The sequence below is a fragment of the Spirochaetota bacterium genome, from assembly GCA_038043445.1.
Lineage (GTDB): Bacteria > Spirochaetota > Brachyspiria > Brachyspirales > JACRPF01 > JBBTBY01.
In genome coordinates, this window is record JBBTBY010000007.1 from 1 (window position 1) to 57,671 (window position 57,671).

Below are 57,671 nucleotides of genomic sequence, written 5' to 3' on the forward strand. Positions count from 1 at the left end.
GAACGGGAATAGAACTCCTTCGAGCAGGAATATCGGTTATTCTCTGGTCGGAGATGTTTCGGTGAGAGGGAATAGTTCATGGGGACGCTGGAAGATGCGTCGAGTGTAAGTGCAATTATAGAAGCAACCCCTATCCCTGCCAATTTCTATTTGTTCTTTATAAAAATCAACTCGGCTCCCCTTTTGAAGGCGTGCGCCAAGGATGGCGCAGCTGGCGGCGGCCATGGATGGCCAAAGCCGCTACGGAAAGGGGTCGGGGGATAGGGGTTGTTTTTTCCAACAAATAAAAACACCCTGCCCGGTGATACTCCTATGCATCGGAGTATTCCGAACAGGGTGCATCGAACGATCCGGGACCTGCGCTACGCCGCATTGTTCACGGCGGCATCGACGATCTTCCGGTTCTTCCGGGAGATCTTGCTCCGCAGGCGTGCGGCCTGGATCGCAACCTCGGTCTCGTTCCCGAGAGCGCCCATAGCTCCGTTGAGCCTGGACGATGCGTTCCGATACGCAATGTCGGCCGTCGCCCTTGTCGAAGCGGTAGTGTCACGAAGTTTCGCCTTGAGCGCTTCGTGCTCGGCTTCCGTCTTGACCGTGTCGGTCGTCCGCGTCCGCAGTTCAGCGATCCACGTATCCGCGTTGACGCCTTTCGCGGCAAGTGCATCCTTGTTGCTTGCGAGGAATTCAATGACCCCTTCGCAAAATCCGATCGTCTGTGTCTTTGTAAGTGCCATAAAGCACCTCCTGTTTTTATTTTGCAGGATTTCACGAAAAATTCATCAGCGCGCTTGACTTTTCTTCGTGTCCTTACGATATTGTATACGAAAGAGTGTTGCAAATAATTTTCTGATAATTATACGGATCGATATATGGGAACCCCGAACACAATACCGGCCGTGCCGGCTGACGACATCATCCTCATCTCCGGGATACGCCAGAATAATATGCGCTGCTATCGCCTCTTCCAGGAAAAGTATTTCGGCTATATCCGCCATCTCTTCGGGCAATGGGTGAACGATACGTCCGACGCCGAAGAATTGTCCTGTGACGTTCTGGCCAAGGTCATAGGCGCGATAGAGCGATATGATCCCGCTCGCGGGAGCCTTAAGCTTTGGATATATGTAATAGCCATCAATACCCGCAACGACTATCTGCGGAGGCTTGCAGCGGCTGAAGCAGCGGCGACCGTATCGCTTGACGAGCCGGTCACTTCCTGCAGCGACATACTCCGCATTGACTTGCTTGCGGACAATAACACCGGGAGTTCCGACCTCCCGCCGTCATCCTTTGCCGGAAATCCCGGCCTTCAAGCGGCACAGGCGGTGATAAATGCGCTCCCCATTGACCATCGATATATACTTCAGCTCTATTCCGATGGATATTCATCGTCGGAGATAGCTCAAGCCATAGAAAAACCGGCGGGAACGGTTCGGAGCATCTGCTCTCGGCTTATCGCGACTATTCGTTCCGCGTATGAGAATGCGATAATGGCTGATGTCGCCATCGATACGGATGACAGCGTAGCACCGATTGGTGACGCGGACATTCCTGATGGGACTAGAGTACCCTTTATTGAAGTGTACGGCATGGCATCGGCGGTATTCTCTATCCCTGCGGAGATCTTCACGCTCTTTTCGCAGCGCATGTATGGGGCGGTTTTCAGATGAACGCGTACCAGTGCTGACGAAGATCGTATTTCGACCGTCCGCTATCCCCCGAAGAACTCGTTCATATCCCCGATGATATCCGTAAGTCCCCCGCGCACCGTCGTCACATCCGGCAGTGAGTTGATGAATTTCGCGCCGTAATTCTTCATGAGTATGCGCTTGTCGAGCACAAGCACGACGCCGCGGTCCTTCTTGCTGCGGATGAGACGCCCGAACCCCTGTTTGAACTTTATCACCGCGAGCGGGATGATATAATCGATGAAGGGATTGCCGCCTTTCCTGCGTATGTATTCCTGCCGCGCCTCGGTCACCGGATCGGTGGGCACCGAGAACGGCATCTTCGGTATGATGATCATCTGCAGATTATCGCCCACCACATCGACGCCCTCCCAGAACGAATCGACGCCGAAGAGGATATTGTTGCCGGATTGGCGGAACATCTCGATGAGCGTGTTGCGATGATACTCACCCGACTGCGTGAGCGCGGTGAGCCCCATGGCGGTGAGCTTTGCGTACGTCGCGTCGTACACGGCGCGGAGCGTGGAGAACGATGTAAAGAGCACGAAGCATCGCCCCTTGGTCACTTCCATGGCGCGAAGGAGATAGCGGCTTATCTCGCCGGTGAATGCCCCGTCATTGGGCTCGCTCACATCGGTGGCGACGTACATGCGCGCATTGTTCTGATAATCATAGGGCGAGGTGAGATGCTCGGTGACAAGACGCTCCTTGGGGATGAACGTAAGGCCGAGCCGCTCCTCGAAGAACGAGAAGCTCTTGTCGACGGTGAGCGTCGCGCTCGTCATGACGACGGAATCGAATCGCGAATAGAGGAAGCGGTTGAGATACGATGCCACCTCCACCGGCGTCAGATGCCAGCTGAGATAGAGCGCGCCCTTTCGCGAGAGCGATACCTCGAACCAGCGTATGAACTCATCGGCGTCATACGCAATGGCGGATGAGAGCGATGTCACGAGCGATTTGAGCCTGTCGATGTAGATGACGGCGCCGGCGAGCGTGTCCTGATAGTCGATGCCGTAGGTTATCGCCGAATCGACGAACGATGTCTTCAGGAATTCCGCCGCATTGACGAAACCGGTGAGCGCCGCCACGATATCGCGGAGAATGGGTGTGCCCTTCTTCTGCCAATGGTCGGTCTGCGAGAACTCCTCGCTCACGCGGAATTTGAACCCCTCGCTCCCGCCGCCGATATGTTCGCGGCAATAAGCAAGGAACGCCTTCGCATGAAGCTCAAGGACATCGCGCGCGTGCTGGCAGGCGGGGATGAAACTGCGGTCGAACATCGTCACGAATTCGGCCACATCGGCCGCGGGCATGGCCGTCGTCCCTTCGATGAGCCGCCGCATCCGCTGGGCATAGCCGAAGCGCTTTGTCCCGCGCTGGCTGTAGAGGAGATTGATGTTCTTCACGACGGCGAATTTGCTCCCGTCATTGCCGAAATACCGGCTTGCGCTTTCCTCGAAATTGTGCGCTTCGTCGATGACGACCTTCTCGTAGCGCGGGAGGAAATTGAAACGCCCGCCGGTCTCGGCATGGATGGACAGATCGGCGCAGAGGATGTGATGATTGACGATGAGTATGCGCGCGCGGTTTATCTCCTTCCTCATCCGGTAATAGAAACAGTCCGTATAGTGGTCGCAATTCGTCTTGGTGCAGCTGTCGCCCTCCGACTGCACGAGTTCCCAGAGCGATGACCGCGGCTTTTCGGAAAGATCGCTCATGCTCCCGTCGCTGGTGACGGAGAGCCAGTCGTTCACCGAACGGATGAAATCCTCCTCTTCGGTCTTCAGGTCGAGCGCCGCCTCTTCCTGTTCCCGGGCGATAAGGCTTTTCACCTTCCGTATGCATACGTAATTGTTGCGCCCCTTGACGAGCGCGTAGGGTATCTCCGGCGCGAGCGCGCGTATGATATCGGGGAGGTCCTTGAGGATTATCTGCTGCTGGAGATTTATCGTGTTCGTGGAGACGACGATGCGCCCTTTGTTCGCCTTGACCCACAGTATCGCCGGCACGAGATACGCGAGCGATTTCCCCACGCCGGTACCCGCCTCCACCATGAGATGCGTGTTCTCATTGAACGACTCGAGCACGCGTTCGACCATGACCGTCTGCTCATGACGGTACTCGTACGCGGAAAGATACTTCTTCAGATCGCCGTTCTCGGTGAAAAGGAAGAGTATGCCGGGTATATCGAGCTTCTCCGCCTTCGGGGCGATGAGCGGATCGACGACGACATACATCTCGCTCACATCGCTGTCGATGATGACGAAGCCCACGCCCGCATTGCCCAGTTCGCTCGCGACACCGACATCCGCGTTCGATGGGGAGAGGTTCCCGCCGGGGTGATTATGGATGACAAGATCGTATTCGAGCGATGAATTGATGATGGCAGGCACTGCTGAGCGATTGCCGCGGGCTATGACGGAAGCGAACCCGACGAGCGCGCCCTCGGTGAAATTGCCGCCGAAATACACCTCGTTGCCGTCGGCCTCGGCTATTGCGCTCCTCATCGATGCGATCGCACCGGGCGTGAAGAGGGCGTTTATATCGCGGTAGGTATCACTCATGCGGTACGCAGATGGAACGCTACTCCCGGCTCAAGAGCAGCATGGTCACATCGTCACGAAGTTCATCATCGCGGGAGAAGCGCTTGACCATGTTCATGATGACCGAGGGTATGCGCTCAAGCGGCGTGCCGCTTTCCATCTCGCGGGAGAATGTCTTGCTGAGGCGCTCCTCGCCGAATATCTCATCGTTCGCGCCGAATATCTCGAAAATGCCGTCGGTGAAAATGAACGCGGTATCGCCCGCGGCAAGCGATGTCTCGCCGAGTTCGTAGGTGGCGGTATCGACGACGCCGATGAGCATGCCCTTCGCAATGAGCGGCGTGATCTCCCTCTCCGCCGTGCGGTATACGAGCGGCGCCGGGTGGCCGGCCTTGGCGTACATGAGCCTCCCGGTGTTCTTATTATAGAGCGCGTAGAATATGCTCGTGAAAAAGCTGTCGTCGAAACCCTCGGAGACGAAGAGGTGATTGAGCCGCTTGAGGAATTCATCCGGGCGGCTTATCGCCCCGTCCTTGTCGACGGCGTTGTTCTCAAAGAACGATTTGACGAATATCGTGAGCATGCTCGCGGCAACACCGTGGCCGGCGACGTCCGCCATGACGATGGCGTATTCATCCTCGGAAAGTTTCTTTACGTCGTAGTAATCGCCGGAGACCTTGCTGTAGGGCTTGTACACCTCGATGAGCTTTGCGCCGGGAATGCTCGTATAACCGTGCTGGAGTATCGCGCTCTGGAGCTTCCCCGCATAGAGCATATCCTGCTCGAGCATGCGCATATAGAACACGTTCGCATCCTGCAGTTTCTTCATGCGCAGCATCGCCTTGATGCGCGTGTTGATGATGTCAAAGTCGTTCGTCTTGATGACATAATCGTCCGCGCCGCTGTCGATGCCCTGTATGAGCGCGTCCTTGCTGTCATTGGCCGTGAGGAATATCACGGGGATATTGCGCAGCACCTGATCGGATTTGAATTTTTTCGCTATCTCCACGCCCGAGACATAGGGGATGAGATAGTCGAGTATGACGCAGTCGGGCAGATGGTCGATCGCCAGGCGCAGCCCGTCGTCCCCGTTGTTCGCCGTGATGACCGTATACCCCTCGGTCTCAAGCAGGAGCTTCATGAACTGGCAGAAATCATCGTTGTCGTCGATGATGAGTATCTTCTCTGATCGTTTCTTTTCATCGGCCATGGCCGTCTTCCTATGCCCGCTCGATGCCGTCACCGTGGACGTATCGGCGGATATCGATATTGAACAGGACCCCGAGGGCGGCAGCGAACGTGATGAGCGAACTCCCGCCGGCGCTCACGAACGGGAGCGGAATGCCCGTGATGGGCATCACACCCATCGCCATGCCGATGTTCACCATCACGTGGAACAGGAACATCGTCGCAATACCGGCGGCGATCATGGCCCCGAGCTTGTCCTTCGACTGCATCGCGATGCGCATACCGCGGTACACGATGATGAAGAACGCAATGAGCACGAGCGCCGAACCGAGGAATCCCCATTCCTCGCCGATGTTCGAAAAAACGAAATCGTTCATCTGCTGCGGTATGAAATCGAGCTGGCTTTGACTTCCCTTGAGAAAGCCCCTGCCGATGAGACCGCCGGAGCCGATGGCGATAAGCGCTTGTATGATATTATACCCGGATGAAAGTTTTTTCAACTCCGGATTGAGGAATACGAGAAGGCGCTGTTTCTGGTATTCCTTGAGGGTGATATCGAGCATGATGGCCGCAAGGAAGCTCAGGAACAGTATGAAGAACACATACGCGGCAAGACCGATGCGGCGATTGCTCGCGTAGAGATTTATCACCGCGAGGAGCGCCGCGAGGAAGGCGAACAGGAAGGCGATATACGCGATATAGGAGCGATGTGAGAAGAATATGAAGAAGATGCTGTCCGTCGAATTGATCATGCGCGAATATGAGAGGAACATCGGTACCGCAAGACCGACAACGCCGATGGAGATGAGCCCGAACAGATAACGGATGCGGGCGCCGGCGACAAAAAGCATGACGAGCGCGATGGGCACATAGACGAGGAATGTGCCGAAATCCGGCTGCAGCAGTATGAGCGCCATCGGCACTGCCGGTATCACGAGCGCTATCGCGAATCCTTTGAGCGTACGTATCTCATCGCCCATGGCATCGAGGACGCCCGCAAGCACGAGGATGACGGCGAGCTTGATGAATTCCGCCGGCTGTATGAAGAGTATCCAGCTGCGAGAGCCGTTGACGAGCCTCCCGACATGGGGTATGAGCGTCAGCACGAGGAGCACCACCGATGCGGCATACAGTATCATGCGCTGTTCGACCATCTTCGTATAGTTGATGAACATCATTATCCATACGATGCCCAGTCCCACGAGCACGAAGATGATCTGCCGGATATACGCGCTGTTATGCAGGGCGCTGTGCGCATTGCTGTGATTGCTCGAATAGATCGCCAGGATGCCGGCGAACATGAGGAATATCATCGACAGGAACATCGGCGGGTCGAACACGAATATCGCTCTGCGCTTTCCGGACATTCATTCCCCCAGTATCGTTTCGGTCTTATAGAGCAGCCGCCGCCGTTCACGCTCGGTTTTCCAGCGTTCCATGATGGCGGTCTTTATTGCAGCGGCATCGATGTTCTCAAAGAGCGAACGTATCATGGCGGTGGCAATGGGCGCCGCGGCAAGACCCCCGCCGCCGCCGTGCTCGATAAGCACCGTGACGGCGACCGTGCGCTCATCGGGCTTTGCGTCATAGGGGGCATAGCAGGTGAACCACGAATGGTCCTCCCCGTGTATGTTCTGCGCCGTTCCCGTCTTCCCCGCTATCTTCACATACGGCGACCACGCGCCGAAACGTGCTGTCCCGCCCTCGACGACCATGCGCAGGCCCCGCTTCACGAGCTGGAAATGCTCAAGATCAACCGGCACACGGCGGAGAAGCTTCCTGTCATTATTGACGAGCACCTCGTCGGTCTCGGAATTGCGTATTTCCCTGACCACATGCGGACGATAGACGATGCCGTCATTGACCACGGCGCTTATCATATTATGAACGGCGATGGGGGTGACGAGCATATACCCCTGGCCGATGGCGAACTGCAGCGTATCACCGTCCCACCAGTATTCGCCTTTCTGCTCGCGCTTCCAGTCCGGTGACGGGACCATGCCGACCGCCTCGCCGGAAAGGTCGACGCCGGTCTTTTCACCGTACCCGAACAGGAGCGAATACTTGCGTATGATGTTCGGGCCGATATCGTACCCGAGATGATAGAAGTAGGTGTTGCATGAATTCTGTATGCCGTAGAGAAGGTTCTGCATGCCGTGCTCGCCTTCGCATTTGAAGAACTTGTTCTCAAGGAGCATGCCCCCGCTGCAAAACACCGTCCGGTCGGGATCGACCTTGCCTTCCTGCAGCCCCGCGAGCGATACGAGCACTTTGAACGTCGATGATGCGGGATAGCGGGCGCATATCGCCTTGTTCCAGAACGGATGCAGGGGATCGTTCATCATGCGGTCATAGATATCACGGTCGATCTTTTTCCCCATGAACATGTTCGGGTCGTACCAGGGGCTCGATACCATAGCGAGTATGCCGCCCGTCGTCGGACGGGACACGATGAGCACGCCGGACAATCCCTCCATGAGCTTCTCGGCCACCGCCTGCATGCGATGATCCATGGAGAGGATGAGCTTTTTGCCCGGTATCGGTATGCCGTTCGCAGGCGTTATCTCTTCCTTTACCCGGTTGCGCGCGTCAACGATGCGTTTCTTGTACCCGTCGATGCCGCGCAGTTCACGGTCATAGGACTGCTCGATGCCGTCCTTGCCGACGACGCTGTCGATGCGGTAGCCGTCCTCCCGGCGCAGCTCGTACTCCCGCTGGCTTATCGTTCGCACATAGCCGAGCGCATGCGCGAGCGTGTTCGTAAGCGTGTAGCGGCGTATCTCGCGGCTCTTATAGTACACACCCGGGTATTCCTCGTTGTGTTCGGCGAGATAGACGAGTTTCTCGTAGGGGATGTCATCAGCAATGTCTATCGTATCGAATTTGGAGAACCGCGTCTTCGCTATCTTCTGCTTTATCTGCGTAAGGTCGACATCGAACACACGCGCGGTGCGATTGAGCAGCTCCTCGCGTTCAAAACGGTTCGTGGGGAAATTATACGGGACGAGATAGAGTGCGTAGGTATTGAGGTTGCCGGCAAGGAGAAGCCCCGTGGCATCGACGATCTCGCCGCGGAAGGCCGGTATCGGGACGAGCTGCTCCTGATTGTTCTGTGCGAGCTTCGCGTAATGCCCGTGAAGTATTATCTGGAGAAAAAAAAGCCGCCCGAGGAGCAGCGCAAAGATGACCGCTACCGCCCCGACAAGCCATGTGACGCGGGAGCGGTATGCCTCGCGCCTTTCCTGTTCAAGCGCTTCCGATTTGCTGTGTGCCATATAACGTTACTTGCACGTAGTATACATAACAAGACCGGTTTTGGCAAGGAACGCCGGGCGTTTCACCAATGCGCGGATAGGCGTCAGAACGTCCATGACACCTGTGCGCTCATTGAAAGCGAACCATTGCCGTCGACCGAAGGCATGACCGTAAGCGAAAGGGGCGTTCCATCGGTCTCCGGTGCGAACCCCATGGTAGCGAGGGCGGTCACGGCAATACCGGTCGCGGCACATGCACCGAAGTAGAGAAAATACAGCCGGTAATCAGGGAGCATGAATCGCGCCATGGATAACGCAAAAAACCCTGTGACAAGCCCTGTCGCGCCGCCGAGCGATGTGAGCCACACCCGTGCCGATGACCATTTGAGCGCGTCATGGAGGAACCAGGACCCGATCGCGGCACCGTCCGCGATAAGGTTCACGGCAAGGAGCGTGCAGGGATTAATCCACTGCGAAGACAATACCCCAAGGCCGGCAAAGAACAGCCCCCAGGCATAGCCGTTGACCAGGAGGGAATATCTCCCCGCGGAATAATAGTCGTCATTGCATGTGGCGATGATGGCGAGATAGCGCGCCGCAAGCGATGTGATCGACATGGTAGCAGGCACCATCATGATGGAACCGAACGATATATTAGGAAGCAGTACTACATCGACGGCAAGCGTATGCATGGCCACGGCCGAAGAAAAGAACTCTATCGCGAGCATTTTCCCGAACGGCATGGGGTAGCGGAGCGTGGATACTATCGAGGTCAGCACGCCGGCACTCACACCGGCAAGCCCTATCCCCGCGACGAGTGACGGGTCGGCCCAGTAGTCCACCGCTGAAAGAACGGCCTCAAATGATATGACATGCGCCAGGATGTTACCCGTGTAGAAAAGGAAGAGCCCGCTGTCATCGCGGAGCGAATAGAGCAGACGGCGTTCCTCTATATCGCGCCGTATGCGCTTCGCCTGCTCCGCTTCATGCGGCGTGTTCGGCGCCGCAAGGACACCCCCCGCAAAGCGATATGCGTTGGTATTATCATGTGCGGCGTACGCCTCGAGCATTTCCGTGTAGTTCGTACCTGCGTACGCGAGAGCAGCGGCAAGCACCATGAGCGTGATCATTCGTTCCATCGGGAACCTCCTTGTCAGCGGTCTTTCCCCGCGACAAGGATATTCTAACAGCGGACGCCCCGAGTGTCTTGTTATAGATATAACATTTCGTCAGAACACGAGATTGAGCATTTTTACGCGTGAATTCACGCCTGTTTTCTGATAGACCGCGGATATCTGGTTGAGCACTACCTGATGCCCCTTGCCCTGCACATCGGCTATTTCCTTAGCGTTGTACCCTTCCGCAAGGAGGGTGATTATCTGATACTCCGTCCGTGTTATCCCATACCGCTCTTTCAGCGCGCCTTCATCGATGGTCTTTTTCTCCCGTACACGCACCCCGAAGAGCCGGTAATCATGGAGAAGGTACGGTATGCTGAAGCGGATGTTCAGGATGTTCCAGAAGCAGTAGTACAGCGCACAGGCAAGCGAGAACAGCGCATTATCCGTGACGAGAAAGAAGACCGCGGGCGGGAACATGACAATGACCCATACCGTCGCGGCGGTTATCCCCTTTCGTATGGACTTGAGGAATATCTTCCCCCGGTTCATGAATGTGAACACATTTATAGCGAGCAGCGCACAGATGAACATCGCGTTCATGAATGATTTGCCGCGCGGGATCAGCGGTTCGGAGAGCATGTTCCCCGCGACCTGCAGCGCCATATAGACGAAAGATGCGCCGATAAGCAATGCGATATGCTGCGGCCGTATCGCCCGCCGGATAAGTATGAACGCGGCAATGACAAGAAGGGCGAGTGCCGACGGGGTAGCGGCGGCTATCACCGCCTCATAGACAAGGACAGCGGCCGGTGAGAATGCGGCGCCGGCGGCGCGGGCGTAGGCGAATGAACCGTCGAGGAGCATGAGTACCGAGAATGCGATATTCGCCAGGAGATACATCCGCAGGAACGATATCCGATATTTTCTCATAAGGAGCGAAAGCACGACGATACCGCCGAAGCCGGCGAGCATCGAGAGAACATAAATAAAGAACACCACGTGTACCATGCCGGAAGTTTATCATGGAACGAGCCCCACGTCAAAATGACGGATCATTATAGTTATAATATTGCCAAAACCGCTCCCTGAAGATACTATCTGCGATATACGCGATCATATCGCACGGCAACAAGGAGAACATCGATGAGAACACCCACCGCAGCGACACCGCTTCTTCGCGTCCTCCGTATTGCCGCATGCACCGGCATAGCGATACTATCGCTGCGCTGCAGCACGTTCAAACAAGACCATACCGCCGTCAACGCCGTTCCGGCGGATACATCCTTCGCTGATGCGATACGCGGTCTCGATACTGCAATGACGGAAGCAATGTCCCGCTTTCAGCTCCGTGCGGCGGCGGTCGCAGTAGTGAATACCGACGGCGTTCTCTACGCCAAAACATGGGGGCAGCGTACCGTGAACGGCGGTGCCGTGGACGATAGAACGCATTTTCGCCTGGGCTCCATCTCAAAAACGCTCACCGCCATCGGTATCATGCGGCTTGTGGAGCAGAAAAAGCTCGCGCTCGATGATGCGATCACGGACCATCTCCCCGGAATGGTGCTCCGCGACACATCCGGAAAACCAGTGCGCATAACGGTTCGCGCGCTCTTAAGCCATCACGCGGGGGTAACGAGCGATCTCTATGACGGGCTCGTCGGGTGCAGTGAAACACGGAGCGAAAGCATGTCATCGATATCCCGGCGTCCGCTCTGTTTTCAGCCGGGCACGGCGATGAAATACTCGAATATCGGCTACATGATTCTCGGTCTTCTCATCGAACGCATAAGCGGACGTACGTTCGAGGATTATATGCGCGACGAAGTGCTCCGTCCGATCGGCATGGGGCGAGCGTCATATCGCTTCTCCGATGATATCGCATCGAACTCAGTAATGCCGTGGCTCGACGACGGAACGCCGATACCGCAGTACGCCATACGCGATGTCCCGGCGGGCAATTGCAGCGCCACACTTTCCGATCTCGCCGCGTACCTTTCATGGCTTGTCGCTGCCGGAGAAAGGCCCGGCCCGATTCGTGCATCATCGCTCTCTGAGACGATGCGCGAACAGTATCCTGATACTGCGGATCATGTCTATATCAACGCCCGCTTGGGATTGAGCTGGTTCCTCGACTACTACCGCTTTCCGCCGGATTTCGACTACGGCCAGGTGTCGCATGCCGGCGCGCTCAACGGTTTCGAGAACGAGATAGTCTTCAATCCCGAAGAGGGCATCGGCATCGTCGTCCTCACCGCCGAAAATTCGGCGGAACTCGACAAGGGCGAGGTTGCGAAGATGTGGGTGGTCGGCAATACGTTCGGGAAATTCCTGACCGCGCAGAAAAAGCGGAACACACTTCGTGCGGCGACGAAACGCGAACGCGTGCGCACGCATCGTCCGTTCAATGTCGTGTATCGTCCGCCTGCCGAGGGGATGTATGCGTTATTCGGCATCGCAATGAACGTCCGACGGACGGGGATGCTTCATTCCGTACAGCTTGCCGGATACGAACTTTCACTTGCCGCCGGGTCGAACGGGATATTCGCACCGCGGTATCACTTCCTCTGCATCCCGCTCGACCCCGCACCGTTCATCGGTGCCGACGGACTTACCATGGGGTTCACGGAGGAGCACGGCGCAGAGCATCTTGCCGTGCACTGGCGCTTCGGCACATCGACGTTCATGAACATGGCGGAGCGGGTAAAGCCGTACGCAATACCGGATGCCTGGAAAAAGCGCATCGGGGAATGGCAGCTCATACGCGGCGAGCGCATCGATAATTTCATGTGTGTCTATCTCCCGCGGACGAAACGCTTCGTCTGCGAACTGAGGAACGGCTTCCTCCTCATACGGCCCGAGCCGTCGCGGCTTGAATTCATACTCACGCCGGAGAACGATTCACGGGCCGTCATTGCGGGAACCGGGGAGCGGCTTCTTATCGAGGACGGCATCGCTGATTTTATGGGTTTGCAATTCCGGTTGCCGGGCAGGTAGATGCGGCTGTCATTACGGCGTAAGCCGCTTTGCGTTCTGCTTCTGATATGCCTTGGGCGTTGTGCCGGTCGCCTTGCGGAACGCCGAGGAAAAATAGCTCTGATTCGCATAGCCGCATTCGAAGGCAATGTCGGTAACGGAAAGCGATGACGCTTCGAGGAGCCGCTTTGCACGCTCCATCTTCCGTGCTATGACATAGTCGGTGAACGTCATACCGGTCTTCTCTTTGAACAGATGCACGAAACGGCTCGGGCTCACCCCGGTGCTCTTTGCGACAGCCTCGACACGCACCGCCCCGGCTATGGTCGATTCGATAGCCTGCATCGCTTTGACTATCTTCGGGTTGGTAATGCCGCGTGTGCGTTCGCGCAGATCGATCATATCGCGTTCGCGGGCGGTGTACACGCCGAGGAGCGTGAGCGCCGTACGGGCGGCGGCGAATACGCGCGCATCGACGGGGGAAAGCGAGCGGAATGCCGCGGCCGTCCTCGGATAACGGGGGAGCGCACCCTTCATGCGGAAGGGACCGAAGAAGAACGCACCGTCGTATCCGTTCGCGCCGAAGACGGGAACAACGAGTTCAGCGACGTTCGCATGACAGGTCTTGATGAACGGCACCCTCGTCTTCTGCGCACGCACGATGACCGCATCGATATCATCCGCGATGCAGCGCCGCGACTGCCCGATCTTTTTCACCTGTGAGCAGAACGCGCAGGTGTGCGTGTAGTATTCCTGGGGGACGCTCGCATCGTACTGCACATCGCCGGGTTTGTAGATGACCGGATGACGCGAAAGCACCGTGAATGAGCGAAGAAGCGGTACCAGGCGTTTGGTGAGCGAAGCCATGGAGAGAGTATATCATGGCATAAAAATCGTACAATAATGCCGCATACAGCATCATTTTAAATGAATTCCAGCACTATCGGCTATAGTATGCCGTGCATGGAAGCATTATATTCATGGCAGATCTGAACGCGGAGGGAACGATGGCATCGATGATACACTGTACAGTACCTATTGGTGCACATAAGAGCGGAGGAAAACATGGATAGAACGATACAGGAAACCGCACGCACAACACCCGTCGGCGGCGACTTTGATGTGATCGTGGCCGGCGGAGGTCCTGCCGGATTTGCCGCTGCGGTAAGCGCCGCACGCGAAGGGGCGAAGACACTCCTCCTTGAACAGACCGGGGCTGTCGGCGGCATAGCCACGTCAGGCCTCATGAGCCACTGGGCGGGCAGTGCGGATTCCTCCATACTGAAAGAGATTTATGACCGTTCGACACAGCCCGGCCCCGAGGAGAAATTCCCCCATCGCGGCACGATAAATCCTGAGCGGTTAAAATTCATCATGCTGGAAATGCTTTTCGAAGCGAAGGTCGATGTTCTCCTTTATACGTTCGTTTCGGACGTCGTAAAGGAGGGGGATGCGGTACGCGGCGTCATCGTCGAGAATAAATCGGGGCGAAATGCATATACCGCGAAGACCGTCATCGATGCAACCGGAGACGGCGATGTTGCCGCACGCGCAGGAGCCGCATTCCAGAAGGGACGCGAGGGCGACGGCAAGATGCAGCCGGTGACCATCATGTTCAAGATAGGCAGTGTTGACTATGCACGCGCAGTGTTCCCCGGCGGCTTCGAGGACAATCGCGAAATACCGAAGGGCAACGTGCAGGATCTCTCTCGCGCCGCACTCCCCTTCCCTGCAGGACATACGCTGCTCTATCAATCGTCGCTTCCCGGCATCGTTACCGTCAATATGACGAATTACATCGGCATAGACGGGACGAATGCGGCGGACCTGACGAAGGCGGAATACGAATGCCGCAAGCAGATGGACCCGATAGTGAGATTTCTCCGCGAGAATGTCCCGGGCTATGAACACTGCTTCATTGTGTCGACAGCGTCGCTCATCGGCGTACGCGAGACGAGGCATGTGCTCGGTGAATACACGCTGACGGAGGATGACATTCTCGCAGCGCGCGTCTTCGATGACTGGGTGGTGCTCCGCGCAAAGTTCAATTTCGATATCCATAATATCGACGGCCCCGGACTTGATAAACACGGGGCGCAGAAACATTTCCCGAACATCTCCGGCTATTCGATACCGTATCGCTCCCTCGTGCCGAAAACGATAGACGGGCTTCTTCTCGCGGGGCGCTGCATATCCGGTACGCACAAAGCACATTCGAATTACCGCGTCATGCCGATATGCGCTGCGATGGGAGAAGCGGCCGGTATCGCGGGCGCTCTCGCCGCGAAGAAAGGCATCGCGGTACGGAACGTCGATGTCTCTCAGATACAGACCATTCTCAATGCGCGCGGCATACATCTCTAAGGACGGGATATGAAAAGCTCAAAACGTACGGCTGAAAAGAAGATCACGACCGCAGGTGAATACGATATCATCGTTGTCGGCGGCGGACCGGCCGGTGTATCAGCGGCATTCGCGGCGTCACGTCGCGGGATGAAGACGCTTATCGTCGAGCAGTTCAACTGCCTGGGCGGCATAGCGACCGCGGGCGGGCACGGGCACATCTGCCTCTATTCATCGAGCGGTACGGGAGAACGTGTCGTCGGGGGCGTTATCCATGAGATATCGAAACGCACGGCGGACGCAGGATACGGCGTGGTGAATAACTCATCCTCCGATTTTGAGATAGAGGGGATGAAGTGTACACTGGAAAAGATCGCCGAGGAAACGAAGACCGACGTGCTCTACTATACACAATTCGCTGACGCTGTCGTGGAGAAGGGGGCGGTGACCGGTGTCATCGTCCAGAACAAATCGGGAAGGTCAGCCTATCGCGCGAAACGTATCATCGACTGCACCGGCGACGGGGATGTTGCCGCACGCGCCGGCTGCGGTTTTGATATGGGCGACGAGGAAACAGGTCATTGTCAGCCGGTAACACTCATGTTCACGATAGGCGGCGTCGATCACGAGAAGGTGAAGGCGTTCCGCGGTGGTGATTATAAATTGCAGCGCGTATGGGAAGAGGCGCAGAAGAACGGCGATATGCGGCCGTTCCAAAACGTGATAATGGGGTGGTGGTGGACGCCCACACGGCCCGACCAGATCGGTGTGAATTTCACCCATATCAATTTCATCGATTCGACGAAAGCCGAGGACCTTACTAAAGCGACGATAGAGGGAAGAAAGCAGGCGTATGAATCGATAGCCGTGTATCGGAAATACATACCCGGCATGGAGCACTGTTATATGGTATCGACGCCGAACACCGTCGGTGCCCGCGAATCGAGACGCATCCATGGACTGAACACGCTCACGCGGGAACATGTCGTTACACAGGCGACATTCGATGATTCCATCGGATACGGGTCGTTCTTCATCGACATTCACGGCACCACGGGGCCGGGCATGGACGCGAAAGTGTGGAACCCGCCGAAGGGATTCAAGTATCAGATACCGTACGGCATCATCGTGCCGAAAGATGTGGATAATCTTTTCGTCGCGGGGCGCTGTGCAAGCGCCACGCACGAAGCGCTCGGAAGCCTTCGCGTCATGCCGCAATGCGGCGTCATGGGCGAAGCGGCGGGAACAGCGGCGGTGCTTTCTATTGAGAAGAACATCGCTCCAAAAAATATCGATGTGAGAGCATTGCAGGGAATGCTTCGGGAGCAGAAGTGCATTGTGGATGAGAGTGATATAGCAAGGTACGCCTGACACGATACCATTCTCTGCGGCCGCAGAACGCATACATGAGATCGGTGCGATAAAGAGAGAACAAGGGGTCATGACCCCTTGTTCTCAGCGATTCTGCTGATGTTTTCATGATCGTGTTCCCATCAATGCAAAAGGTCGGTATTTTCGCGACGATCTGGTATTGCAAACAACGCATCGTGCAGTATTATCCATATATCGTAATGATCATACGGAGGATCCCATGCCCCGCTTCATGTGCATGTATATGGTTTCAGTGTTCGTCCTGTGTGCAGCCGATGCGCCGAAAACGATAGCCGACCGCCTTCGCGCCGACGATGCCGACAAGGACGGCACGGTAACGAAAAGCGAATTCAAAGGCCCGCCGCAGATCTTCGAGCGATTTGACAAGAACAGCGACGGTGTCATCGATGCAGCCGAGCTTGATGCCCTCAAGAACATCCCCTTCGGTACGAATGCCCGCGGAACGAATGACGGCCGTCCTATGCCCGACCGCTTCGAGCGCACGGACCGAGCCCCGATGGCAATGCCGGATACGATAGAATATGTGCGCGATGTGGAATATGGGAAAGGCGGAGCAGTATCGCTCAAACTCGATTACATACGCCCGAAAGAAAGGAAGTCGTCGCTTCCCGCGATAGTGTTCATTCACGGCGGCGGCTGGAAGAGCGGCGACAAAGCACAGCCGATAAGGAATCTCGTCCCGTTCGCGACGAACGGATATTTCTGCGCATCCATTAATTATCGCCTTACCGACGAAGCGCAATTCCCCGCACAGATCGAAGACTGCAAATGCGCAATGCGCTATCTCCGTGCGAAGGCGAAAGAGCTCGGTATTGACGGCACACGCATCGGCGTCTGGGGGTCTTCCGCAGGCGGACATCTCGTCGCGCTCCTCGGCACATCCGGCGATGTGAAGGAGTTCGAAGGCACGGGCGGATGGCAGAACGAATCGAGCCGTGTTCAGGCCGTCGTCGATTTCTTCGGCCCGAGCGATCTTTTCACAATGGGTGACAGTCCATCCTCAATGGACCACAATGCCCCTGATTCTCCGGAAGCGAAACTCATCGGCGGCGCGCTCAAAGAGAACAAGGCGAAGGCCGACAAGGCAAGCCCGATAACGTATGTATCGAAGGACGACCCGCCCTTCCTCATCGTCCACGGCGATGTTGATAGAACGGTGCCGATGCAGCAGAGCGTGGTGTTCGAAGCCGCGCTCAAGAAAATGAATGTCGATGTTACGTTAAAGATAATGGCCGGGGAGGGGCATGGGTTCAAGTCGCGAGAGCCTAATGAGCTGGCGATGCGGTTTTTTGAGAGGGTGTTGAAGGGGAAAAAGGAATAACATCTATCCCCTCAGGGAACGGCATCATATATTTATGCAATAATAGACCATTTCGCTTCCCGCGCCGTTGCCCCGAGCTGTCAGTGAGCCGAGGGCGAACGGTCAAGGCGAATTCGCCCGCAGTTCCATTTTTCACCCGTGTATCGTATACTCGGTACATGGTCCGCTCATATATCCTCATATTGTTCGTCCTCGCATCGGTCGGGTACGCGGAAAATATAGCCCCCGGCATTGAACGCATCTCCGTGAGCGAAGGCCTCCCCTCGAAATATCCATACCGCCTTGCGCTCATACAGAGGACCGTGTGGGTGACGATGCGTGCCGCCCAGGGAGCCTTTCGCATCAACGGTATCGTCCGCGTCGATGGCACATCGATATCTGAGTTTTCCGGGACGAATACCGGCTTGCGCTCCGATGCCGTGAACGCATTGACCGCCCTTGACGACGGAACGCTCTACGCCGCCAGCGAAAAAGGTCTTCATCGCTATGCTTCGAACAGATTCGAGGCGGTCGGTGCTGCGGTGCCGCTCACCCATATAACAGCGGATGATACCGGTACTGTCTGGTCATTCGGCTCTGACGATGAAAAATGCTATTCGATGTTGCTTCGCGGCGGACGCACGACCGCCCTCTCGATGAAAAAACGCTATCGCCCGCTTGCGCTGTTCGCGGCGACATCGAATTCCGCATGGCTTGTCCATCAGGGCGGAATACTTGTCATCACCGAAAAGGCAATGACGGATATGCCGCTCACCGGAACGCCGCTCTGGAAAAAAGAGAACCGCGACCCTGACGGCCCTGTGCCGTCGGTATGGATTTACAGCGCGGTAAAAATGGGGCCGGCGTTCTACTTCGTCGGGCACACGAAAGCGCTCGTGCGCTATGAGAACGGCTTTCATGTCGTCACCAACGGCCATTTCGGACGGCTTGCCGCGGGCGGCGGGAATGTTTTCGCATCGGATTTCAACGGTTCGATATACCGTTATGACGGAGCATCGTTCTCCCGCATATTCTCCGGTGCCCGCTCCATCGGCCACCTCTATGCGTCGGCGGGCGGTACGCTCTGGGCGGAAGTGGATATGGAGCGCAATGCACCGCATGCACTTATACGATATGATGCACCGTATACACGTGAAACCAAGCGCTATTCACTCCTGTCCGGGTCGGCTCTATCGCCGGGCATATGCGACATGGCAGTCGATGAGAACGGCCTCTGGCTTGCAACGAACGACGGATTGTGGAAGATACAATGAAGGCGCGAAGCATGAAGCACACGGATACGTCGGTCGCATCGATACAATCCTGGCTGAAAAGGAACATCGATGCACCGCGTTATCGCCATACGATGGGTACGTATGCGGTCGCGATGAAGCTCGCAAAACGCCATGGTGCGAACGAACGGAAAACCGCGCTTGCCGCACTCCTCCACGATGCGGGGCGCATGTTCTTTTCGCCGAAGGCCATGATCGCGTACATAAGAGAGCACGGCGAAGCATTGCCCGCACATCGCGAGCTGAGCACCGGTCTTCTCCACGCTGCCGCGAGCGCCGCGATAGCGCGTGCCGTGTTCGGCGTCCGCGACAGGACCGTCCTCGATGCGATACGGCGTCACACCACCGGCGGAAAGAACATGTCGCTCATCGCGAAAATCATCTATATCGCCGACGTTCTCGACCCGAGCCGCGGTCTTCCCCATACGCGAGGACTGCTGAAGAAAGCGATGCGCGATCTTAACGATGCGCTCATAGACACGGTGCGGATCAGCATCGACTATGTCATGCGGCAGCGGATATTCCTTGCGCCGGGATCGCTGGAATTTTACAACAGCCTTATCCGCTCGCGGCGATAACAGAACGTTCGCGGTAACCCATACCGGCATCGACTCTCTCCTGTAACATTGCCGCCGCATTCGGGGTATACCGTGGAAGGGAAAAGCCGGTGTCCGCTGTTCGGTTTCACGCGGAGGCCCTTCGTCCATTGCGATCGAGCGAGAAGAAGGTGGAACATGTCAGTTGCGCTCCTGCTGCACAAACTTCACGCGATACGAAACGGCATCATCACCGCCGGTGCCATGGTGCTATGCACTTCGGCAACGACCGGGGCGGAGGGGGTTCTCCCGCCGAAAGATGAGTGGCAGAAGAAAGCGGCAGCGTACAGCGCGGCGCATGACGGCGTATCCATGCTCGTGCTTATCGACGGCGTTGCAACGCTTGAGGAATACCCCAACGGAGGCGGTGCGGACAAGGCCTGGCAGCTCGCCAGCGGCACGAAAAGCTTCTGGGGCCCGCTCATGCTCATCGCTGAAAAAGAAGGGATCTGTACGCTCGATGAACGTATCGCCGATACCATCACCGAATGGAGCGGCGATGCCCGACGTTCACGCATCACCGTACGCCATCTCCTTTCTCTCACCTCCGGACTTCCGAACGGCAGATCGCTCGCTCCGCCGTACCGTGACGCAATACAGTATACTGCGAAGAACGAGCCGGGCGATGTTTTTGAATACAGCTCGGTGTCCTATCAATGCCTGGGTGAATTCCTCAAACGAAAGCTCGCATTGAAAAAAATGTCATCGCTCGATTATCTGAAAACCCGTATCTTTGAGCCGATCGGCCTTGTGCTCGCCGATTGGAACAGGGGTACCGACGGGGAACCCGTGCTGCCCTGGGGCGCGCATCTCACCGCCCGTGAATGGGCGAAATACGGTGAGCTCATCCGCCACGGCGGCACGTGGAAGGGGAAAGAGATCATTCCGTCATCGCCGCTGCGTTCCTGTTTCATCGGAAGCAAGGCGAATCCGTCGTACGGCCTTACCTGGTGGCTGAACACGCGGAACGATCTCCCCGCCGATCTTGTGCTTGCTGCGGGTGCCGGGGATCAGCGGATGTACATCGCCCCGTCGCGCAGCACCGTTGCGATACGGCAGCGGAAGATCGATATCAAACAGCTCATGCGCTCGAAGCGTCAGCCCGACAGCGCATTCTCAGATGCGGAGTTCTGTTCGCTCCTCTTTACCGGGGTATCGTCGACGAACGACGCCCCCATGGTGCTGATGCGCCCTATGGAGTAAGCGCAGTCCCGTGTGTTCGTACTGTCATCTCTTTTTTCGGAATACCGTCGGCGTCACGCCTGTCTGTTCCCGGAACACATCATTGAAATGCGTTATGTTCTCAAAACCGACATCGAGCGCGATGTGACCGATCGGAAGCCCGGTCTCCGCAAGAAGTTTTTTCGCGTCCTCGATGCGAAGGCGATTGATATAGGTCGCGAGCGTCGTTCCCGCAATGCGGTTGAAATTCGTCGAAAGCGACGACGGCGTGAGACCGAAGCGTTCGGCAAGCGCGCGCTGTGATATACGTTCCCGGTAATGCGACTGCAGATGATCGAGTATATCGATGATGGACACCTTTTTCCCCGTGCGTTCACTGCCCGAGCGTACTTCCTCAAGAAGCGTTTTTATCGCCTGCCGGAAGGCGTCTTTTCCTATCTCCTGCCTATCCTCACCTGCATAGCGGATACGTTCGATGACGATGAAGGCGTTAAAAATTATCCGCTTTGCCGCATCATCCGAAAGGCGGCGCACTTCCTTTGTTCGCTCATCCGTGAAGGGCGTGAGAAGCGTGCAGAGGTCGAGGAGATTATACTCGGTGAGCACACGATCGTTGTATCCGATTATCGACGGGAGAAAGGAAAGCGTAACGATGCGCGCCTCCCCGCTTGCTGCTTCAAAACGATGCGTCACGGATGGATTGAGGAATATCGTGTCATAGGGTGTGAGCGTCCGTTCGGAGGACGACGATGTCTGGTGTCGGAGATCTCCCTGTATGACGATGACCGCTTCAAGGAAGTCATGCCGGTGCACGGGAAACGGCGTATCTCGAGAGAGCAGCTGCGTGCCCGCATAGAACGACACACCGTCATTGAACCTGAACACCCCGTCCTTTTCATAGAAGAACGACTGAACGCTTCGCCGCCACGGCCCGTTGATATCGAACAGCCCGAACACCGGATCTTTTACTGTACGAACCGCCATAAAAAACACCGAACCATGCCGAAAAAATGTGGAAGTCTGCCGCAGGGGCAAGTATATATTAGAGCAGTATCGAATACAATCATAACAAGAGGTTGTGAAATGGCAATGAATCATCATTGATAAGAGCAAGGGGCTTAAGCCCCTTGTTCTTTGTTTTACAACGATCTCAAGGAGAAACGGGAATGATCAACTTCAATGAAAAGGATCTTCGTAATAAGATCTACGGCTGCTGGATAGGGAAATCGATCGGCGGCACGCTCGGCGGACCCTTCGAAGGCCGCCGTGAGATACTCGATGTGAAAGGGTATACGACGCCTGCAGGCGAACCCTTGCCGAACGACGATCTTGATCTGCAACTCATCTGGCTTAAAGCACTGACCGACCGCGGTCCGAAGGGCGTCACCGCTCAGGTGCTCGGTGAATACTGGCTCAACTATATCCCGCCCCCATGGGGCGAATACGGCGTATGCAAGATGAACCTTCACGCGGGATTCCCGCCGCCGCTCTCCGGCATGCTCACCAATGAAGTCCTCAATAAATCCAACGGCGCATGGATACGAAGCGAGATATGGGCGTGCGTTGCCCCGGGCTGCCCCGATACGGCGATACGCTTCGCCTATGAGGATGCATCGGTCGATCACGGCGGCGACGAGGGCATGTACGCGGAACTTTTCACCGCGGCGCTCGAGAGCGCGGCATTCGTCGTGTCGGATATGCGGGAACTCATACGCATCGGTCTCTCGAAGATACCGGCTGCATGCCGCGTGGCGACAGCGGTGAAGACCGCGATCAAGGCATACGAAGAGAAGCACACCTGGCAGGAAGCGCGCGAAGCGGTGGTGGCAGCGAGCGTTCCGGAGATCGGATGGTTCCAGGCACCGGCGAACATCGGCTTTGTCATCGTCGGATGGCTCTACGGCGAGGGCGACTTCGGGAAGTCGCTTATCATCGCCACCAATTGCGGCGACGATACCGACTGCACGGCATCCACGCTCGGTTCCATTCTCGGCATCATACGCGGTGCGGATACGATCCCTCAGGAATGGATAAAGCCGATCGGCGACAGGATAATCACCGTGGCGATAGATCGCGGAAGCATTCAGTTGCCGACGACGCTCACACAGCTCACCGAACAGACGATGCGTCAGATAGTTCCTATGCTGACCGCGTTCCATTGCCCCGTTACCGTGAGCGCATCGCCGACCGATATATCGGACATCGCTTCGCTGAAATTGGAAAACCCGTCCGTCGGCGCCGAGATATGTGGCCGCTCATCGTATGCCGTTACCATGGACGCCGTTCATGCGAAAGTGATACTCGACTACGAAAAAGCGCCGGTGCTCAGACCCGGCGTGCCGTTCCGGCTCACCGTTGAGATCGATAACCAATTGCCCGATCATCGCCACTACGAAGTGATCTGGCATATGCCTCCCAATGTTCGCGTGCTGCCTTCGCCGCGAATGCAGATGAGCATCATGCATAAGGGCGTAGAGCAGGGATACAAAAGCCGCGGCTACGGCAAGGTGCACACGCCCGCCGTGTTCGAGATAGTGGCCGATACGATTGACGAAGCATATGTCCGCGGTATACTGGAAGTGCGTGCGCCGGGACGTCCGACGGTCTGTTTCATACCGGTGCTGTTCGCAAATGCCGTGTCGTAACGCATCGTCGCGTTCGATAAAAAAAGAGGCGGGGAAAACCCCGCCTCTTTTCAATTCCCGCTGACCGGAATTACTTTTCCTTTGTCTGAATGCGCATCGCATAGAACGAGCGCCACACGAACACAAGTGCGACAACGAAGAAGAACGCGCCGACATACGGGGCGATGCCTCTGAAGCTCGGCACGATGGCTATTTCCATCGCGAGAAGCCCGAAGAGCGTCGTGAACTTGATGATCGGGTTCATGGCCACCGATGATGTGTCCTTGAACGGGTCGCCCACCGTATCGCCCACGACGGTCGCGGCATGGAGCGGTGTGCCCTTTTCCTTGAGATCTACTTCAACGATCTTCTTCGCATTATCCCAGCAGCCGCCGGCATTCGCCATGAAGAGGGCCTGGAAGAGGCCGAACACGGCGATGGCGATGAGGTAGCTGATGAAGAACGAGGTCGGGGCATTGTTCGTGCCCTGCGGCGATGAGAAGAACGCGAAGGCGAGCGCGAACGAGAATATCGCTATGAATATATTGAACATCCCGTTCTGCGCGTACTGCGTACAGATCTGAACGACCTTCTTCGATGCTTCTGTATCCGCTTTCTTTGCGGCCTTTTTGTCGAGCTTGATGTGGTCCTTGATGTACTCGACCGCGCGATATGCACCGGTGGTCACTGCCTGAATGGAAGCGCCTGAGAACCAGTAGATGACCGCGCCGCCGGCGATGAAGCCTAAGAGCGAATACGGGTTCAGAAGGTTCAAGACCGTTTCCGGCTCGATGCCGAGCGTGCTCTTGATGAGGAGGATAAGCGAGAATATCATCGTTGTTGCGCCCACGACAGCCGTGCCGATGAGCACCGGTTTGGCGGTCGCCTTGAACGTGTTGCCCGCGCCGTCATTCTCTTCGAGATAATGCTTCGCTTTCGCAAAATCCGGCTTGAAACCGAATTCCTTTTCGATGTTCTTGCCCGCCTGCTTGTCCTCTTCGATGAGCGAAAGCTCGTAGACGGACTGCGCATTGTCGGTGACCGGGCCGTAGCTGTCCACCGCAATGGTCACCGGACCCATGCCGAGGAAGCCGAAGGCCACGAGACCGAAGGCGAACACGGACGGGTATATCATGTGCACGCCGAGACCATGGAGCGAGAAGAAATACGATACTGCCATGAGCGCGGCTATCGTAAGACCGATCCAGAACCCGCTGAAATTACCGGCGACAAGGCCGGAAAGAACGGTGAGCGACGCGCCGCCCTGACGGGAGGCCGTGACCACTTCCTTTGTATGCGCGGACTTGGTGCTCGTGAACACTTTCACGAATTCGGGGATTATCGCGGCGGCAAGCGTGCCGCAGCTGATGATGCCGGCAAGCCAGAGCCAGAGATTGCCGCCGAGCGACGAAAGCTGCCAGTAGCTCACGGCGAACGTCATGCCGACGGAAAGTATCGACGTGATCCAGATGAGGTTGGTGAGCGGCTGTTCGAAATCGAGATGTTCCTTGCGCGCAAAGAATATCTGATTGACGACGCCGTTGAGCCAATAGGAAATTATCGATGTTGCCACCATGAGGAAGCGCATCGTGAATATCCAGGTGAGGAGCGTTATCTGCATCGCGGGGTCTTTCACGGCGAGGAGGATGAAGCTTATGAGCGCGACACCGGTCACCCCGTAGGTCTCAAAACCGTCAGCGGTGGGGCCGACCGAGTCGCCCGCATTGTCGCCCGTGCAGTCGGCGATGACGCCGGGATTACGCGGATCGTCCTCTTTGATATTGAAGACGATCTTCATGAGATCGCTTCCCACGTCGGCTATCTTCGTGAAGATACCTCCGGCAACGCGGAGCGCGGAAGCGCCGAGCGATTCGCCGATGGCAAAACCGATGAAACACGCTCCGGCGATGTCGCCCGGAACGAAAAGAAGGATGCAGAGCATGATGAAAAGCTCTACGCTCACAAGAAGCACGCCGATGGACATGCCCGCCTGAAGCGGTATGTTCAAGAGCTTGATCGGTGCGCGCATGAGCGAGGCAAATGCCGTGCGGGCGTTTGCGAGCGTATTCATGCGTATGCCGAACCATGCAACGCCGTAGGAGCCGAGTATGCCGACCACCGAGAAAAGGAGGATGATAACCACTTTGCCGATGGGCATCTGCTGAAGGACGCCGAAATAGAACGCGATACACGCGCCGATGATGAGCTCGAGTATGATGAGGAATTTCCCCTGCTGGAGGAGATATGCCTTGCACGTCTCGAAAATGAGATTGCCGATATCAAGCATGGACTTGAACACCGGCAGGCGCTTGACGCGATTATACTCGAGCAGCCCGAAGGCGAGCCCGAGCACGCATACCCCGATGCCGATGAGCAGGAGGTTGAAGCTGAACGGATGCTGAGCGAACGATGGGACAACGAGAGCCGCCTCGCCGCCGCCGTGATGGACCACGGCATTGGTTACGGCCGCCGCTGTTTTTGCGACTGGAATAGCCATTGCGATAACTCCTAGTAATGAAGATACTTGATGTAAAAGAGTGGTCATTGTATGGCAGGGGGGGGGCTTTGTCAAGATTAATTCCTGCGCTGCCGCGAAAAAACAGACCGCTGTTCAATGGTCCACACTTCGCTCATTGAACGGAACCGAAATGAGCGGCGATACCGAACAAACAGAACCGTCACATCGACTGTTCACCCTTGGCTCACTGACAGCTCGGGGCAACGGCACCGTGGCCGTCGATCGGGAACGATATCCGTCGCTACGAGATCTTTTTCGCAGTCGTTGCATCCGGCTGAAGGTCGTCCTCGTCATTGATAATAACACCCATCGGAAGCGGTATCGACGGTGCGAGGAGCGGATCGTCCGTCCGTTTCATATATTTTTCAAGGCGTGCGCGCATAGCAGCGCGTATTTCCGCATAGGCATCGTCACCGCATCGATCATTCGTTTCATTCGGATCGCTAATCAGGTCATACAGCTGTTCGGAAGCGAGCGATGACCTCGGCCAGCCGTGTTCCATCCAGACATCCTTCGAAGGACTGTCGTCGCAATTCGGGAGAACCGGTCTGTTCCTTTCTTTGAAGCGCCGAATATAGAGGTGTTCCTTTGTCCGCACCGAACGCATCGGCTCATACGCCGCGTGATACGTCACCTCGGAGAATATCTCCTCATGCACTTCCTTGCCGCTGAGCGCCGGAACAAGCGATGCCCCTTCCAACCATGGCGGTGCATTGATGCCGGCAAGTTCGCAGATGGTCGGATAGATATCGATATTCGATGAAAGCGCATCGCTCACCGTTGCGCTCGGCACCCCCGGTCCGCGCATGATGAGCATAATGCCCGTGCCGTGACTTGTCAGATTGCATTTCATCCCGGGAAACGCGATGCCGTGGTCCGTCGTCGCAATGATGATGGTGTTCTCCGCAAGTCCGGCTTTCTCTATCGCATCGAGGATGATGCCCACACCGTCATCGTACGTACGTGCGCTGTCGATGAAATTCGCCATATCAGCACGGGTGACCGCATTATCCGGGAGCGGCGCGGGTACGCGGACGTAGCGTGCATCGGTCTTGTAGTCGGTGCGCTCGAAATCGCGCCCCTTGCGATGCGTCTCAAAAAATCCCGCATCGATGAAGAACGGTGCTTTGGGCTTCGATGCGATGAGCTTCGCCGCACGATGTGCCACCGTGGCGACATTCTTCGGGCCGGCGATATCGATGACATCGTATCCGATCGCTTTGATCTGCTCATCCGTATGCGCGATATGCTGCATGCCGAGGAGATACGATGCATACCCGCTCTTCTTCAGCGTATGAGGAATGCATTTCCCGTAATCATGAAGACTGAAACCGCGATGCGCAAGCCCGAGCATCCCCGTCTGATGCGGGAATTGTCCCGTCATGAGCGCGGCTCGGCTCGGCGAACAGGTCGGCCCCGCCGTGTGATGATCGCGGAAGACAACGCCGCCGTCCGCAAGACGCTTCAAATGCGGCGTCGGTATCGCGTGGCCATAGGGCTCTATGTATCTCCCCGTATCGTGCGAATGGATGTATACGATGTTCGGTGAACATTTCATAGGCTACTGCTCCACTATGATCTTCAATGGCGCCGGAATATCATGGTGCCTGCTTCGTGCACCGGTCATGATATCTGCCGGCGATATGGACCTGAAATATTTTTCCATATCAAGCGGATATATCGTTCTCGTACCGCCTGCCCCTTTGATCTCCATGGACGCCTCTCCCGGTTTGAGCGGATATCCGTCCCACCCTTCCCAGAACAGAACAGCATGTACCGACTCATACTCTGCAAGAATAGCAAGTATTTTTTTCATCGCGTCTGCCGGTACGGGATCATACTCGTTCCGGGAACCTCCATTGAGCACACGCGAACTGAGTATCGGGGCAAGAGGGACGGGGTTCCCGTCAGAACACACCATCAATGACGACGCTTCCAGTCCCATGCGGATATAGTGTTCCCACCCCGAACGCTGGCGCTCACTGTCATTACTGCCGAAGCGGGTATAGAGAACGGGAACAATATAATCGATATCGTCGTACATGCCGAGCTTTCCCGCTGACCGAAGCGCAGCGAACTGTCTGATGAACTCTTCCGTGTATTCCCCCTGCGGCTGCGGGTTCAATATCCCGTACAGTGCGAGCTTTGAGCGCGGGAGCTGCTTGCGAGCAATTCGTATCCTGTTCGCGAACGCCGCAACAACAGCGTTCATCGTGCCGCCGAGCCCGTGAAATTCCTTCGGATGAACGGGATGTTCAAGGTCGAGGACTATGCATGTCCCCGGATGGTCCACGATACCGATGCTTTTTACAGCGGAGGCAAATACCGCTTCAATATCGGTAGCGGTATACGAAAGCGCTTTTTCGACCGAGTCGCCTTTTTTCCAGCAGAGCGAACTTCCGGAGATCGAAACACCTTTCTCGATCTGGAGGCTCGCCACGTCTGCCGCGGAGAACTGATTCTGCAGAAGAAAATACACCTTTCTCTCTGCCCCAGCCGCTGGGATCGAGACGATCACCGCCGTCAAAAGAACTATCAACGAACGCTGCATCTTCCTGCCTCCCTATAGTGTGCATGCTCATCGGAACGAACGCGTCTGTGTTGCTTTCATCTCTGTTAAAAGTATACTTGCAGGCATGGCGAAAATCAATGTCACGCATGGAACATATGTCATATCTGGTGCTTGGCGTTTTATCGCACGGATGGAGCGCCGCTACGGCACGTTGCGCTTCGTCGTCGGCAGGGACTCACCGGACGAACGCATCACATCGCAGGTGATAACGTTCCGCAATGCTCATCGGTCCGTCGACGGCATTTCATTACCGTACTTCACCATGACCTATATCCTCGCCGGCAAGGGCGTATACCGCCCGCTCAACGCTCGCGCACAGATGCTCGCTCCCGGTGCACTTTTTAACCGCCCCGCGCATGAACCGTTTTCCCTTACGCGGGACGAGCGATTTCCCTGGGCGGAATTCTCGATCGCACTGCCCGACAGCTTCGCACGAACGTTCATATCGATATGCGGCATGCATGAACGGACGGTAGTATCCGTTCTCCGTTCCGATATTTTCGACGGCATATCGTCCGTGTTCCGCGCCATGTCGCGCGCGGACGCCTGTGCATCGCTTTCCGCCGTGTTCGATCTGGCGGGACGCTTCACGCGTTCTTCGTTGGAGAAGGCGCCCATCGACGCGATACGCCGCGCCCTTGTGCTCATGGGAAAGCGCGTCATCCGCACCGATGATGATATGCGTGCGGTAGCATCCGCCGTCGGCATGAGCTACGAGCGCTTCCGCAAGGCGTTCACCGCGCATATCGGCATGTCGCCGCGTGAATACCGTATACGCCAGAAGATACGCAGGGCCGAGGACGCCATCGCGATGGGGGAAGATATCTCAGCGGCGGCGGAATCGCTCGGGTATCCTGATCAATTCACGTTCGCGAAGCAGTTCAAGAAATTCACGGGATATTCACCGGCGAAATATCGTTCATCGGTGCAATGACCGCAGCTGCCGTACGCATCGGCCATTGTCCTTCGTTCCTACTGTATCACGAATTCAACGCGCCTGTTCTGCTTTCTGCCCGCATCCGAGGTGTTCGCAACAACGGGTTTGCTTTGCCCATATCCCTTCGCCGTCAATCGCCCGCTCTGAATGCCGGCGGAAACGAAATATCGTGCCACGGCGGCGGCTCGTGCCTGTGACAGCGATCGATTATACGCTTCCCCGCCGACATTGTCGGTATGTCCCGCTATCTCAAGTTTCATCGTGCTGTTGTTCCGGAGCAATGCCACGACGCGGTTCAGTTCTTCCTTCGATTCGGGGTGCAGATCGGACTTATTGTATTCGAAGAAAATATTGTTCATTCTCACTGTCTGCCCGGATTCTATTGGAACGAGCATGAGGTCCTGTTCGATCTCGGTGTACTCGGTGAGAACGCTCACATCGAGGTTCTCATTGACCGCATAGAAATCCTTCTTTTCAGCGCGGAACGCATAGCGTTTGCCCGACTGCAGGATGATGCTGTATCTCCCGTTCGCAGGATCAGCGATCGCGGAACCGATGAGGACACCGTTCGTAAGGTCGTAATACTGTATCAGCGCATCGACGGGTTCACCGCTCTTCTTGTTCTGCACTACCCCTTGTACCAGCACCACCGGAAGCGGCTTGATGACATCGGGCATGGCGATACGGAAAATATCCCTCATCCCGAGCGAGCCGGTGGAAGAAACGAGGTACGCCTGTGAACCGGATGCGGGGATGGAAAAATAGCCGTCCCATCCGTCGGTATTGAATTCGGGCCCGAGGTTCTCCGGTGCAGACCAATTCGTCCATGTATTATCGAGCCTCCGCGTGACATAGATATCCATATCGCCGCGGCCGCCCGGTCTGTCCGATGAGAAATAGAGCGTCTTATTGTCGGCGGCGAGGAACGGCGTACGCTCCTTGCCGCTCGTATTGAGCGTCCTGCCGAGGTTCTTCGGCCTGCTGTATTTTTTATCGCTGACCTTGAATGAAACATAGAGGTCCGTATCGCCGAGGGAATCATCGCGCTCGACGCTTGCGATGAGATAATACCAGTCCTGAGAAAGACAGTAGCCGCTGTATTCCGGATGCTTATTATAGAAATAATCGATGACCACCTCTTCCGGCACCGCCCATCCGTCCTTCGTGCGATAACTGTAGGATATCCCGTTCCCTTTCGTCGAGCCATCGCTGTTGTAGGTGCTTAAGAGCAGCAATGAATTATTATCCATGCCTGCAGAAAGCACCGCATTGGGCGCGTCATTGTTGAGCGGCTTACCGATATTTTTCGCTTTCGTCCAGCGGCCCTTCGCATCTTTTTCGCTGTACCAGATATCGGTCGATTCGATGTCCCTGTCGCTATTTTCCGGGGACCCCATGCGGATGAAATAGAGGGTTCGTCCGTCGGGTGAAATGATCGGCAGGCGGTCGTCATGCTTCGAATTGATGATCGCACCCAGGTTCTCTTTCACCCGCGCTTCCGCGCTTTCGACCGTAGATCCGACGGTGATGCATACCGCCATGACCAGAAGCAGCTTATTCATTGTGGCCCCATCGCTGAAATTGATATGCCGGAAGTATACCGCACCATATTTTTACCGTCAAGGCTTTGCCGCTTTACTGCAAGCCCTGCGCCATCACGCCGTAGCGTTCCTGTGCTATCGCCGCAAGACCCCGTGATATCGATGTGTACAGGTCGACATGCTTCATCCTCTGTTCTCCGAAAATATCAGCAAGTATCTTCTGTACCGCCGGCACCTGCGTGCTCCCGCCGACGGGAATGACGGAATCGATATCATCAGCCGTTACGTGAGCGTCGGAGAGCACCGCACGTATGACACCGGCGATATCCGTGAGGCTTTCTGCTATCGCGTGCTCGAATTCATGTCGTTCGATCATACGATGGATGCGGCTTTCCCCGAATGAACAGGAGAACGGCGCGGATAGTTCTTTCGAAAGATGCATCTTTGCCGATTCACAGGCGCGGAGGAATGGATATCCGTAATTCTCCTTGACCAGGCGGTATAGTGCGATGCCTGCCTCGCTGTTCTCGCATGAGAACTTTATCTCCTTGAGTATCGTATCATAGGATGCATGCGACAGCTCCAGGATGCCGTCGAGCGTGAGAAGCTTATCAAAAATGACAGCCGGCATATCGCGGTGTACTCCGCCGATTGAGCGGGTAAAGCTTCCTTTCCCGAGCAGCGGATGTATGAGCTTCTGTATCTCTTTATCGTAATCGTCACCGCCGAGGAGGAGCCCGCGGTTGGCAAGCACCTCAACATCATGCGATACTATCCGCAGTACGGAGAGATCGAGCGTACCGCCGCCGAAGTCGAAGACAAGCGCCGTGCCGTCCGAAAGCGAGCGGGAACATTCCTTTGCCGCAGCGACCGGTTCCATCGCAAAGCTCACTTCGCGAAAGCCGCTTTCCCGCGCCGCGACCGTGATGACGCGTTCGTAATGCCGTTTGAGCTTCGGTGTCTGTTCGATGATCACCGGCATACCGATGACGATATCCGCCGCAGTATCTTTCATCTGCTTCTCTGCCGCTTTTTTTATTGCGCGGAAGAATTGCTCAAGGAGCCGGAACACCGCGACGGTCTCGTCGAACACGGTTACCTGCGTGAGCGACGGGTAGCGGAGCGCGGTCTTAAGCGACTTGAAGAAACGTCCCTTGCTTGCAGTGTCGACGACCGTATGCACCGGAACGGATACCGTCATCGCCTCTTCTTTTATCCCGAGCTGTGTCGCAACACTTTCGCCGGGTATTATCTCCATATCGATGGAACGCCCGAGCGAACGCCGTTCAAAATTCGACCGCTGCCCGACATTGTCTTCCATGTATGAACGGATAGCATCAAAGCCTACCTTGTAGCCGCCGCGCTTGCGACGATAGAGACAGGTGGGAAAGAACGAATTCCCGTCGAACGTAATATCGACCGCGGTGCCGTTCTGTATCACAGCCGCTGCAGAATTACTCGTGCCGAAATCGATGCCAAGCGAAATCACCGGTCGATCCTCCGGACGTATGGTGAGTGTTCCCTAATACTCAATATCCGCGTAAATGAATTTCCTCTTCTTCGCCACGCGCTTCGCATATTCTTCCATATACGTCGCTGTATCGACTATCTTCCCGGCAACGGCGGTGAGCGCCGCGATATGCGCGCTCCCGAGGAACGCCTCTGCCGATGACGGTCCGATGCGTGACTGGAAATTACGCGTCGTCGTCGTGAAAGCGACGGCCTTATCGCCGATGCGCCGTTTATTGCCCATGCACAGGCCGCAGCTCGGTATGCCGATGATCGCACCCGCCTCGTGAAGCTTCTCGAGCGTCCCTTCCTTCATGAGCGTTGCGTAAATATCGCCGGAAGCGGGGATAACGACGAACTGCACATGCGAAGCGATGCGCTTGCCTTCGACAAGGAGCGAAGCCGCGCGTATGCTCGCAAGGTCGCCGCCCACACAGCTCCCGATGAACACTTCATCGACCTTCGTGCCGGCCACTTCCGAAAGCGGTGCGACATTATCCGGGTGATGCGGCTTGGCCACGAGGGGCTCGCGGTATTTGGAAAGATCGATGGTCACCTTCGCCGCGTATGTTGCGTCCTTGTCCGGCGTGAAATATTTCTTGTCAGCGAGATATTTTTCGAACGATGCTATCGTCGCGGTAAGCGAATGCGAACGGTCGCCACGGTCGTAACGTTTCTTGAGATATTTCAGGTCGTTGTTGACGCTTTCTACCGCCGCGTCGTCGGTGGGGATGATGCCGGCGGAGGCGCTGCGCTCAGCGACCGCATTCGTAAGAATGTAGCGCTCATCGCGGTTGAAATCCTTCACGCCTGCGAATTCGATGATGCGTCCGTTGTATACGCCTTTCCCCTGACCGGATGATCCCGCTTCGGTAACGAGCATGCTCACTGCATCGCGTGCGGTGATCCCGTCATTCAATTTCCCCGTGAACGTGACGAGCACTTCCTCATCGACGGCCAGTTCGAGGAAACCGTACTTCATTGCGATAGCGACTATGTCGCTCCCTGCGGGGAAGGATATGCCGCGTTCGCTGCGCGTATGCGAATCGCCGCCGACAATGATGTCGCTCGGGAGCACAAAGCGGTTGGCGATGGTGTGTATGATGCCTTCGCCTGCCATAAGCCCGATGCCCCCGTGATCGCGCGCGAATTTCTGGAGATAGAGCTGCGTGTTACGCTCTTCCGTCGTCGGACATTCGCTCGTATGGCACACGGACTGTATCACGAATTCGCTCTGGAAGCTTTCACCGCCCCCGATGGACTGATACTCATCATAGGTCATCGGCCCCGTGGTGTCCTGCGAATAGACGCCGCGTATCTTCACTTCCACGTTCTCGCCCGTCGTCGAGAATTTCTTGCCGTCAAGCCGGTTGTACGTGAACAGTTTCTGCGTCGTCGTCTGCGGCGATGCAGCGCCTTCTGTCTGCTTTACAACACGCACCGGAGCGCCGAGCTCCTTCGCGCATGCGGATGCCATGATGAATAGTTTTTTCTGCGACATGTATGCATTCAGTCCGCCCGCCTTGAGCTTCATGAGCGTGAACGGCAGAAGCGGCGCGAACGGTATCTCGGTGCTCTTCGTTTCATTGACGATGATGTTCCTCGAAAGTTCGATGCGGAGCACGTCGCCTTCCGTCATGCCGTCCGTATCCGCTTTCAGCGGAATGACGCCCGAAGAGATGACGCTCATCTCATAGATGGGCGCTATCGACTTTGCGATGAGCACGCCGCCCTTTTTCGACTCGGGGGCATGCGGCACGGGCGACCCTATCACTTCAAGAAGATTATACGTCGCGCTTTTGCGCGATGAGCCTTCGCCGAACTGTTTCCCGCCGACCATGGCGAGCGGACCTTTCGCAGAAAGAGTTTTCCAGCGTGCGATGAAATCCTTCTGATCATCGCGTCCTTCCATGATGAACGCGGCATGGAGCGGCCTGTCCGTACGCGACGACGCGCGCTTTGACGGCGAAAGGTGATCGGTCGATATGAAATCGCCCGCTTGTATCGCGGTAACGCGTATCGTCTCCGGAAAGGGAAGATGCTTCTCCCACGAACGCTCCGCCCAGCCGAGGAGCACCGCTTTCGCTGCCGCATTCCCCTCCTTCGCGAGCGAGAAGCAGTGATCGACCGCTTCCTTGGAAATATAGAATATCTTTTCAAGCGCGTCTTTGACACGCTCTTGAGCGTCGCTCACCGCAAGGCATTTGACGAGATAGATATCCGCCGTTCCGCCGTTCATATTGATGAGCATAGCGAGCGCACGCCTGCTCTCGGTGAGATAGCACGGTTTTCCTTCAACGGATGAGTAGAGCGCTTCGGCTTTCTTCTTCGCTTCGGGAAAGCTCCCCCCGCGCACTTCATCATCGAGGAGGTGTATCAGGTCATCTGCGGATCTTTTTTCGGCCGCAGGGACGGACGACATGATCACACCGAGAACGACATCCACTTCGCTCTCGGTAAGCGGCCGCGGCGGAAGCCCCTCACGGATGCGTTCCGCGTTCCTTTCATGATACGATCTCAGTGCTTCCGCTGCCGTTGTGCTCATGACCGTGTACTCCTTACTGGATAGAAATGATATACAGAAATATCGGAAAACGCAATTCGTTCCATGCACTCAGGGGAGAGCTGCTTGCAACCCGTTCCATGCATGCCGAATGGGTCACGGAACAACAGTGCCTGAGACTGTTTACATTTCCAAAAAACATAGTAGCATAGCGGAATGAATGGGAGATGCGACGCATGGGCATGAACGGACCGGTCCTTATCGTCGATGACGACGAACAGATATTGACCCTCACCCAAGAGATACTTACCGCGAGCGGATTCACCGTCCGTGGATTCACCGATCCGGTGAAAGCGCTTACATCGCTCACCGTCGATGGTGCCGCAGCGATAATTTCCGACATCGATATGCCCGGCATGTCCGGCATCGAATTCGGACAGAAGGTGCGCGCGATTGATGAGCACATCCCTATCGTCTTCCTCACGGGTTTTTCCACGCTTGAGTACGCAAAGGAAGCGATACGCATCGGCGCATCGGAGTTCATAGAGAAACCGGTCAAGAACATACATGCGCTCATCGAGGTAGTACGTACCGCCATACGCAAGCGCGAGGAGCGCAAGGCGCTTGAGACCGTGCACGACCTGTATCGCGCCCTGGTGCGACCCGGTGAAAGCATACAGCCAGCCGATGTGTTCTACGACCTGCAGGAATTCACCATCAAGGGCTGGGCGAAGCTCATCGAACACAAGGATGAAGAGACCGGCAATCACCTCATGCGGATCGCCCGTTATACGGAGCTCCTCGCCAATGAGCTGTCAGCAACAACGGCGTTCTCAGGATATCTTTCACACGAATACATTCAGGACCTGAAGCTCGGGAGCATTCTCCACGACATCGGCAAATCGTCGGTGCCCGATACGATACTGATGAAACCGGGAAAGCTCACAGCGGAGGAATTCGTCATCATCAAGTCGCATGTGACCGTGGGCGGGAGTTTTCTTGAGACCTGCCTTACCGAATGGAAGAACAAATACCCCGACATGAAATGCTATTTCAATCTCGGTTCGCAGATAGCGAAATTCCATCATGAGCGCTGGGACGGCAGCGGGTATGCCGCGGGCCTCGCCAGGACCGACATCCCGCTTTCGGCGCGCATCGTCGCCATCGCCGACGTATACGATGCGCTTACCTCCGAACGCCCGTACAAGAAAGCGTGGCCGCATGCCGATGCGGTCGCGGAGATAATCCGTTCGTCCGAAACGCATTTCGATCCGTCCATCGTCTCGGTATTCCTTTCGATAAGCCCCAAGTTCGCCGAAATACGCAGCACGTTCAACTGAACATCACTGCACGGTACCGAAACGGGAAAGCGGCTTGTAAATGAGCACTGCCGTCCCCACGATACGCGTTATGTTCACCGGACCGTAGCTCCTGCTGTCCTCGCTCACCGCTCGATTATCACCGAGCACGAAGACATGATCGGCGGGTATATCGAGCGTCAATGTCCCCGTTGTCGCCGATGCGTACGGCTCCCGAAGCACGATCGAATTCACCGTGACCGTACCGTCGCGTATGACGATATGATCGCCGGGAATGCCGATGATACGCTTCACGAAATACCCGTCCTCCGCGCGCTTGCCTTCGAACACGACGATCTCGCCCCGCGTGACCGGACGCAGACCAAAGCGCGTGAGATGGTACGCCCCTTTGAAGACCAGTATCTCATCCCCGGCACATACCGAGTTCTCCATCGACCGTGACGCCACGGGGAACGGCTGGAACAAGAACATCCGAATGCATACGGCGATCATGACCGCAACGGCACCGGCCAGAGCGATCTCCGCGATGCGCCGCTGTATCGTCATACGGTCAGCCGTTCTGTCATACGTGCGATCCGCTCCTCGAATTCCGGTGCGAGCCTGTCCGTTCCCGCACACAGTGCGAGCGCATCGGTACGCGCCTCGCGCATGATGCCGACATCGCGTATGATATCGCCGAGCCGGAATTCCGGCAATCCCGCCTGACGCATACCGATGAATTCACCAGGGCCCCGTATCGCAAGGTCTTCCTCCGCTATGCGGAAACCGTCGTTCGAATCCGCGAGCACGGCAAGCCGCTTTGACGCTGCATCGGTAAGTTCGCCGTGATGCACAAGATAGCAAAACCCTTCGCGGTCGCCGCGCCCCACGCGCCCGCGCATCTGATGGAGCTGCGAAAGCCCGAAACGCTCGGCACCCTCGATCACCATCGTCGTCGCGTTGGGATTATCGATGCCCACCTCGATGATGGATGTTGCAAAAAGCACCTTCACCTCGCCGCGGGAGAAGCGGCCCATGGCATCATCGCGCTCAACGCTCGTCATCCTTCCATGAACGACGGCAAGAGGGACATCGGAAAGCGTGGTCGCCCGCACGCGCTCATACTCATTGGTCAGATCGAGGAGATCGCTATCCGCCGTTTCCTCGATGAGCGGGAACACGACATATCCCTGCTCGCCTTTCTCGATGCGGTTCTTCAGGAATCGGTAGCAGTGATCACGAGCGTCCTTCCCCACATACTTCGTCCGTATCCCTTTCCTTCCGGACGGCATTTCATCGATGACGGAAAGATCGAGCTCGCCGAAAAGCGTCATGGCGAGCGAACGCGGTATGGGCGTCGCCGTCATAAGGAGATAATCGACGTTCTTTCCCTTGGCAAGGAGCGCATTGCGCTGCGCCACGCCGAAGCGCTGCTGCTCGTCGATCACCGCAAGCCCGAGCGATGCGAATCGCACATCGTCGCTGAGGAGCGCGTGCGTCCCGACAATTATCCGCACGTCGTTGGCGGCACAGCGAGAAAGCATGCGCGCACGCTCCTCACCGGAAAGCGATCCGGTCAGAAGCCCGACCGATATGCGATCGCCTGCCATGCCCTGTATCGTACGCATATGCTGAGCGGCAAGTATCTCCGTCGGGGCAAGGAGCGCGGTCTGATAGCCCGCTTCCGCTGCGATGAGCGCTGCAAGGAACGCCACCACGGTCTTCCCGCTCCCTACATCGCCCTGAAGGAGCCGGAACATCTGCCTGTCGGAAAGCATATCGTCGGATATCTCGGCGAGCGTATTATCCTGCGCGCGGGTAAGCCGATAGGGAAGCGATGCTGCGATGTCATCGCGGAGCTTCATGGAATGGTAGCGTTTCTCCTTGGCGAGTACGGGTGGTCTGTTCTCACGAAGATACATGACCTGGAACGCAAGGAATTCCTCGTAGATGAGCGTACGCTTCGCCTGCTCCATACGCTTCATGTCGCGGGGGAAGTGTATCTCCGCAAGCGCATCGCCGAATGACATGAGCGAATAGCGTCCCTTCGCTTCAGGCGAGATGTCATATGAAATGGTACGCATCAGCGGAAGCTGCGACTGTATGAGCGAACGCATCTTTTTCTGCGAAAGCCCCGCCGTCAGCTCGTAGAGGGGGACAATGCGCCCGAACGTGAGTGACGCATCAGCGTCGAATTCCACTTCGGTCACCGAACACCATACCGCATTGCGCCCGAACCGGAATTTACCGACGACATGGATCTCCGCCCCCTCGCGCGCGCCCTTGGGCATGCGGCCGGCGAAAAGCGGAAGTTCCGCCGTCATATCGCCGTCGGATACGATGAGCTTGGGCACCGAGCGGAAATTCACCGTCATCGACTCGATGGAATCGATGCGCACGCGGACGACCGAATTCTTTTCCGGCTCCGCGAGCGCTTCCCGTATCGAGGTCACCCGTGTCCTGTCCTCATAGTCGCGGGGGAAGAACGTCATAAGATCGAGGAGCGAACGTATGTTCTTTTTCGCGAGCAGTTCCTGGAAATAGGGACCCACCCCCTTTACGAACTGTATCGGCTGTTCGGCGATCTCCCGGAACGTCATCCTCTCATGCGGCACGATTATTTTTTTTTCGTCGGCTGCGTCGTCAGCACCGTCGTCGGCTTGGCTTTGTCATCCGCGCCCTTCATGGTTATGATGGGGTTGTCTTTCAGTTTTTCGGATATCTCGACGAAATTCTCCGTTATCTTCTGCACGTTCTTAAGCGACGCGGTTATCTCCGCCCGGGCGCGCGGATCGTTCAGGAAATATTCGAGGTTCGATGCATGCCTGAGCTTATAGGTCAGCGCCTGTACATCCCCGAGTATCAGATTGACCTTCCCGTCGGGGGCGCTCAGCATTCGGAGCAATGTCTTGAATTCCCCTTCCGGGTCGTTTATCCATTTGGTCAACTGTGTTACATTGCCGAGGATCACATCGATGCCTTGGTTCTTCATGGTAAGATCATGTTTTTCCTTGAGCATCTGCCCGCGTTCGGTATCCGACGAAGGAAGGAAGGCATTGTTGCCGAGCCTTCGTGCATCCGGCGTGCCGGGATACAGGATAAGCTCACCGTCCCCGAAGAGAGGTGCACTTAACACAAGGACGCTGTCCTCGCGTACGCGGTCCGCGTATTCACCATAAATGATCACCTTCGCTTCCACTTTATTCTCTTCGTTGATCCTGTATTTTATGAGTTTCCCGACGGCAAGTCCCTGGAGCGTCACGTTCATGTTTTCCTTAAGCTTGTTCGCGCTCTTGAATTCAGTTGTAAATGCGGCTTTTGACCGCCACAGCCCCTTTTGTGTCGGTATAACGATGATGAGCGACATCACGATAATGAGCGCGGCAGCGATGAATATCGCCACGATCTTTTCCATCCGTGAGAACGTGTATGCCATTCGAACCTCCGTGAACCTTTATTTGAACTCGGCTAAATATTCATCTGCTTCTGCCCGCTTCTTGAACTCCTCATAACTCCCGTCAAAACAGGGGACATGGTCCTTGAAAGCGATGACACGCGCAGCGAGGAACGCAAATTCGGATACTTTGTTGCAGACGGCAAGAACCGTGATCGGTATCCCTGAGGTGACATAGCGGCATATTTCGTTCCTGATGAGCGCATCCGCCTGCTGATCGATGCCGTCGAATACAGAATCGAGGAACAGTATCTCCGGGCTGTGTATGATCGAGCGCAGATAATTGACGAATCGCCGCTCGCGCCCGGAAAGCACATTGGGACGCGCGGTGATGATGCGGTCTTTCGTGAGCCCGAACCGCGCAACGTGCTCAATGATCTCCTTCTCTATTTCCGCATCGCTCATATTCGTGTTGTATTTACGGTGCATCGCCAGGTTCTGATACGCCGTTCGCGACGAAAAAAGAGCATCGTCCTGGAATACGAACCCGTTCCTGCTTTTCATCTTCATGATGTCCGCTTTCGGCGACCGCACCGTGTCGATGCCTTCGATCGTTACGCTTCCCGAACGCGGATTGTATATCCCATACGCGAGCTTAAGGAGCGTAGAAAGACCTTCGCCGCTCCCGCCGACGATGACGGTGAATGTCCCGCGCGTGAACGAAAGTGAAAGCCCGTTGAAAATGATATGTGTACCGAATCCGAAGGTAACATCCCTGAGTTCTATCACGTTATCCTGCATATGTCCTCAGTGTATCGACCGTGCAATATAATAGAGTACCGTGATAAGGATATTGAAGAGAAAAACCCAGAGAAAACCGCTCATGACACCGCTTTGCGCCGATATGGCGATCGCCGATGTCGAGCCGCTCGTTTTAAATCCGTAATAAACCGAAGTCACCGATACCAATGACCCGAGCACTATCCCTTTGACAAAAAGAAGAAGGATATCGCCGAATGAAAGAACGGAAAGAAAGGTATTGAGGAATGAGAGGAACGGCACTTTCGGGTTCAGTATCGAACTGATCCCGAGACCTCCGATAATACCCACTGCCGCAAAAAGCACGGTAAGCACGAACATGGATATCATCATGCCGAGAATGCGCGGGAGAACGATAAGACGTATGGGATCGACGCCGAGCGATTCAAGCGCTTCAAGCTCATGTCCGATGACAATGGCGCCTATTTCAGCGGATATTGCGGTACCGCTCCGTGAGATGAGCACAATGGCGGTAAGGAGCGGCCCTCCCTCGCGGAGAATGACCGTAATGATGAGTCCGGCGACCATATCGGCACCGAGCAGTCCGGAAGCCATCGCCGCCGAGAAATTGATGCCGGCCCCGAGCGCGAGCGCCATGAACGCGATGAGCGGGAATGATGTCACCCCTGAAAAGTAAACCTGTTTTACCGTTTCTTCATACACGACATCGGTATCCGGCTTGTTTATCTGGAATACTTCGGCAAGCGAATATATCAAAAGCGAGAGTATACCCCCCGCCTGATCGACGAACCGCAGTGCCGGAGTTGCGATAAGGTCTTTTGCGATCGCGCGCAGCGCCATGAACGCGATTATACTTTGCTGTAGTGAAAAAGCAACGCGCGAATACGAGTATGCATCGGTGACCGCCCATTCGTATCGCTCCCGGGATCGGTAGTTAACATAGTGAACGCACCCATGGGCGGAAAATCCTATTGACAAAAGAATAAGATTGTTGTACAGTACGAATCGCATTGAAAATCATAGAATAGGAGTGCACTTTTATGAAGAAGATCCTTCTCGTGTGCGCGGGCATCTTCATGGTGTCGGGTCTCTACGCCCTGACCAATGCAACGCTCATCGATTTCTCCATCACCGGGGATAAGGCGGCATTGCAGTCAAAGGATGACGCGGCAAAAAGCGATTCCGACGAGATCATGAAGCTCTCCGATATCTACAATCCGAACTGGGCGGTCGTGCTCAACGACTCGGCGCAGATGATAGAGAACAGGAAACTATCCTATTGCTCGGATGTAACGAGTCAGAGCAAAGGAAAGGTGCTGGGGGTTCGGATACATTTCCCCACTGCTCCTTGGAACAGCTACGGTCTTGTAAAACCCCCGTTCGAATTCGAAATTTACGGCGGACCTGATGGCACCCGTTTCATGGACGGCAAGGGTGTTCTGAAGAATGTCGGGACCATACGGTCCATCAGTTCATGGGTATGCGGCCGGAACTATGTGGTAAATTACATCGTCAATATAAAGAACGACCAGGAAGCGGTCAGCGCCCACTCTCTCGGCTATCTCAATTTCGTCGGCTGGAGCCAGGTGAAATGGGATAACCCGAATTACCTTGCCAATGCACGTGACCGTGTACTGCGCCGCGTGCCGCTCTATCCGAGAAGCACGCCGTCCGTCAAACTGGACTCACTGCAGTTCTATCGCACTGCGGACAATCTCGGCGGCAATTTCGTGGCATACGTAAAGGACGTTGCTATGGAATTCGAAGAAGCGGTCATCGACAAGGATGCCGACATCGATGATGAAGGCGTGTGGGGCATTTTGAAGGCGGAAAGTGATCGCAAAAAAGCCCTTGAGAACAGGCGCCTCAAGGAGATACGCGAACTTCGCGATCTCGAAGAGCGCCGCATCGCCGGGTCCGCAAAGGGCTCGACTTCAACGGCTTCGACGAACAAATAAGAAAACAGCAATGAAAAAAAGGCGGACGCCGATGCGGCGTTCGCCTTTTTTGTTGTTATAACGATGGACATACGAACGATAATACCTGCCGGGACCTTCTCTTCCCTCTACGACGCGTTCTACCGCAATTTTCTCATCGGCCTTGCCGTGACCGACGCGGCTGGCCGCTTCGTCCATACACGCGAAGGCACGAAGGTCTCATTCTGTTCGAACGAGGACAGCACCGGGCTTTGCCCTGTATGCATCGAAGAGAACATCTTCGCCATCAATGAATCGCTCCGCTTCGGCAATACGTACATAATGAATTCTCATACCGGTCTCCTCTTTTTCGCTGTGCCGGTCATGGTCAATCAATCGGTCATCGGCGGCATCGTATCATCGCGCATACTGCCGATGGAGCTCTATACCATCATCACCGATGAGAAGAACACGAATGATTATATCAGCGACGAACATATCATCCGCAACGTGAAGAGCATTCCGGTCATCGAGGCGGGGACGGTGCGTATCGCGTCCGAAAACCTCTTCTCTCTCTCGGTCGCGCATAATCTTGTCAACGAAACGTTCCTTGCCGCGCGGCGTGCGTCGAACGAACAGGAAGCGAACATCGCTGAGGCCATCGCCACCACCAAGGTGCATTCGGAGAACTATCATCTCCTGTACCTGTACAAGGAAAAGGACCTCATCGAGCGCATCAAGGCGAACGACCGCCACGGCGCGGTGCGCATCCTCAACGATATTCTCGTCGGCATATTCGGCGTGAGCAATACCCCCATCGATGTCATCAAGGTGCGGCTTATGGAGCTCATCGTCATTATTTCCCGTGCTGCGGTGGAAGCGGGTGTGAAGAGCGAAACGCTCCTCGGGCTCAACTATTCCTATTTCCGCGATATTGCGAAGCTCGATGACGCCGTGGGCCTTACGCACTGGATCGTACGCGTGCTTGAGAACTATATCAGCGAGGTCGGCGCGCACGGCGAAACGACGCGCGACGGCCGCATCGCGCGGGCGCTGCGATACGTTGAGGAACACCATACGAGCCGTATCACGCTCGACGAGGTGTCATCCGCCGTGGGGCTCTCGCCGTCGCACTTCGCGCATGAATTCAAGAAAGAGGTCGGCGTATCGTTCATTACCTATGTCAACAATGTCAAGCTCACACGGGCGGCAGGCATGCTCACCTCGACAGCGAATTCCGTCGTCGAGATAGCGTATGACCTCGGCTACAGCGATCAAAGCTATTTCATCAAGCAGTTCAAGGCGAAATACAAGATGACGCCGCTCGCCTACCGCAATCACTATCAGCGCCCCGCGCGTAAAAAAACGATATGATGTTCTCCCGCTGTACCGTCATCGCCGCACTCGCCGTCACGGCATTCCTTCCGGCAGCACCGTTCTTCATCGACCGTTCCTATGAGCTTCAGCCGTCGCGGGAATACTGCGAACTTGCAAAACAGTATTCGCGCGTGCATTACGGCATCGACAGCGCAGCGCTTACCGTTCCGCGCATCATCGCCATACACATGACCGAATGCGGCACCATGGACCAGACACTCGCACAGTTCAATCACCCGCGCCTGACCGGGCGCCGTGAGATAGAGCACGGGGGGCAGTGGAACGTCGGATCCCATTTCATCGTCGATGCGAACGGAACGATATTCAGCTTCATTCCGCTCGAGTACATGGCAAGGCATATCATCGGCCTTAATCACACCGCCGTCGGCATTGAGAACATCGCGGCGAACAATGAGGCGTTGACCGAGGCGCAGCTTTTTGCGAACGTGCAGCTCGTGCTGTACCTGAAATCGGTACGTCCGAGCATCACGCATGTCATCGGTCATCATGAATATACGGACACCTTCCGCACCCATTACCGGCTGATGCGTATGCTGGATGAACAGTACCGCCCGCACTACCGGGGCGACCCCGGCGAGCGGTTCATGCGGCTCCTGCGCGAGGGACTATCCCTGCATGGTCTTGATCTTTTTGACTGATGCCGCTTTCGTGTTCCGCCGATGTCTCAGCGGGACCGCGGGAATTTCGCAGCGATGAAGGGGACTACCGCCGGCGGTACGAACGGACTTATATCGCCGCCGTGCGATGCTATCTCGCGTACCAGTGTGGAGCTTATCTGCGCAAAACGCCCCTCGCTCCCGATGAACACCGTGTCCATATCCGTATTGAGCATGCGATTGGCGCTCGCCATCTCCATTTCATAGGCAAGATCGGCAGCGGTACGAATGCCGCGTATCGCGATGCGAATGCCGCGTGTCCTCATGAACGCAGCAAGCAGCCCTTCGAACGACACGACCTCTATACCGCTCACCGTGCGGAGAGCTTCGCGTATCATCGTTACCCGCTCAGGTGCCGCGAACACGGTCCGCTTCGCCGCATCGGCGGCGACAGCGACAAGTATCTTCCCGAACAGCTTCTGCGCGCGGAGAAGCACATCATAATGTCCGATGGTGAACGGATCGAAACTGCCGGGATAGATGGCCATGTCCATGATGTCCCCCATTATCTGACGTTCCCTTCCGCCGTTCTTGTCAGTGCCTTGAGACGCCGTCCCGGAATGAATTGTACTCTCTGCCGGTCGGGGATACGGCGCCGCGCGCCGGTCGAGAAATCGTGCCCTTCACGCCCGCGTATGAGCCGCATACGGAACGTACCGAGCCCGCGCAACTCAACGCTCTCCCCGCGTTCCAACGCCCCGCGTATCGCCTCATAGACAGCCGTTATGATGCGGTCGATATCGCGAACATTAGCGCCGGTCCTTTCAGCAACGGCCTTTACAAGCGTGCTGCGCGTCACCGTACCGTTTATTTCGCTGCAACGAGCGTATTGATCTTCTGCGCAATGCGCGATTTCTTGCGGGCGGCGGCATTCTTATGAATGACCTTCTTGCAGGCCGCCTTGTCGAGCGCCTTGGCGAACATGACGAACGCCTTCCTGGCATCATCGCCTTTCTTCTCGGTAATGAGCTTCTGCACGGTCACATCGAGCGTGTGCAGTTCACTCTTGATGGAACGGTTATGCTCACGGCGTACCGCCGATTTGCGTACGCGTTTGATGGCCGATGCTATATTCGGCATGGTTTATCTCCTCGATACGATTTACGACTCATTCGTACACCCCGTTGTCGGGGTATGCGGGCCATGCGGAGTGGACGGGATTCGAACCCGCGACCTCCTGCGTGACAGGCAGGCGTTCTAACCAGCTGAACTACCACTCCGAAATGAGGTGGCATTATATCACAGCGGATGCCTTTGTCAAACCAGTTGCACTTGTTTTTTCCGAAGCGAGGGGAACGCTGTTTTAAGGCCCTATGCCGAGAATTCGGCCCATTTCGCCGATATCGGAGAACACATGGTCGGGCGCGATACCGCTCTCACCAAGCATGGCACTATCGGTCTCGCCGCTCAACACAAGTATCGAGGCAAAACCGTTGTTCAAGCCGAATTTCACATCGGTATACAATCTATCGCCGACCATGGCTATCTCATCAAGCGAATATCCGTAGCGTCTCATTATCGCCGATGCCATCGGTGCATTGGGCTTACCGATGACGATGGGCGATACACCTGACGACGCCTCGAACATCTTTATCATCGCTCCGGTGTCCGGTATGGGATGCGGCAAGTACGGACAGACGAGATCGGGATGCGTCGCGTAGAAGGGCGTGCCGGAGAGAAGGAGATCGTTCGCAGTACGTATCTTCTCGTACGTTATCGTCGTGTCGAAACCGAGCACGACGGCTGCCGGTTTGTCATCGGTGAGCGTGAACCCGTTGTGCTTGAAATCGTTCATGAGGCTTTCCGTCCCCATGAGGAATACTCGTGTAAGACCGGCGTTCTTAAGATGCTCTATCGTCGCATCGCCCGATGTTATCACGCCGTTCTTCCCCGCCGGTATTCCCAGACGTTCAAGTTTCTTCACATAATCGGCGGCGGAAAGTGATGAATTGTTGGTCAGAAAGAGATATTCCCGTCCGCTCGCGGTAAGCGCGGAGAGGAACGGTATGGTGAAATCGAACACGCGTGAACCGAGATAGATGGTCCCGTCCATATCGAGAATGAAGCAACGGATATTTTTGAGAAGGTCTCTATTCATGATAATACACTCACCCCATCCCCCGGCCCCTTCCCCTCTCTCACGGGAATGTGAGAGAGGGGAAGGGGAGAGGAGATTTTACTTTCATTTATCTGTTGCACTACTCGTTTGCGCATCTGCTGCTTCATTTGTTCAAAGAGAACGGGCGTGAGTTTCATTATTTCCATTTTGTGTTCGTTCTTCCCCCTTCCCTCTCTCACTTCTCTGTGAGAGAGGGAAGGGGGTGCCGCGTATTTCGCGGCGGGGGATGGGTGAGTGTTCCTTCGCTGCATCAAGAACAAGCTTTGCCACGCGCCTGACAACGCCCTTCTTCCCGATTATCTTCCTCACGGATAAAAGCATACGCGCCATCGAACGGTACGCCTTCGCATCGGTAAGATAGGATGCCGTGTACCGTGCTATCGCCTGCGGATTGCACTCGCCCTGCAGAAGCTCGGGTATCACTTTTTTCCCGAGCATGAGATTGGGCATGCCGATGATGCCTCCCGTGACGACGCTCTTCGCCACGGCGAAGGTTATCGGCGAGATGCGATAGCATATGACCATGGGCTTCCCGTAGAGCGATGCAAGGAGCGATGAGGTGCCGCTTGAGAGGATGACGGCATCCGAAAGGGGATAGATGTCGTCGGTGGCATCCCCTTCGAGAAGCATGATCGGTATATCGGCGAACGCGCGCGCGCGTTTTCTCAGTTCGCGCTCGATACGCTCCTTATACATGGCATGAGCAACGGGCAGGATGAACCGAACATCGCCGTGAAGCATGCCGCTTAATCGTATCGCCGCATCGAGGAATATCCCGGTAAGCGCCGCCACTTCCTGACGGCGGCTGCCGGGCATGAGCCCCACGGTGAAACGCTTTTTGGGGAACGCGTTCAATTTCGTTCGTACCGGTGCTTTGAGGTCCATGTCCGCGAAGGGATGGCCGGGATAGACGACCGGACAATCCGCCTTCCTGTACACTTTCTCATCCATGGGGAACGGCGTCACGACAAGGTCGCATGTCTCTTTCAGTTTCTCCGCATTCCATGCACCCCAGACGCTCACATGCGGCGGGAAATAGTAGATGTTCGTTATGCCTTCATCGCGGCACATTTTCGAGAGAATGAGATTGAATCCCTGATTGTCTATCATCACGACGGCATCGGGCGGTTCACTGATAAGACGCGCCTTGATGCGGTTATACACCTTGAGAATAGGAAGGATGAAGCCGAGCGTTTCCCAAAGGCCGATGGTCGAAAGCGACGTGATATCGTCGAGGATCCGCACACCCGCGGACGCCATCGCGCGCCCGCCGATACCGTAGATCTCCGCCTTCGGGGAAAGCCTTTTGAGTTCACGCGCAAGTGCGGCCCCCTGCATATCGCCGGAGACTTCACCCGCAGAAAGGAATATCTTCATAGATGTGCACACAGGCCCCGTTGTGAGCCTTTCAAAAAATCGACGAACATTCTTTTGTTCTTATCCAGCACTGTACCATCGGCATACTTCTCAAGGAATTGCGCTTTGAGCATTCCGCCGTGGTACCATTCATGATAGATCTCTTCTATGGCCTTAAAATCCGTCGAAGTGAAACCCTTGCGCCGCAGACCGACCAGATTAAGCTTATACACACGTGCAGGGATATCATCTGCCAGCGCGAAGGGCGGTATATCGAGTTTTACCACCGAGCACGGGCCGACCATGGCGAACGCGCCGACACGGCAGAATTGATGTATGGCTGCGCAGGCAGAAATAAAGACGTCGCTGAATACTTCAACGTGTCCGCCGGCTGCAAAATTGTTCACGGTTATGATACGGTCGTGTATGATGCAGTCATGCCCCACATGGCTGTTCTCCATGAAATAATTATTATTCCCAACGACGGTCTTACCGTTCTCGTTCTTCGAGCGGTGAATGTTCACGAATTCGCGGAACTCATTCCCGTCGCCGATGACAGTAAAGCTCACCTTTTTCTTGTCAAATCCTGTGTCCTGCGGGAGATCGCCGATGACCGCATGCGAATGGATATGATTCCCCGTTCCCATGGTGACATAGCGTTTGATGACCGTATGCGCCTCGATAATGTTATTTTCACCGATGACGACATCATCCTCGATGATGACGTACGGACCTATCTCGGTACCGGCTCCTATGTTCGCCGTCTTTGCAATTATCGCTGTGGGGTGTATCGTTGCCATGATTCCTCCGGCATTCGTTCAGTGATGCCGTCACTCTAACTGCCGGTAAAAAAAAAGGTGAACGTGCGCGGACGCTTACTGCTTCGCCTTGTCGCGCGGGACAAGCCAGGCACCGAGGTCGGCTTCGCAGGTAAGCTCGTTGTCCACCTTGGTCTCGCCGTGCATCTGTACGATGATGGCGGAAGCCCGCTCGACATAGCGCTCGATCTTGATCTCCATGCGCATCGTATCTCCCGGTATCACGGGTTTCTTGAACTTCACATTGTTTATCGTTGTGAAGAACACGACCTTGTCCTTCACATTGCCGCCCTTCTTTATCACGCTGTCGCCGCAGTAGATGCCGCCCACCTGCGCCATCGCCTCAAGCTGGAGCACGCCCGGCATGATGGGGTTCTCGGGGAAATGGCCCGTGAACTGCGGTTCGTTCATCGTCACGTTCTTGATACCGACTATCCAGTTCTCGGAAAGTTCGACGACCTTATCGACGAGCAGGAACGGATAGCGATGCGGAAGAAAATTCAGGATATCATTGATCGAAAATACCGTGCTCATAACTCCTCCGTTACAGGTAGTGGGGATGCATTGTAATGCGGCATACTGCCGATGTCAACCAGTGAGCGCAACAGAGGCGTCGTTCAGGATTTCCCCGGTATGTGCGAAGATCGCCTCACGATAAGCGATGTCGGTACGAGCGTCATGCCGTGAGCCGGTGTGTCCGCTGCATGCATACGGTCGATGATGCGTTTCGCTATCATCTTCCCGATATGCTCGGGGTGCTGATCGACCGTCGATAAGCCGTAGGCATTGCGCTGTACCGCAAGATCATTGCCGAATCCGATAATGCGCACATCCGCCGGGCATCGTATTCCGCGGGCGGCCAGGACCGATTCTGCCGCGTACGCCGTCATGTCCGATGATGCGAACACGCCGTCGGGGATGAAGCCGCCGCCGGTAAGGTATCGTTTCAGCGCCTTTGTCGCGCTCTCCTCATCGAAGTGCCCCGTGATGACGGCGATATCCTTATCATCGATATGGTGCGCACGGCATGCGTCGATGAACCCGTTGTATCGCTCATCCGCCGACCAAACACCGTTCGTCCCGCGCACATGCATGAGCCGCTTCGCTCCCTCTGCGATAAGATGCTCGGCAGCAAGCCTCGCCCCGGTGCGGTGATCGCTCGCAATGAAGTCGGCCGTCATGCCGGGAATATGCGCATCGATGACGATGGACGGTATCCGCTGCACCGCTTCCCGTATGACGGCAAGGTTCTTCCCCGATCGCTTATCCCATACGAAAATGAACGCGTCCGCATTGCGCCGCAGTATCGATTCGATTCCGGCGCGTTCACGCACGGGGTCATTATCACCGTTACGAAGCATGAGATCGATGTTCTGCGCAGCGAGCATTTTCTCCATTGTATGGATGATGCCCGCATAGAGCGACTGCCACGAATTCGGCACGACGATGCCGATCATATTCGTCCTTTTTTTTCCGCGGTATATGACCGTCGTCCCGTGACGCTTTTTACTTGCGATAAGCCCTTCTTTCTTGAGCGCATCGAGGGCTTTGCGCACGGTGACCCGGCTCACCGAGAATTCGCGGCAGAGGTCCTTCTCACGCGGCAGAATATCACCGGCATGATACGCACCGCCGCGTATACGTCCCTTAAGCGTATCGCGCAGTTCCTGAAAAAGTGATGTTGTCCTCGTACTCATTCAACCGCAATGCCGAACACGAGCAGCGCCATATCACTTGACGTCCCCGGCATGACCTCGATGGCTGCTATTTTTTTCTCCGGGGCGGGGTTCACCCAGGTATACGTCGGTATGTTCACGAACGCTCTGCCGCCGAGCGTGCCGAAAAGACCCACATCGCACTCGCGTCCAAGCGCCGTATCATTGGCCGCTACAACGTTCACGCGGTATGCAAGCGTGATCTTCTCGCTCGATCTGTCATCGTATACGATTCGGTACTCGCCGGGAACGATACCGCCGAATTTCGTCGCCATGCCCGCCATATCCTCGGCGATGATCTGGCGGCTTGCTGCATGCAGGAATGTTATCACGCGCGCACCCGCGTTCACCGGTATGGTGATCTTCTGCGAAGCGGAGGATGCTTTCGCGCCTTTTTCGACAAGGGTAATATCATCGAACCACGCCGTTGTGCCGGTCCCGTCCACTGAGAGGCATATGCGCACTGCGGCAAAACCCGCCGGCAGGGCGATCTCCTTGACAGAAGCTGTTCCCTTTGCGGAAGAGTATATGATCTTGGTCTCATCCCATTTCATGTTCTTATCGCCCGAATACGTCCACACCTTCGCGTTCCCGCTCCCCTCGGTCCTCGCCGAATAGCGTATGATATATACTTTCTTCTCATCCAGCCGCACATCCTGAGATGAACGGAGAAAGGCATTCGCCGATGCGCGGCTGATCTTCATCGCCCCGCTCTCCGCGACGATAGCGTCAGAAGGATTGCGGATATCGCGTCCCCATTCGGCAGTACCCTGTGCAAAATCCCCGTTCCTGAACGAAACAGCAGCACCGCCGCCGGTGACAGCGACCGCCGCCGGTTCGCCGTTCTTCGAGAAGGGTTTCACGGAGACACCGCGGTAATTGGTGAACGCTGTCTCAAGAAAGCCGCTCCCGGTGGTTGACGGAAGTCCCATGAGCGTCATGAGTCCTTCACCGTCGATCAGTCCGTCGCTTGCTGAGAGCGATCGGGTCTTACCCGCTGCGTTCCTATTCTCCCAATACGACGCTCCCTGCATGACGGCGTCGGGAACGAACGGAAGCGCGCCGAGGTCGCAGTTCTCCGGCGACCAGGAAAGAAACGCGGTGAGCGCCGCCGCACGGATAAGCTCCGGGCGCATGGCATCGATGCGTGTCGTGTTCCATGAGGTGAGACACATACCGTCGGCTTTGTACTTGGCAATTGAATTCGCGATGCGCGCAATGTTCATCGGACGGAACCAGGGACAGCCGATCGTCGTAAACCCCGCATCTTTGAACATTTTGAACGAGGGGAAATCGGCGGCAAAGTCGAATGCGCCTTCATATTTCCAGTCAAGGATGACCATGTCCTTCGGCAGACGCTTGATAAGTTCGGGGCCCGACATATCCATATGCTTTCCATTGTAATCAGTATCGATCATGTCGCCCCAGATATACATCTTCACGTTCTTCTTTTTCAGATAGGTATCATTGAGCGTGAGCGCTTCAACGAACCAATCCGACGGCTTCCATCCCTTCGCGCGGGCCGCAGCCGATGTCACCTTGTTGCCGTAATGCGTTTCATCCATGGCAATATTGAAACCGTCCGGTTTAAGCGTTTCAATGATCTCATCCTGCAGATCGAACATGATCTTATGGGTATCCGGGTTCGCGATATCGAGATTGCGATACCCCTTCTGTCGAACATCGATATCATCAACGAAGTATTTCACCATGTCCGGCGCATGCCTGAGGTACTGTACGCGCCCCCACGACGCGAAGTACGGTATCGGCTCAATGCCGCGCACGCGCGCGTAGTTGAACACTTCTACCCACTCCTCTTTCGTGCGGCCTTTATCGCCGATAGGGTATGAATCGAATGGGAATGTCGTCGGCGATCCAAAACTGTCGAGGGATATGAACGCCTTGTTCAGCCGCAGCAGGAACATCGTATCGATAGTACGCTTGATAACATCTACCGGTTTTGAATCATGGATGAGCCAGCCGCGGAAGCCCATGCGCGGTGCGTCATAGAGCGTCATCGCCGGAAGCGAGCGCTCCGCGGTACATCGTGCACGGTTCGCCATAAGTATAAGCGTTGCAATGCCCCGGAGCACGCCCTCCGGTGTCCGTCCGTTGATGGTGACCTTCGCCGGAGCAAGTTCCAGTTTGAACGCTTCCGGCACGGCCAGTTTCGCACGTTCACCGGCAGACAGAGATGCATCCGCAATATCGCCGACGCTGAACATGAATACGGCCTTCGGTCCGCCGTCAACGGTCATGGCCTCCTTCAGCATCTTCTTTATGCCTCCGTCGACCGAGATGCCGTTCTCGCTGATCGATCCGCCGCCGGGGAGCGCGAATACGCCCGCGATGCGTATCATTTTTACCGGAACGCCGGCGAGGAGGAGCTCTGGTACGGTGAGCCGTTTCGTGAACACACCGGCAACTCCGGCAGGCGCGGTCGTCGCATCCGCTGCCGGCAATGACAGTGTCAGCGGCAAAAATTCCTTCGGAACATGATACGTCGCCCCGGCGAGCGGTGCCCAGGTGGTATGCTCCTCTTTCCCGCGCGGGTTATGCCGTGTGGTGTTGATGAATATCTTCTGCTCCCCGCCGACGATACGTTCAAAAATGTCCTTCACACGCACACGTATCTCACATGTCCATTCCTTTGCCCCGATAGCGGCCTTCGCATCCCAGTCGCCGCTGAAATTCGCGGCAGCCGAGGGATACCACGTTATGCTCGGTTTCCCGATATTCCTCTGGTCCCAATGCTTTGCGCCGTATGCATTGACAAGGATATGCGCATAGGAGACCTGATCGACGGAGATGAACGTTTCAGTGCAGTCATCGGCATAGATGCCGATCGCATCGGTCTTAGTCGCCTTTATCCCGGCGGTATCCGGCTCTTCAATACGGTATGCGATATAGAGATAGCCGTCCTTAAGCGCAGCATACGCTTCGCTTTTCAGCGCGCTTTCTTTCCCGACATCGCCGAGCACGCGGAACGGCCCGAACCGCACAGCGCCTTTCCACAGCGCATCGTCCAGTTTCCCGTCAAGCGTTACGCTGTCAATGCGCGGCGTAAGAATGATGTCGTCGTTCGATCCGAGCTCATCAAGACGGACATCCTTGAACGTCGCCGTAACATGCGCTTCGGTTGCCGATATGCAGATACGCATCCGTGTCCTTCCCGCCGGTACCGGAATGACGACTTTCGATGACGCATAGCCGGCTGTCTTACGCACCGGCGTTCCGTATATCATCCCCTTCTCATCCCATTTCCCGTCAGCCCCGGCGAGATAAAAGAATGCCCGGGCGCTCCCCGATCCTTCGACATTCACCGACATGCTGAACAGATACCGCGAACCGCTTTTGATATCGATGTCCTTATACGCCCGCGTCATGTAGCGGTCAAAGCCTTTTTCGCCTCGTTTTATGATGATGCCGTCATCGACAGCGGCGACTGAGCCATCGTCTTTATTATCGCATTGCAGCGAGCCCCGGTCCCGCGGACCTATCGACAGAGCCGCTCCGAAAGCACCGGCGGTAAAAACAAGGAAAAGAATGGATCTCAGCATTGTTCTCTCCATAACGCTGCATAATACATATTATAATACATATTTTTATATATTGTCAAGTGCCATCGCGTCCTGCTGCGGGAAAACACCGTTGCCTGCAACGAGATTTTCATAAACAGCAATAGACCTTGGGTCGATCAGAACAGCACTTTGCACCCGCTGTTCTCCGTGTGCACGCCATTTTCCTCACGCCCCCGGACGCCGTTCCGCTGCTACAGCCTGGGATCATTTCTTCGGACGGAATACAAAACGCACCCCGACGAGGGCGCGAAGGAAATACATCCCGCAGGAAAGAAGGGGATGTGCGATAAGTCGAGTCCATTTCCACGACTCAGTGAACACGCCGAACATGCGGTAGTACATACCGAGCTGCTTTTTCACGTCCGCATCCTCTGCGCCCCATTTTGCCGTATAGGTATCAAAGCTCCCTATGTAGTATGATTTCTTTTTGAGATATTTGCTAAGCTCGAATTCCGCCTCATTATGGAAAATACACGTTTTCTGCTTTTGGTGGTCGACGCCGCGGTCATGGAGGAATGCGCCGAACAAAGCATTCCATCTCACGTTCTCCGTCCGCGTGCGGTCATCAAGCAGTGCGATAGCGCCGCGCGCTTTTATTTTCTTATCAATATCCCAGTCCTCAGGGCCGCTCATCGTCTCGTCGAATCCGCCGGCGCGTATGAAGGCGCTTCTCCGGAAAAAGCGTGCACCGTCGATGACCGTGCCGTCATAGAACGAACGCTCGAAACGCCGCACCCTGCTGAAGAAATTCCTCCCAAGCACGATCTCCGGGATATGGAGCGCATCCGCCTTTGTTCCTGCCATCGCGGTAAGGCACGCGCGTATCACGCCGGATGACAGTATCATATCGGCATCGATGAACATGACGAATTCGGTCGCCGACCGCTTTATCATCCCGTAATTGCGCTGTGCGGAACGCTCCGGCCCCTTGTCGTACACGAAGCGCGTATATTTCCGGGCGATCTTTTTCGTATCATCCGTCGAACCATTATCGACAACGACGATACGCACCGGAACATCCTGCAGTGCAATGCTTCGTATGCAACGCTCAATGTTCGCCGATTCGTTCTTCGTTGTGATAGTGACCGAAACGCGCGTTTTCATCGTTTCGTGCGGGGGAAATACCGACGATGATCGAAAAGCCTGAGCCTCAGCACGCGCACGACGGCTTCGACGAAGATATTGCGCGACATCTTCGACTTGCCGACGGTTCGCTCGGTGAAAACTATCGGCACTTCGCGTACGCGGAATCCATTCTTCTCGAACGCATAATTCATCTCTATCTGGAATGAATAGCCGGCGGACATGACCGCATCGAGGTCCATCCGTTCAAGCGTTTCACGGCGGAAACATTTGAAGCCGCCGGTAGGGTCCTCGACGTGAATACCGAGCACGAATCGGATGTAATACCCTGCGCCGTAGGACATGACAAGGCGCATGAGCGGCCAGCGTATGACGCTGATGCCGTCGCAATAGCGAGAACCGATGACAAGATCGCATCCCTTCGCCGCTTTGATAAGTTCGGGTATCATCGCCGGATCGTGGGAAAAATCGGCATCGATCTGCACGATGAATTCCGGCTTCAACGCGAACGCCTCGCGGAACCCGCGTATGTACGCGGGTCCGATGCCCGCTTTTTTCGGATTGGTCACCAGATGCACGCGCTTGTTCGTACGCATGATGCGCGCTACGATGCGCCCGGTACCGTCCGGCGAATTGTCATCAACGACGAGGACATGAATGCCGCTTCCCTGAGCGAGGACCGCCGGTATCATTTTCACGATATTGTCGGCCTCGTTGTACGTCGGTATGATCACGACCGCTTGTATGCCCATCAGATAAGCTTCTCCATGAATTGTATCACACTCTCCTCATCGACCGGTGCGGGGTTGCCGCTCATGCTTCCGCCGAACGATGCTCGTACGATGTCCGGAATATCCTTTGTTGCGATACCGAACGGTGCAAGCGTGGGCGGTATCGTATGCCGCTCCTTCAACGCTTCCACCGCTTCTATTCCCTTCACCGCCGCCTCAAGATCATTGATGAACGTCCGCCCGGTGAGCGCTTCCGCGGCGCGCGCAAGCAATGATTCCGACGACTGAAGATTATAGCGCATCACATGCGGCAGCAGCACGCCGATGATAAGCCCGTGCACGATGGGGTATTTTCCGCCGATGGACGATGCCAGTCCGTGTGCGAGCCCGAGCCCGCTGTTCGCGAGGCAGAACCCGGAAAGATACGCAGCGAACTGCATGTTCGCGCGGTGGTCGATGTTCTTCGGTTCGTCACAGGCGCCGGAAAAATGTTTTCCCATGAGCGTTATCCCGTGGAGCGCCGTAGCGGCGATGAACGGGTTCGATCGCCTGCAAATGAGGCTTTCGATGAGCTGCCCGAGCGCATCGAAACCGGTTATCGCCGTCGTTCGCTCGTTCATGGAAACGGTGAGCTCCGCATCGAGTATCACGGTCGCGGGCATTATATCGGCAGAACGCAGGCTCCGTTTGATGTTCTCCCCGCGAATGGCGACTACGGCGTTTTTCGTCGCCTCTGCGCCGGTGCCCGATGTCGTCGGAACGGCTATGATCGGCAGCGGCGGGCGCGTTATCTTTCGCATCTCTTTCGCGCCTTCAAGGTAATCCGCTATCGACCCATCATTGCGCGCCAGCACCGACACCGCTTTCGCTGTATCGATGGCGCTGCCGCCGCCGATGACGACGATGGCGTCGGGGGAAAGCGTTCGCGCTTTTGCCGCAAGCGAATCGACCGATGCGGTGTCCGGCTCTCCGGAGGGGAGATGATAGAGCGCCGCTTTTTTCACTTTTGCTGCGATGATCTTCGACGCACGCTCTACGACGCCGTTCTCGACGATGGTGCGTCCGCCGGCCACGAGCAGCACCGTGCCGGCGAGCGGCACTGCAGAAAGGTCCGCGAGAGCGCCCGGGTGTGCTATCACCGTCCGTGGTGAAACGATGGTCATTTCCATTGCCTGTCCCTTTTCCCCGAGTATACCACGAGGGGCATGAATGTCAATTTTCGTCTCGTTTTTCGAGCGATCGTTCCCTCGCAAAAAATATCGGTTTCACGCTTGACATGCGAGGCATGCTTCTATATACTGATTCCCCGCAATGCGGGCCGCTAGCTCAGTTGGTAGAGCAACGCTCTTTTAAGGCGTGGGTCGCAAGTTCGAATCTTGCGCGGCTCATTGATTTTTGCTCTTTCTCACGGTATACTTGCAATACGCCGGCATGGTGAAGAGGCTAAACACATCGGATTTTCATTCCGACATTTCGCGGGTTCGAATCCCGTTGCCGGTTCATAGAGGGCGCCCGAGGACACTGTCGTACGGCGCTCTCGTTTTTTTATACGGCCATTATGAATACTGACGAATTGCTCACACAGGCTTCTGCCGCATTATCCCTTTCTCTTGATGACCGGCAGTGTTCTCTCTTTGGCGCATACCAGCGTGCGCTTCTCTCGATAAACGAATCCCTCAATCTCACGGCTACCACGGACGATACGGAATTCACCGTCCGTCATATCATCGATTCTATCGCGGCGCATCGC

General features: G+C 55.9%; 47 protein-coding genes and 3 tRNA genes (1 of these 50 running past the window's edge). 17 read left to right on the forward strand and 33 right to left on the reverse strand.

Annotated features, from left to right (window positions below; genetic code table 11):
* Positions 1 to 362: 362 nt before the first annotated feature.
* Entirely contained in the window at positions 363 to 734 is a 372-nt protein-coding gene (locus AABZ39_00860; GenBank protein MEK6793297.1) for a hypothetical protein, read from the reverse strand.
* A gap of 135 nt (positions 735 to 869) precedes the next feature.
* Between AABZ39_00860 and AABZ39_00865 the strand changes: the two genes are divergently transcribed.
* Positions 870 to 1,667 carry an RNA polymerase sigma factor gene (locus AABZ39_00865; GenBank protein MEK6793298.1) on the forward strand — a complete coding sequence of 266 codons (798 nt, stop codon included), beginning with the start codon at positions 870 to 872 and terminating at the stop codon, positions 1,665 to 1,667.
* 41 nt (positions 1,668 to 1,708) lie between these two features.
* On the opposite strand, the gene AABZ39_00870 is transcribed toward AABZ39_00865, so the two are convergent.
* From AABZ39_00870 to AABZ39_00895, 6 genes are all read right to left on the reverse strand, one after another.
* On the reverse strand, positions 1,709 to 4,252 hold the full coding sequence (locus AABZ39_00870; GenBank protein MEK6793299.1) for a helicase C-terminal domain-containing protein: 2,544 nt from the start codon (positions 4,250 to 4,252) through the stop codon (positions 1,709 to 1,711).
* A 19-nt stretch (positions 4,253 to 4,271) separates the two neighbouring features.
* Complete coding sequence (locus tag AABZ39_00875; protein ID MEK6793300.1) at positions 4,272 to 5,441, reverse strand: fused response regulator/phosphatase; 1,170 nt, start codon at positions 5,439 to 5,441, stop codon at positions 4,272 to 4,274.
* A gap of 10 nt (positions 5,442 to 5,451) precedes the next feature.
* The gene (rodA, locus tag AABZ39_00880) at positions 5,452 to 6,786 is read right to left on the reverse strand and encodes a rod shape-determining protein RodA (GenBank protein MEK6793301.1); all 1,335 of its coding nucleotides are present in this window, start codon (positions 6,784 to 6,786) and stop codon (positions 5,452 to 5,454) included.
* Entirely contained in the window at positions 6,787 to 8,694 is a 1,908-nt protein-coding gene (gene mrdA / locus AABZ39_00885; GenBank protein MEK6793302.1) for a penicillin-binding protein 2, read from the reverse strand.
* An 83-nt stretch (positions 8,695 to 8,777) separates the two neighbouring features.
* Positions 8,778 to 9,812: a hypothetical protein gene (locus AABZ39_00890; GenBank protein MEK6793303.1), complete on the reverse strand. Its 1,035-nt coding sequence runs from the start codon at positions 9,810 to 9,812 to the stop codon at positions 8,778 to 8,780.
* A gap of 90 nt (positions 9,813 to 9,902) precedes the next feature.
* Complete coding sequence (locus AABZ39_00895; GenBank protein MEK6793304.1) at positions 9,903 to 10,802, reverse strand: hypothetical protein; 900 nt, start codon at positions 10,800 to 10,802, stop codon at positions 9,903 to 9,905.
* Positions 10,803 to 10,937: 135 nt separating this feature from the next.
* Between AABZ39_00895 and AABZ39_00900 the strand changes: the two genes are divergently transcribed.
* Positions 10,938 to 12,788 (forward strand): serine hydrolase domain-containing protein, encoded by a 1,851-nt coding sequence (locus AABZ39_00900; GenBank protein MEK6793305.1) that lies wholly within the window; start codon positions 10,938 to 10,940, stop codon positions 12,786 to 12,788.
* Positions 12,789 to 12,800: 12 nt separating this feature from the next.
* Here AABZ39_00900 and AABZ39_00905 read toward each other — a convergent pair whose 3' ends face one another.
* Positions 12,801 to 13,634, reverse strand: a complete 834-nt coding sequence (locus AABZ39_00905) for a helix-turn-helix domain-containing protein (GenBank protein MEK6793306.1) — start codon at positions 13,632 to 13,634, stop codon at positions 12,801 to 12,803.
* Between the two features lie 198 nt (positions 13,635 to 13,832).
* On the opposite strand from AABZ39_00905, the gene AABZ39_00910 reads away from it, so the two are divergent.
* The 6 genes from AABZ39_00910 to AABZ39_00935 all read left to right on the forward strand — a co-directional run bounded on the left by AABZ39_00910 (position 13,833) and on the right by AABZ39_00935 (position 20,893).
* Positions 13,833 to 15,131, forward strand: coding sequence for an FAD-dependent oxidoreductase (locus AABZ39_00910; GenBank protein ID MEK6793307.1), 1,299 nt, complete (start codon positions 13,833 to 13,835; stop codon positions 15,129 to 15,131).
* A 9-nt stretch (positions 15,132 to 15,140) separates the two neighbouring features.
* Complete coding sequence (locus tag AABZ39_00915) at positions 15,141 to 16,481, forward strand: FAD-dependent oxidoreductase (protein MEK6793308.1); 1,341 nt, start codon at positions 15,141 to 15,143, stop codon at positions 16,479 to 16,481.
* Positions 16,482 to 16,701: 220 nt separating this feature from the next.
* Positions 16,702 to 17,823, forward strand: coding sequence for an alpha/beta hydrolase fold domain-containing protein (locus AABZ39_00920; GenBank protein MEK6793309.1), 1,122 nt, complete (start codon positions 16,702 to 16,704; stop codon positions 17,821 to 17,823).
* Between the two features lie 83 nt (positions 17,824 to 17,906).
* Positions 17,907 to 19,076 carry a hypothetical protein gene (locus AABZ39_00925; GenBank protein ID MEK6793310.1) on the forward strand — a complete coding sequence of 390 codons (1,170 nt, stop codon included), beginning with the start codon at positions 17,907 to 17,909 and terminating at the stop codon, positions 19,074 to 19,076.
* A gap of 11 nt (positions 19,077 to 19,087) precedes the next feature.
* The gene (yqeK, locus tag AABZ39_00930; GenBank protein ID MEK6793311.1) at positions 19,088 to 19,672 is read left to right on the forward strand and encodes a bis(5'-nucleosyl)-tetraphosphatase (symmetrical) YqeK; all 585 of its coding nucleotides are present in this window, start codon (positions 19,088 to 19,090) and stop codon (positions 19,670 to 19,672) included.
* Between the two features lie 156 nt (positions 19,673 to 19,828).
* Positions 19,829 to 20,893, forward strand: a complete 1,065-nt coding sequence (locus AABZ39_00935; GenBank protein ID MEK6793312.1) for a serine hydrolase — start codon at positions 19,829 to 19,831, stop codon at positions 20,891 to 20,893.
* Positions 20,894 to 20,917: 24 nt separating this feature from the next.
* On the opposite strand, the gene AABZ39_00940 is transcribed toward AABZ39_00935, so the two are convergent.
* Positions 20,918 to 21,856 (reverse strand): helix-turn-helix domain-containing protein, encoded by a 939-nt coding sequence (locus tag AABZ39_00940; protein MEK6793313.1) that lies wholly within the window; start codon positions 21,854 to 21,856, stop codon positions 20,918 to 20,920.
* Positions 21,857 to 22,038: 182 nt separating this feature from the next.
* Here AABZ39_00940 and AABZ39_00945 point away from each other — a divergent pair, with 182 nt between their 5' ends.
* Positions 22,039 to 23,517 (forward strand): ADP-ribosylglycohydrolase family protein, encoded by a 1,479-nt coding sequence (locus AABZ39_00945; protein MEK6793314.1) that lies wholly within the window; start codon positions 22,039 to 22,041, stop codon positions 23,515 to 23,517.
* A gap of 70 nt (positions 23,518 to 23,587) precedes the next feature.
* Here the strand turns inward: AABZ39_00945 and AABZ39_00950 are convergent, their stop codons facing one another.
* From AABZ39_00950 to AABZ39_00960, 3 genes are all read right to left on the reverse strand, one after another.
* Positions 23,588 to 25,993, reverse strand: a complete 2,406-nt coding sequence (locus AABZ39_00950; protein MEK6793315.1) for a sodium-translocating pyrophosphatase — start codon at positions 25,991 to 25,993, stop codon at positions 23,588 to 23,590.
* 262 nt (positions 25,994 to 26,255) lie between these two features.
* Positions 26,256 to 27,572, reverse strand: coding sequence for a sulfatase (locus AABZ39_00955; protein MEK6793316.1), 1,317 nt, complete (start codon positions 27,570 to 27,572; stop codon positions 26,256 to 26,258).
* 3 nt (positions 27,573 to 27,575) lie between these two features.
* Entirely contained in the window at positions 27,576 to 28,565 is a 990-nt protein-coding gene (locus AABZ39_00960) for a hypothetical protein (GenBank protein MEK6793317.1), read from the reverse strand.
* 85 nt (positions 28,566 to 28,650) lie between these two features.
* On the opposite strand from AABZ39_00960, the gene AABZ39_00965 reads away from it, so the two are divergent.
* The gene (locus AABZ39_00965) at positions 28,651 to 29,520 is read left to right on the forward strand and encodes an AraC family transcriptional regulator (protein MEK6793318.1); all 870 of its coding nucleotides are present in this window, start codon (positions 28,651 to 28,653) and stop codon (positions 29,518 to 29,520) included.
* Positions 29,521 to 29,558: 38 nt separating this feature from the next.
* On the opposite strand, the gene AABZ39_00970 is transcribed toward AABZ39_00965, so the two are convergent.
* The 3 genes from AABZ39_00970 to AABZ39_00980 all read right to left on the reverse strand — a co-directional run bounded on the left by AABZ39_00970 (position 29,559) and on the right by AABZ39_00980 (position 35,118).
* Positions 29,559 to 31,085 carry an OmpA family protein gene (locus AABZ39_00970; GenBank protein ID MEK6793319.1) on the reverse strand — a complete coding sequence of 509 codons (1,527 nt, stop codon included), beginning with the start codon at positions 31,083 to 31,085 and terminating at the stop codon, positions 29,559 to 29,561.
* A gap of 73 nt (positions 31,086 to 31,158) precedes the next feature.
* Entirely contained in the window at positions 31,159 to 32,553 is a 1,395-nt protein-coding gene (locus AABZ39_00975; protein ID MEK6793320.1) for an Hsp70 family protein, read from the reverse strand.
* Between the two features lie 33 nt (positions 32,554 to 32,586).
* Positions 32,587 to 35,118: an aconitase family protein gene (locus tag AABZ39_00980; protein ID MEK6793321.1), complete on the reverse strand. Its 2,532-nt coding sequence runs from the start codon at positions 35,116 to 35,118 to the stop codon at positions 32,587 to 32,589.
* 194 nt (positions 35,119 to 35,312) lie between these two features.
* Between AABZ39_00980 and AABZ39_00985 the strand changes: the two genes are divergently transcribed.
* Complete coding sequence (locus AABZ39_00985; protein MEK6793322.1) at positions 35,313 to 36,416, forward strand: HD domain-containing phosphohydrolase; 1,104 nt, start codon at positions 35,313 to 35,315, stop codon at positions 36,414 to 36,416.
* Positions 36,417 to 36,419: 3 nt separating this feature from the next.
* On the opposite strand, the gene lepB is transcribed toward AABZ39_00985, so the two are convergent.
* Genes lepB through AABZ39_01010 form a run of 5 tightly spaced genes read right to left on the reverse strand, consistent with a single transcriptional unit; the run spans position 36,420 to position 41,388 of the window.
* Positions 36,420 to 36,941 (reverse strand): signal peptidase I, encoded by a 522-nt coding sequence (gene lepB, locus AABZ39_00990; GenBank protein ID MEK6793323.1) that lies wholly within the window; start codon positions 36,939 to 36,941, stop codon positions 36,420 to 36,422.
* On the reverse strand, positions 36,938 to 38,989 hold the full coding sequence (gene recG, locus AABZ39_00995; GenBank protein MEK6793324.1) for an ATP-dependent DNA helicase RecG: 2,052 nt from the start codon (positions 38,987 to 38,989) through the stop codon (positions 36,938 to 36,940). The genes lepB and recG overlap by 4 nt, the downstream gene beginning before the upstream one ends.
* Before the next feature lie 2 nt (positions 38,990 to 38,991).
* The gene (locus AABZ39_01000) at positions 38,992 to 39,810 is read right to left on the reverse strand and encodes an MlaD family protein (GenBank protein MEK6793325.1); all 819 of its coding nucleotides are present in this window, start codon (positions 39,808 to 39,810) and stop codon (positions 38,992 to 38,994) included.
* An 18-nt stretch (positions 39,811 to 39,828) separates the two neighbouring features.
* Positions 39,829 to 40,569, reverse strand: a complete 741-nt coding sequence (locus AABZ39_01005; protein MEK6793326.1) for an ATP-binding cassette domain-containing protein — start codon at positions 40,567 to 40,569, stop codon at positions 39,829 to 39,831.
* Between the two features lie 6 nt (positions 40,570 to 40,575).
* A complete protein-coding gene (locus AABZ39_01010) occupies positions 40,576 to 41,388 on the reverse strand; it encodes an ABC transporter permease (protein MEK6793327.1) in 813 nt (270 codons plus the stop codon).
* Between the two features lie 200 nt (positions 41,389 to 41,588).
* Between AABZ39_01010 and AABZ39_01015 the strand changes: the two genes are divergently transcribed.
* The 3 genes from AABZ39_01015 (at position 41,589) to AABZ39_01025 (ending at position 44,500) form a co-directional block, all read left to right on the forward strand.
* The gene (locus AABZ39_01015; GenBank protein ID MEK6793328.1) at positions 41,589 to 42,506 is read left to right on the forward strand and encodes a flagellar filament outer layer protein FlaA; all 918 of its coding nucleotides are present in this window, start codon (positions 41,589 to 41,591) and stop codon (positions 42,504 to 42,506) included.
* A 63-nt stretch (positions 42,507 to 42,569) separates the two neighbouring features.
* Entirely contained in the window at positions 42,570 to 43,838 is a 1,269-nt protein-coding gene (locus AABZ39_01020; protein MEK6793329.1) for a helix-turn-helix domain-containing protein, read from the forward strand.
* On the forward strand, positions 43,835 to 44,500 hold the full coding sequence (locus AABZ39_01025) for a peptidoglycan recognition family protein (GenBank protein MEK6793330.1): 666 nt from the start codon (positions 43,835 to 43,837) through the stop codon (positions 44,498 to 44,500). The genes AABZ39_01020 and AABZ39_01025 overlap by 4 nt, the downstream gene beginning before the upstream one ends.
* Before the next feature lie 26 nt (positions 44,501 to 44,526).
* Here AABZ39_01025 and coaD read toward each other — a convergent pair whose 3' ends face one another.
* The 13 genes from coaD to AABZ39_01090 all read right to left on the reverse strand — a co-directional run bounded on the left by coaD (position 44,527) and on the right by AABZ39_01090 (position 57,090).
* The gene (coaD, locus tag AABZ39_01030; GenBank protein ID MEK6793331.1) at positions 44,527 to 45,012 is read right to left on the reverse strand and encodes a pantetheine-phosphate adenylyltransferase; all 486 of its coding nucleotides are present in this window, start codon (positions 45,010 to 45,012) and stop codon (positions 44,527 to 44,529) included.
* Positions 45,013 to 45,023: 11 nt separating this feature from the next.
* The gene (locus tag AABZ39_01035; GenBank protein ID MEK6793332.1) at positions 45,024 to 45,317 is read right to left on the reverse strand and encodes an HU family DNA-binding protein; all 294 of its coding nucleotides are present in this window, start codon (positions 45,315 to 45,317) and stop codon (positions 45,024 to 45,026) included.
* 8 nt (positions 45,318 to 45,325) lie between these two features.
* Entirely contained in the window at positions 45,326 to 45,598 is a 273-nt protein-coding gene (gene rpsT, locus AABZ39_01040; protein MEK6793333.1) for a 30S ribosomal protein S20, read from the reverse strand.
* A gap of 66 nt (positions 45,599 to 45,664) precedes the next feature.
* Positions 45,665 to 45,738 (reverse strand) — tRNA-Asp (locus tag AABZ39_01045).
* An 83-nt stretch (positions 45,739 to 45,821) separates the two neighbouring features.
* The gene (locus tag AABZ39_01050) at positions 45,822 to 46,616 is read right to left on the reverse strand and encodes an HAD-IIA family hydrolase (GenBank protein MEK6793334.1); all 795 of its coding nucleotides are present in this window, start codon (positions 46,614 to 46,616) and stop codon (positions 45,822 to 45,824) included.
* Positions 46,617 to 46,748: 132 nt separating this feature from the next.
* Complete coding sequence (gene lpxB / locus AABZ39_01055) at positions 46,749 to 48,014, reverse strand: lipid-A-disaccharide synthase (protein MEK6793335.1); 1,266 nt, start codon at positions 48,012 to 48,014, stop codon at positions 46,749 to 46,751.
* Positions 48,011 to 48,793 carry an acyl-ACP--UDP-N-acetylglucosamine O-acyltransferase gene (gene lpxA, locus AABZ39_01060; protein MEK6793336.1) on the reverse strand — a complete coding sequence of 261 codons (783 nt, stop codon included), beginning with the start codon at positions 48,791 to 48,793 and terminating at the stop codon, positions 48,011 to 48,013. The genes lpxB and lpxA overlap by 4 nt, the downstream gene beginning before the upstream one ends.
* A 75-nt stretch (positions 48,794 to 48,868) precedes the next feature.
* On the reverse strand, positions 48,869 to 49,345 hold the full coding sequence (gene fabZ, locus AABZ39_01065; GenBank protein MEK6793337.1) for a 3-hydroxyacyl-ACP dehydratase FabZ: 477 nt from the start codon (positions 49,343 to 49,345) through the stop codon (positions 48,869 to 48,871).
* A gap of 83 nt (positions 49,346 to 49,428) precedes the next feature.
* The gene (locus AABZ39_01070; GenBank protein MEK6793338.1) at positions 49,429 to 50,508 is read right to left on the reverse strand and encodes a substrate-binding domain-containing protein; all 1,080 of its coding nucleotides are present in this window, start codon (positions 50,506 to 50,508) and stop codon (positions 49,429 to 49,431) included.
* Complete coding sequence (locus AABZ39_01075) at positions 50,505 to 54,086, reverse strand: hypothetical protein (protein ID MEK6793339.1); 3,582 nt, start codon at positions 54,084 to 54,086, stop codon at positions 50,505 to 50,507. The genes AABZ39_01070 and AABZ39_01075 overlap by 4 nt, the downstream gene beginning before the upstream one ends.
* Before the next feature lie 225 nt (positions 54,087 to 54,311).
* Positions 54,312 to 55,211 carry a glycosyltransferase gene (locus tag AABZ39_01080; protein ID MEK6793340.1) on the reverse strand — a complete coding sequence of 300 codons (900 nt, stop codon included), beginning with the start codon at positions 55,209 to 55,211 and terminating at the stop codon, positions 54,312 to 54,314.
* On the reverse strand, positions 55,208 to 55,936 hold the full coding sequence (locus AABZ39_01085; GenBank protein ID MEK6793341.1) for a polyprenol monophosphomannose synthase: 729 nt from the start codon (positions 55,934 to 55,936) through the stop codon (positions 55,208 to 55,210). Before AABZ39_01085 ends, AABZ39_01080 begins: the two co-directional genes overlap by 4 nt.
* A 5-nt stretch (positions 55,937 to 55,941) precedes the next feature.
* Positions 55,942 to 57,090 (reverse strand): iron-containing alcohol dehydrogenase, encoded by a 1,149-nt coding sequence (locus AABZ39_01090; GenBank protein MEK6793342.1) that lies wholly within the window; start codon positions 57,088 to 57,090, stop codon positions 55,942 to 55,944.
* 146 nt (positions 57,091 to 57,236) lie between these two features.
* On the opposite strand from AABZ39_01090, the gene AABZ39_01095 reads away from it, so the two are divergent.
* The 3 genes from AABZ39_01095 to rsmG form a co-directional block, all read left to right on the forward strand.
* Positions 57,237 to 57,309 (forward strand) — tRNA-Lys (locus AABZ39_01095).
* A 37-nt stretch (positions 57,310 to 57,346) separates the two neighbouring features.
* Positions 57,347 to 57,421, forward strand: a tRNA-Glu gene (locus AABZ39_01100).
* A gap of 58 nt (positions 57,422 to 57,479) precedes the next feature.
* Positions 57,480 to 57,671, forward strand: partial view of a 16S rRNA (guanine(527)-N(7))-methyltransferase RsmG gene (rsmG, locus tag AABZ39_01105; GenBank protein MEK6793343.1) — the 5' end (the start) only. The gene runs 447 nt beyond the window's last position; 192 of the gene's 639 nt are visible here — the first part of the coding sequence; its start codon is at positions 57,480 to 57,482; its stop codon lies off the right edge, out of view.

What these genes read in the sequence shown, in the direction of transcription:
- AABZ39_01025 (MEK6793330.1), top strand. Translation starts at nt 43,835, where the DNA reads ATGATGTTCTCCCGCTGTACCGTCATCGCCGCACTCGCCGTCACGGCA.
- AABZ39_01020 (MEK6793329.1), top strand. Translation starts at nt 42,570, where the DNA reads ATGGACATACGAACGATAATACCTGCCGGGACCTTCTCTTCCCTCTAC.
- fabZ (MEK6793337.1), bottom strand. Translation starts at nt 49,345, where the DNA reads ATGAGCACGGTATTTTCGATCAATGATATCCTGAATTTTCTTCCGCAT.
- AABZ39_00910 (MEK6793307.1), top strand. Translation starts at nt 13,833, where the DNA reads ATGGATAGAACGATACAGGAAACCGCACGCACAACACCCGTCGGCGGC.
- rpsT (MEK6793333.1), bottom strand. Translation starts at nt 45,598, where the DNA reads ATGCCGAATATAGCATCGGCCATCAAACGCGTACGCAAATCGGCGGTA.
- AABZ39_00965 (MEK6793318.1), top strand. Translation starts at nt 28,651, where the DNA reads ATGGCGAAAATCAATGTCACGCATGGAACATATGTCATATCTGGTGCT.
- AABZ39_00950 (MEK6793315.1), bottom strand. Translation starts at nt 25,993, where the DNA reads ATGGCTATTCCAGTCGCAAAAACAGCGGCGGCCGTAACCAATGCCGTG.
- lepB (MEK6793323.1), bottom strand. Translation starts at nt 36,941, where the DNA reads ATGACGATACAGCGGCGCATCGCGGAGATCGCTCTGGCCGGTGCCGTT.
- mrdA (MEK6793302.1), bottom strand. Translation starts at nt 8,694, where the DNA reads ATGGCACACAGCAAATCGGAAGCGCTTGAACAGGAAAGGCGCGAGGCA.
- AABZ39_00980 (MEK6793321.1), bottom strand. Translation starts at nt 35,118, where the DNA reads ATGAGCACAACGGCAGCGGAAGCACTGAGATCGTATCATGAAAGGAAC.
- AABZ39_00900 (MEK6793305.1), top strand. Translation starts at nt 10,938, where the DNA reads ATGAGAACACCCACCGCAGCGACACCGCTTCTTCGCGTCCTCCGTATT.
- AABZ39_01000 (MEK6793325.1), bottom strand. Translation starts at nt 39,810, where the DNA reads ATGGCATACACGTTCTCACGGATGGAAAAGATCGTGGCGATATTCATC.
- AABZ39_00955 (MEK6793316.1), bottom strand. Translation starts at nt 27,572, where the DNA reads ATGAAATGTTCACCGAACATCGTATACATCCATTCGCACGATACGGGG.
- lpxB (MEK6793335.1), bottom strand. Translation starts at nt 48,014, where the DNA reads ATGAAGATATTCCTTTCTGCGGGTGAAGTCTCCGGCGATATGCAGGGG.
- AABZ39_00915 (MEK6793308.1), top strand. Translation starts at nt 15,141, where the DNA reads ATGAAAAGCTCAAAACGTACGGCTGAAAAGAAGATCACGACCGCAGGT.
- AABZ39_00935 (MEK6793312.1), top strand. Translation starts at nt 19,829, where the DNA reads ATGTCAGTTGCGCTCCTGCTGCACAAACTTCACGCGATACGAAACGGC.
- AABZ39_00945 (MEK6793314.1), top strand. Translation starts at nt 22,039, where the DNA reads ATGATCAACTTCAATGAAAAGGATCTTCGTAATAAGATCTACGGCTGC.
- AABZ39_01015 (MEK6793328.1), top strand. Translation starts at nt 41,589, where the DNA reads ATGAAGAAGATCCTTCTCGTGTGCGCGGGCATCTTCATGGTGTCGGGT.
- lpxA (MEK6793336.1), bottom strand. Translation starts at nt 48,793, where the DNA reads ATGGCAACGATACACCCCACAGCGATAATTGCAAAGACGGCGAACATA.
- AABZ39_00920 (MEK6793309.1), top strand. Translation starts at nt 16,702, where the DNA reads ATGCCCCGCTTCATGTGCATGTATATGGTTTCAGTGTTCGTCCTGTGT.
- AABZ39_01075 (MEK6793339.1), bottom strand. Translation starts at nt 54,086, where the DNA reads ATGCTGAGATCCATTCTTTTCCTTGTTTTTACCGCCGGTGCTTTCGGA.
- AABZ39_00890 (MEK6793303.1), bottom strand. Translation starts at nt 9,812, where the DNA reads ATGGAACGAATGATCACGCTCATGGTGCTTGCCGCTGCTCTCGCGTAC.
- AABZ39_00960 (MEK6793317.1), bottom strand. Translation starts at nt 28,565, where the DNA reads ATGCAGCGTTCGTTGATAGTTCTTTTGACGGCGGTGATCGTCTCGATC.
- AABZ39_00905 (MEK6793306.1), bottom strand. Translation starts at nt 13,634, where the DNA reads ATGGCTTCGCTCACCAAACGCCTGGTACCGCTTCTTCGCTCATTCACG.
- AABZ39_01050 (MEK6793334.1), bottom strand. Translation starts at nt 46,616, where the DNA reads ATGAATAGAGACCTTCTCAAAAATATCCGTTGCTTCATTCTCGATATG.
- AABZ39_00870 (MEK6793299.1), bottom strand. Translation starts at nt 4,252, where the DNA reads ATGAGTGATACCTACCGCGATATAAACGCCCTCTTCACGCCCGGTGCG.
- coaD (MEK6793331.1), bottom strand. Translation starts at nt 45,012, where the DNA reads ATGGACATGGCCATCTATCCCGGCAGTTTCGATCCGTTCACCATCGGA.
- AABZ39_00985 (MEK6793322.1), top strand. Translation starts at nt 35,313, where the DNA reads ATGGGCATGAACGGACCGGTCCTTATCGTCGATGACGACGAACAGATA.
- AABZ39_00875 (MEK6793300.1), bottom strand. Translation starts at nt 5,441, where the DNA reads ATGGCCGATGAAAAGAAACGATCAGAGAAGATACTCATCATCGACGAC.
- yqeK (MEK6793311.1), top strand. Translation starts at nt 19,088, where the DNA reads ATGAAGCACACGGATACGTCGGTCGCATCGATACAATCCTGGCTGAAA.
- AABZ39_01010 (MEK6793327.1), bottom strand. Translation starts at nt 41,388, where the DNA reads ATGGCGCTGCGCGCGATCGCAAAAGACCTTATCGCAACTCCGGCACTG.
- AABZ39_00895 (MEK6793304.1), bottom strand. Translation starts at nt 10,802, where the DNA reads ATGGTACACGTGGTGTTCTTTATTTATGTTCTCTCGATGCTCGCCGGC.
- AABZ39_01090 (MEK6793342.1), bottom strand. Translation starts at nt 57,090, where the DNA reads ATGGAAATGACCATCGTTTCACCACGGACGGTGATAGCACACCCGGGC.
- AABZ39_00865 (MEK6793298.1), top strand. Translation starts at nt 870, where the DNA reads ATGGGAACCCCGAACACAATACCGGCCGTGCCGGCTGACGACATCATC.
- AABZ39_01080 (MEK6793340.1), bottom strand. Translation starts at nt 55,211, where the DNA reads ATGAAAACGCGCGTTTCGGTCACTATCACAACGAAGAACGAATCGGCG.
- AABZ39_00970 (MEK6793319.1), bottom strand. Translation starts at nt 31,085, where the DNA reads ATGAATAAGCTGCTTCTGGTCATGGCGGTATGCATCACCGTCGGATCT.
- AABZ39_01070 (MEK6793338.1), bottom strand. Translation starts at nt 50,508, where the DNA reads ATGAGTACGAGGACAACATCACTTTTTCAGGAACTGCGCGATACGCTT.
- AABZ39_00940 (MEK6793313.1), bottom strand. Translation starts at nt 21,856, where the DNA reads ATGGCGGTTCGTACAGTAAAAGATCCGGTGTTCGGGCTGTTCGATATC.
- AABZ39_00860 (MEK6793297.1), bottom strand. Translation starts at nt 734, where the DNA reads ATGGCACTTACAAAGACACAGACGATCGGATTTTGCGAAGGGGTCATT.
- rodA (MEK6793301.1), bottom strand. Translation starts at nt 6,786, where the DNA reads ATGTCCGGAAAGCGCAGAGCGATATTCGTGTTCGACCCGCCGATGTTC.
- AABZ39_01005 (MEK6793326.1), bottom strand. Translation starts at nt 40,569, where the DNA reads ATGCAGGATAACGTGATAGAACTCAGGGATGTTACCTTCGGATTCGGT.